We start from the raw sequence: 57,671 nt of genomic DNA, 5'->3' as shown, positions 1-57,671 counted from the left end.
TTCCTCCCACGGATAAGGATTCTCCATCACGTTCTGAAACTCATCAACAGCTTCCTGCTGTTCGGCAGTCAGCAATGCAGCATTCCAAGAGGCAATGATGGAGTGAGCTTCATCTGCCAAAGGCTCATCGAAAACCTCTCCATAACAAGCAGTGAGCAGACGGAGCTTCAGCAAAGATGCGGGAAGAGTATCCAGAATATCCCAACAACGGTTCAGAACCTCCTGCACATGCTGCTGTTTCTCACCGTGGTCGACAAACGAGGCACTATAACCCATTAAAAGAGCGAGACATACATTGGCCTGTTCCTCCACTGTAGTGCCCCAAGTGCCGGAATTATATAAAGTTGTAGTCAAACGATAAACTTCACCATTACGACGCGACAAGTCATCACTATAAATAGGACTCCCGTCCATACCCAAATACATCAGATCGTGCGCAGCACGCTGAAGGAGGAGTGCTTCTTCTAAAAGAGACATATTATTTCAGATTTATGATTTTAGATTCTAAAGAGGAAAAAAGATACTTCGCCACATCCTACATAGTGATCGTTATTTGATCACTTCTATAAGGTCCGGATGGATGGTGGCCATGGCAACAGCAATGACACCTTGTATCTCTATAACCACACGGCGGTCACGTGCACCCTTTACTTTCAGAAAAATACCCTCCTGACCTGCAAAGTCACCACCCGTAATACGGACTCTAGTTCCTTTCGACAGATTCAACTCTTCGGGCTGGAAATAAAGCAAATGGTCGTTATAGGTTCCGGCAACGGCGATGAAGCGCTGCATCTCATGGTCGGGAATAATTATCTTCTGACCACTGCGGGTATCGGTTATATATTGCAAATAAGTAATTTGAGACTTAACACGCTGTACGTCGGAAGGACGTGCATGGACAAAAACCAGATTACGGATGACGGGAACCAAAGTACGGACTTTCTTACCCTTACGGATACTTACCTTATATTGCATGGGGACAAAACAGCCGAGGTTCTCCTTCTCGAGAAGATGCACCGCATCAAGCTCTCTGCGGTATGTGGCACGCATGGCATGCCAGACTTCAACCTCGTTATCCGTTTCCATTTTCGTTGTTTTGTTCACAGAAGAGTATTCCTCTGGGGCTTTGAACCCTCGATATATACCTGGTATCCAATCATTTGCGAGCTACTTATGTAAAATACAGCAAGCATTGTGCCCTTCTTGCCAACAGTTTTTTTGCAGTTCGTCATTACCTTCTGGTAAGAGACTATAAACGAACGGATTACAAACAAAAAGCGTTTTTTAAACGTTCGTTTAATGGACGTCAAATTTCAGGAAATGAAATAGGGAATGAGTTAATAAAAGGGAATGGAAATTTTAAATATTAAATAAGATACTTAATGTACTGAATTACTGTAGATTAAACTGAGATACGATGGGTTTTCCAAAATATTTTTATTAAACATTTTGAGGATATAAAAAACAGTCTTATCTTTGCGTCCATTAAACGAACGTTTAAAAAACACTTCCAAGTCAAAGTCATTTCCATTTATATATCAACGCATTAACCCATCATAAAGATAAAACCCAGCTTTTTATCTCCATCCTTACTCCACAAAAACAAAAAACTTGATATACCTTTGCATTTATTTTACAAACTACAGTAATTTTAATTATTAACCCAAAAACATTAGAAAATGAAGGCAAAAGAGACACTCCAAAGTAAGGAAAAAAAACAAAAAGAGACCCCCTAGAAACGAATGTAAAGCACGGCATATCAGCTCCGAAAGCGGGAGTAGGACGTCCCTCAAGTGGGGAGGTTATAGGAATACTGCCACAATATAGGAAAGAAGTCATTAAAGACATCATCCTATGGAAAAAATCAAGATACTTTATAGAAGAAAAGCCGACAAGCAACAAGGCATTGGCACAATGGGCATACTCACATTTCGACTTCAGAACGCCAGACTATAAAAGACTGTCAGAAAACACTATAATACAAGAGTTCGGTGAAGTGTGGCGGGAAATGAAGGTAGCAGGAGAGATATAGGGAATAAAACAAAAAAGGGCAGAAACTACGAAACTTATTGACAATAATTAAATATAAACAACTTAAGGAATAAACCACTTATCTTTGCCGCCACTTTGGTAAGGATGAAGCCACACCGCCTGCAGATGCCGCTTTCTCAATGAATGCGGCATCTTTTTTATATATAAGCGTACCTCCTGCCAAACTAATACAATTATTAATTTTAAAGACAACAAGATGAGAAAGTTGACAAAGCACGCCCCACTTCACGAGGCACTGAGAAACCTATGGAAAATACGTATCATGCTGGAAAAGAGCTACACGGAAACATGCGCCACATGGATGGCCCAACGGATAGAAAGCCTGATAGACCACATGCAATACGGACACGCACTCATAGCCTACCACAAGCAGGACGGGACATTTAGGCTGGCGAAAGCCACCCTACTGCCCTACAAGGCAGACTTCAGAAGAGATTATGACATCACAAGAGTGACAAGCACCATAGCCTTCTGGGACGTGGAACTGCAGGTATGGAGAACTTTCCAGCTGGAAAACTTCCTCGAATGGAGCCCCGTATGCTAACCATTAATCATTAATCACTAATCATTAAACACTAAAAACAATGGCCATGATGTATGGGGGAATGCTATATTTCCCCCTCAAAGTAAATCTATTCGAAGAGATAGCAGTGGAACTGGTGGAAGCCAAGTTCGGACTGAAAGGAACCGCAGCGGTAATGAAACTGCTGTGCAAGATACATAAGGAAAACGGATATTACCTGAAATGGAACGCGGAGCAATGCACACTGTTCACCAACAAGGCAGGAAGGGACATCAATGAACAGGAGATGCAGGGAGTCGTGGACATCCTGGTGGAGAAAGTCTTTTTCGACCCCAAAACCTATAGGGAACAAGGGGTGCTGACCTCTACCGAAATACAGAAGGTATGGCTGGAAGCCACCAAACGGAGGAAAAGAGACCTCACCACCTTGCCCTATCTGCTGGTAGAGACGGAAGAGGACAAGCCGGACAAGGACAAGACTTGTACGCAAAAACGGGAAAATTGCACGCAGGATGCAGACATTTTCCCTGAAAATGCATGCAATTCCAAACAAAGCAAAGAAAGCAAAGTAGAAGAAAGCAAAGCAAAAGAAAGTAAAGCACTTCCCCCTCTTACTCCCCCGGGGGAAAGCGGAGGAGCGCAGGGAAATCCTGATTTAGACATTCCCGGATATGCCTACAACAGGAATACGCACAACCTGGAATGCCTCATGCTGAATCTGGAAAAGCTCTACATCACCGACCGGGAGGAAATCAGGAAGATTCTGAAGTTATCGGACTACGGCAGGCTGGGAAACTACGTCTGGAAAATATTCAATGGAACAAACTGGAACAAGGTGAACAGCAAGGGAGGGTACATCATCTCGGTACTGGCAAGGGAGAAGCGGAGTACGGGAAGCTGATTCCACAGGGCACAAGCTATCAATAACATGTCATGCAGGAAATCAACAACGTGTGATACAAAAAACAAATATCGTGTCGGCAGGATATTAATTCCTTGCCGACACGATATTCATTCCTTCTTCGTCCTTAAAATTGTGACTTATAATTATGCTGATATTCAGCGCAAAACCTCTGCAATTCAATAAAAAATGGCTGGAACACAGCAAACAGTTCCTCATCGTGCTCTTCAAGGTATCGAATTGCCTTATCTACGGATATATCAATATGATGATATTCCACCATGATGTTCAAAGACTCTCTTATTCCGTTCAGAGTGGCGTATTTCCGCAAACGGTCGGTCAAGATAAAATGCCAGATGAAACGTTTGAACCGTACCGGAAGATAGCGGTAATTGATAAGGAGGGAAAGATAAAAATTCCGGGTATACTTCCTCAAGGAGCCCCCGGAGAACGACTCGAAACGGGAAGCCAGCAAATAATCGAAACAAATATCCAACAATACCCCCGAATAGCGTCCGAATTCTGGTTGAAGCCTATGCACCACCTCGCAGACAGCCGGATGATGGTCGGTATAGTCGTCAATAGCGCGGTGAAGCTGAATACCCTTGGCTATATCCGACGGATAATTCTTATAGGAGCTTCCCTTTACGGCATCGCCTACAAAATTACCCAACTGTACTTTTCTGTTCGGACCGGAAAGGAATATATGTGCCAGATAGTTCATGACAAAAGACTTACCAGCTCCTTACAAAGACGCTCCTTCACCTCTTCCATCGGCACTTCATGTCCCAGTTCTTTCTGCAAAGAAGTGACCCCCTTGTCGATGAATCCGCAGGGATTGATATAGCTGAAATAACGTAAATCGGTATTCACATTCAGTGCCAGCCCATGCATGGTAACAAAATGGCTGCTGCGCACGCCGATGGCACAAATCTTACGGGCACGGGGAGTATCGCCCTCCAGCCATACGCCCGTTGCCTTCTCCAGGCGTCCGGCAGCGATGCCAAACGAAGCACAAACGCGAATTACCGCCTCTTCCAGCAGATGCACATACTCCTTCAACCCCAAAGAAAAGTCCTCGAGGTTCAGAATAGGATAGCAGACCAACTGTCCCGGACCATGATACGTAATGTCTCCGCCACGGTCAATATGATAGAGCGTAGCCCCTATCCTGCGCAGCTGTTCTTCTCCCAGCAGCATATTCCTTTCTTTCCCACTACGCCCCAATGTATAGACATGGGGATGCTCGCAGAGCACAATATGATTGACATAACCCTCTCCTGCCTGCTTGGCATGTACAAGTGCGTCAAACCATTCCGTCTGCCGGCTCCATGCCCCGGCATAAGGAATCATGTTCCAATCTGATATTTCCAGTTTCATGCAAGCAAATATAGCACTTTTTTGAATTCACTCCCCGAATTTATCTTAAATATGTAGCATCTATTCATAAAAATACACCTTGATAATCTGATAATATCTCACGTACTTTGCAAACATTCTGATATAACTATTCACAAAAAGACAGACTTATGAAAAAAAGAATTCTAATAACGCTATTCGCAGCGTTACTGTTCAGCTTTTCCATATCTGCACAGATATTGAAGGGGCACGTATATGATGCAACGACCAATGAACCGCTTGCAGGGGCATCGGTCACCTACAAGCTGAAAGACACGCAAGGCGTAGTGACCGACATAAACGGTGCATACGAAGTACACCTGCCGGCGGGAGGTGTAGATTTGGTATTCAGCTATGTGGGATATGAGGATGTGCCAATGCCCATCGTCATCAGCAAAGGAGACATTATGCAGAAAGACGTGTACATGAAGGAAAGCACCAACCTGCTGGAAGATGTCGTGGTCTCGGCCGGACGGTTTGAACAGAAGCTGAGCGATGTGACGGTCTCCATGGATTTGATAAAGGCCAGTGACATTGCCCGCCAGGCTCCCACAGACATCACCTCGACACTGCAGACCATTCCGGGGGTGGATATCATCGACAAGCAACCCAGCATTCGAGGCGGTGGCGGCTGGACTTACAGCGTAGGTGCCCGCAGCCTGGTACTGGTAGACGGGATGAGCGTGCTCAGCCCCCAAAACGGAGTCATCAACTGGAACAGCGTACCTCTGGAAAATGTGCAGCAGGTAGAGGTCATCAAAGGAGCCTCCAGCGTGCTCTATGGTTCGTCGGCCCTGAACGGCATCATCAACATACGCACCGCACGGCCGGGACTGACCCCTCAGACCCGTTTCAGTGCCTATGTAGGAATCTATGACGACCCCGACAACAGCGATTACCAATGGAGTGACAAATCTTTCTGGAAAGAGGACAAATATCCGGTAAAGCCCTTGTTGCGCAACAGCCTTTTCAGCGGTGTACGCAATCCGCTCTACGAAGGTTTCGACCTCACCCACTCCCGCCGCATCGGTAACTTTGACGTCAGCGGCGGACTGAATCTCTTTACCGACGAGGGCTACCGCCAACAAGGTTACAACAAACGTTTCCACATCAACGGAAACCTCACCTACTATCAGCCGGATATGGGTATGAAACTGATGAACTACGGTTTCAACGTGGATTTCCTTTCCAACAAGTACGGGGATTTCTTCATCTGGCGCTCGCCCGGCGAGGCCTACCGCCCCTCTCCCTTTACTAATATGGGACGTGAGTCCAACAACTTCCGCATTGACCCTTTCTTCAACTTCACCAATCCTGAAAGAGGTACTTCACACAAAGTAAAGGGCCGTTTCTACTACAGTGCGGACAATGTGGTACGCCCTACACAATCCGCCTCCATTACGGATATTCTGGGCAACATGGGCACCGACGCACAAGTCATCCAGAACATTGCCAATGGAGACTACACAGCCCTCCAGCCACTGATGACCGGAGTTATCAAATGGCTGGGAAGCGACAAGCTGAGTGATTTGATGGACGGTGTCTTCGGCTCTCTGGACAACATATTCCCCAATGCCACCACTGCCGACTATTGCGACCTCATCTCCTGGGTAATGAGCAACGGCCTGCCGTCTGACATGGGAGGACTGCTTGAAGGGAAACTACCCAGCGACCTGGTTCCCTGGCTATCCGGTGTACTCAATCCGAAGCGCAATCAATCACCAACACGGACGGACAAGAATTACGACTATTATCTGGACTATCAGTTCAACAAGAAATGGGACGGCGGCGCACAAATCACCACGGGCCTGACTTACGAACATATCCGCACCTTCTCCGGCGAAACGGAAGAAGTACATCAAAGTGACAATGTTGCCGCCTATATGCAATACGACCAGCGCTTCTGGGACCGCCTCAGCGTATCGGCCGGTGTACGTGCCGAATACTACCGGATAGACAAGCACTACCGGGAAGCCGACACAAAGGTTTTCGGGAGCAAGATCCCTTTCCGCCCCGTGTTCCGTGCCGGGCTGAACTACCAGCTGGCCGATTACAGCTTCCTGCGTGCCAGTTTCGGCCAGGGTTACCGTAATCCCTCCATCACCGAGAAATACCTTCGCAAAGACATCGGAGGTGTAGGTGTATATCCCAACTACAACGTACGGTCGGAAAAAGGATTCAATGCCGAGCTGGGATTCAAGCAAGGGTACAAGGCAGGCAATTTACAAGGATTTGCAGATGTCGCCGCTTTCTATACCCAATACAAGGATATGGTGGAATTCCAGTTCGGCCTATTCAACAATGCGGACCTGAGCATGATAAACAGCGTTACAGACGCCATACAAATGCTGAAGGACGGCAAGGGTTTCGGCATCGGGGCACAGTTCCACAACGTGTCCAAAGCACAGATTTATGGAATGGAAATCAGTACCAACGGCATGTACACCTTCAACAAAAACGCCAAGCTGCTCTATAACCTGGGATATGTATATACCGAACCGAGGGATGCCGACTACAAGAAACGCAATGCCCTGGAGAACACCTATACCGACCCGCTTCAGATGAAGGAGAAAAGCAATGACGGCAAGTACTTGAAATACCGTCCGAAACACAGTTTCAAGGCCACGCTGGACTTTCAGTGGAAACGCATCAACATTGGTGCCAACGTAAACTGGAAAAGCAAGATGCTTGCCGTGGACTATATTATGCTGGACGAACGCAGCAAAAGTGAACCTGACCTGCTGGACTACGTGCGCGGCATCCTCTTCGGCTCGTCCAACGGGGAAACCCTGGCATCCTATTGGAAAAAGCATAATACGGACTATGCCACAGTGGACATGCGCTTCGGGGTGAAAGCCACCAAGGAAGTAGCTTTCCAGTTCATGATAAACAACCTGCTGAACAAGGAGTACAGCTATCGTCCCATGGCAGTAGGCGCGCCACGTACTTTCGTCGTAAAGATGGACGTTACATTTTAAAAAAAGAACATTTCATTTTAAAAACAGAATGTCTTCCGTTACTTTTTCCCGGAAAAGAATTACCTTTGTGCGAACTCTAAACGACAAAGCGTATGGAATTTCCTCAAGTCGACCTGCCAGTAGACATGATTGCATGGACTGAAGTAACGGAAGACATTCTAAACATATACAAACAGTCGTGCCGCCTGAAAGCATGCATCTTTGCACTTTGCATAGAAGGTTCCATCACGGTATCCATCAATCTGATGGATACGGAAATCAAGCAAGGGGATTTCATTACCCTGCTTCCCGGAACTATCATACAGTTTTACGAACAAAAGGAAAAAGTGTGCCTGGGATTCGTGGGGTTTTCTTCCCATTGCCTCAATGGAGTCAACCTCATCCAGTCTACATTAAGCTCCTTCTCCAACATACTGGAGTATCCGGTACTGGCTGTCAACCCTACCGTCGCCTCCTATTTCAAGGACTATTTTGCCTTATGGGCACGCATCACGACCGGTCCCTATCCTCCCGATACAAAAATGGCTCAAAGCACATTGAACATGCTCCTCAGCGGCATAGACAGAATGTATTGCCACCGTCCGCAGATGCAAAAAGGGAATAAGAGCCGGAAAGAGGAAATATGCCGCGAACTGGTGCAGCTCGTCATCGAAAACTATACCCGCGAACGCCGCGCGCAATTCTATGCCGACAAACTGGGCATCTCCCTGCAACACCTCAGCACCACCGTGAGGCAGGTGACCGGCAGAAATGTATTGGACATCATCGCCCACGTCGTCATCGTAGACGTAAAAGCCAAACTGAAATCAACCAATATGACCATTCAGGAGATTGCCTATTCCCTGAACTTCCCCAGTGCTTCCTTCTTTGGAAAATACTTCAAGAGGCACATGGGCATGAGTCCGCTGGAGTATAGGAACAGCTAAGAATACAGCCGTCAGAACCTGGAACTCAGACGAAGGCTGCTCAAAGCCACGGATACACAGGAAAGAGCCATGGCAGCACCTGCCAGCGCAGGACTCAGCAGGATGTCATAAACGGGATAGAGTACTCCGGCCGCGACAAAGATACCTACTGTATTATAGATGAAAGCCCAGAACAGATTCCGGTACATGAGGCTCACAGTCTGGCGAGACAACCGGAAAACTTTGGGCAACAGCAGCAGGTCTGAAGTCCTGAGAGTAATCATGGCGGTGTCCATCAACGTATCGGTCCCCTTTCCCATGGCAATGCTTACATCAGCACAGCTCAAGGCTCGCGCATCGTTCACGCCGTCACCTACCATGGCCACCGTTTTACCCTGAAGCTGCAGCTTATGGATGAAATCCTCTTTGTCGTCGGGCATGGCATCAGCCACAAAACGCATGATACCCAAACTGCCGGCCACGGAAGAAGCCGTACGCTCACCGTCTCCCGTAAGCATGCATATCTCGATGTCCTGGGTACGCAGTTCCCGGATAGCTTCCATAGAAGTCACCCGCAACTGGTCCTTGATGGCAATAACGGCAAGCAAATCGTTCTCACGCCCAAAGTAGACAATACTGTTTCCGTCCGATTCATATTGTGTCAGCATATCGGCCAGGATATCCGACAAATTGGCTTGATAATCTTTCAGCAGTTTATGGCTTCCTACCCAATATTCCGCACCTTGATAGGCCACTCTGACACCTTTTCCGGTAATGTTTTCAAAACCGTCCAGGTGGGCAGGGATAACCTGCTCCTCCCCTTCCAGGGCCGTAACGATTGCTTCTGCCAGAGGATGGTCCGAAGTAGACTCGGCAGCAAGCAGTACATCTTTATAATGCTCCTCCTGCCCTTGCGCCCACAGCCAGCCTATTACCGTAGGATGTCCTTCTGTCAAGGTCCCGGTCTTGTCGAATACCACCACATCCACATTGCGCATCTGCTCTAAAGCGGAAGTGTCCCTGATTAGGATATGATTGCGGGCAGCTTTATTAAGGCCCGCCGCCAAAGCTACTGGAGTGGCCAGCCCTACCGCACACGGACAAGCCACCACCAATACGGACAAAGCGGCAAACAGACCGTGTGACACTACATCTATGCCTCCGAAGAACACCCATATAAAAAAGGTCAGCAGGGAAATGATGAGAATGACCGGGACAAAAAGCTCGGCAACACGGTCGTCAATGCGTTGCTTCTCCGGCAGTACGCGGGCTGCGTTATACTGCCAGCCTCCCAACCGGCAGATAGCCGCCGACACATTTCGCCGGGCACGTTCCTCCATAAACTCGCCGGTCAGGGAAAAGGCGATGATGACGGCGGCAACCCCATAATAGACATGCGGTTCCAGCCCGATGCCCAGCCAATAATCCGGGAAGAAAGTGTTGAACACACTGAACAGAAAAGCCACAGAGGTGGTAAGCGCCACCAGACGGTCTATATTGTTGCGGCCCGACCGGGTTCCCTTCCAGGCACCGGCATAAAAAGGAGCGCCGAAAAACAGCAGTACCGGAATTGCCAGTACCATCTGTATTTCACGGGTATAGGGTACATGCACAAAGACTGTAGAAAACAGTATCAGTACGATGGCAAAAAGCCATGCACCGACGACGCGCAATCCCGTGCTGTGCATATCCGGCACGGGATGTGCCTTAGTAATTATATTGCTCATTCGATTTATTTTTTAGATGGTTGTTGTTCCGCTTTAATAAAGCAACAACCGGAATGAGCAGTTTGTTCAATTACTTCTTATCGTCCTGCTTGGTTTCCTTGACAAACTCCGCTTCATAATGGAACTTTTGGAAACCTTCTTTCAACTTTTCCACATTGGTCTTGTCGGCATCATACGTGATGGTTACCGTCTTTGTCTTCAGGTCTGTGTGGAAGTCCTTCAGTCCCTTCTCAAAACGGATGTTATTGTTTATCTTCCTTACACAGTTCTCACACTTCATCTGTGCTACCTTGAACACGGCTGTACGGATGTCTTTTGCCATTGCGGCAGATGCACAGAAGAGTACAACTGCCAAAGTCATTAAAAATCTTCTTGTTTTCATTGTTTCGCTATTGATTTAATAAATAATATTATATTCTCGGCAAGTTAAAACGGACACCTACATAGGCTTTTGCTCCATGCATGGGTCCCCAAACCATCGTAGCATCAAAGTTGCTTCCCCAGGGGTTGGAAGCGTCGATGATGGGGTTCTTCTGCTTGAAGTTCGTCAGATTCTCGCCACCGACGTATATAGACCAGCGGCGAAAATAACGTGTCACCTGGGCACTCAACTGCTCGAAGCCGCCATAACGCCTTTCCCACGACCAGCCGCCATTTTCCAGTTCATACGGAGCCGGCATGCGCCCGCCACCGTTCAGTTGCAAAGTTACATCAAATTGCCACAACCCCAAAGGTGTCTGATAGGAAGCCGTCAGCAAACCTTTATATTTGCTGGTAAGGGGTTTCTCCATCAGCTCTCCGTTGTAATTCGTCTTGGCATCCGTCCAACGGTAAGCCGCGGTAAAGGTGAAACCCGGGAAGAACGGATAGCTTGCCTCCACCTGCACTACCTGCGAATAGGAACGGCCGTGAAGGTTGTAAAACAGAACGGCATGCGGGTCCGTATCCATGTCTACCACCACCTGCTTGCTGAAATCCGTGTAATAGTATTCCGCATTCAGGTTCAAGGTTTTGCCGAACAAGGGAATATAGGCGGAAGTGCTTGCGCCATAGTTCCAGGCCTCATCCTGGTCAAGACGTTTGGCGATGTCTATCCGGCGGCTGCTTGCCAGCAGGTAGTTATTCTCGGCCAGCACATGGTTCGTGCGGTATCCTTTTCCTGCCGAAAGACGGAAATGTACATACTCGTTGGGATTGTACTTCACATGGAAACGCGGGGTGACGAAATAGCCGTACTCGCTGCTATGGTCGCCGCGGATGCCACCCATCAGCACCAGTTTATCGTCCCAGTTGTAGGTGTACTGCACGTAGGCGCCGGGGACGGCCTCTTTGGTGAATTTCTTCGTCAAAGGCTGTGCGGCGTCATTGTCCAGGCGGTAGTGCTGGTCGTAGGAGTCATAGTTGAAGCTCAGTCCGGCAGAAAGGCTTTGACGCTTGGTCAGTTCCGTCTCGAACAGCAAGGAGGCATAAGCGTTGTGCTGGTCCACATCGTAGATTTTCCGTCCGTACAAGGCATCCTGCTTGTGCAGGGAGCCGGAGAGAATCAATGCCAGGTTGGTATTCTTCTCCTTGTTGAATATATAGGCGTTCTTGGTGAAAGCTTCGTAGCGGTCGGTACCTATACTTATCTTATAAGGGTCTGCCAGGGACGTTTTGCCATGGCTGACTTGCCCGCTGTTGCGGTCTTCCGTAAGCACTTTGATGCCTGCTTGGAAAACGTAGCGGTCGCCCATGTATGCCCAGCGGTTCCAGAGGTTGTACTGCTCCACGCGGGGGATGTCGGCAAAGCCGTCGTCGTTGTTGTCGTGAGCTTTGGTCTCATTCTCGTAATGCGCCAGCAAAGAGGTGCTCCAGCGTTTGGAGAGTTTCACCGTGACATCGGCATTGGCTTCATAACGGTTGGTACTGCTGGCAAAGAGATTGGCGGAGAACCAGTCGGCTTCGGGCAACTGGGGTTTCTTGAATTCCACATTGATTTGTCCCGTGATGGCCTCATAGCCGTTCTTCACGGACGAACTGCCCTTGCTCACCTGAATACTCTGCATCCATGGCCCGGGTACATAACCCAGTCCGTAGGGGGCGGCAGCGCCGCGGTAGTTGGGGATATTCTCCGTCATCATCTGCACATACGTACCGGACAAGCCGAGAAGCTTGATTTGCTTGGCACCGGTGGCGGCGTCAGAGTAAGTGACGTCCACCGAGGGATTGGTCACAAAACTTTCTCCCAGGTTACAGCAGGCGGCACGGCTCAACTCGGCGCTGCTTATCATATCTTCGTTCATCACACTGTTACGCAGCTTCATGGTGCCCAACTTACGGCTGACCACATTCACCTCGCTCAGTTCCACCCCTTCGCGCAAGACAATGTCGAGCGTCTCATTGCGGTTACTGACGTGTATCGTATCGTTCTCAAAACCGATAAAGCTGACTACAAGCATATGCTTGTCATTGGGTTTGGACAAGGAGAAAGTACCGTCCGCCGAAGTGGTGGTTCCTTGAGCGGTTCCCCGCCAGAAGAGGTTGGCACCCGCAATCGGGTCGCCCAAATTATCCTTTACCGTTCCCTTTACCTGCGCCTGCAAGGCGGTGAAAGAGAACAGAAGGATGGCTATCAAACTATATTTCATTTCTGTTTTATACTTAAAGAAGTGATTAAAAAACAAACAGTTCCCTCCGGACAATTCATGTCATTGCCCCGTATAAAACAACACTAAATGAGAAGCGTGGAATAGAGCGCCAGATAATGACGCGAGCCGACGACATATGGCGGTGCCCCGAAATGCACTTCCGGAGTACAGGCCACTTGCGGCAAGGAGTAATCAAACAACGGCAGTTGCTCACAAAACAATGTAAGGGATGGCACGAACGAAGCAGACTCGTGTGCATGCTTCACGAAATCCACCTTGTAGTAGACGGCTGTACAACCGGTATCCTTGCACGTTTTTTGTGAACCACGATGTGCATGATGGCATTTGGAACAGCCGGAGGTGCAGCAACTTTGTGTCGTCTCGCATCCGGCACAGCAATACTGAACTACAGAAATCCCCACTCCGCTTATAATGATAAGGGAGGAAAAGAGTACAGCCAGTATGTAACGGAGTTCCTTCATAAGCGTTGCAAAGATAGAAAGTTTTAACCGTTTGCCGGAATTAATTTTTCCTTTTTTATGCGTGCAGTTCGTTAATAAGTTCTATATTTGTCGATAAAGTTTTTTGATTGATATGTTGATTTATAAACGAAATTCAATATGAAAAAGCAAACTGTCAGCCTACTTGTCCTTCTGCTTGCGGCAAGCGGCTTTTTCTTTTCTTGCGGTAACACCGTGAACAAAAACGCATACGCGTTGGAGTTCGACAGTATACAAGTAAACGAAACCGCACATCTCTTCGGAGACACAGCCAAGCCGGCCTGCAACCTCATCCTCAACTTTGCCTACGCCAGCCAGTCATCCGACGTAAGGCTGAAAGACAGTCTGAACACCTTCTTCCTCTCTGCCTGCTTCGGCGACAAGTACATGGCGATGACACCCGAAGAAGCTGTCAAGAAATATACGGAGAAATATGTCGGCGACTACCGCAATGACCTGGAGCCGATGTACAAGAAAGACGAGGAGGACAAGCAGGACGAGCAGAGCATAGGAGCCTGGTATTCCTATTATAAAGGAATCGAAAGCCATGTGCAGTTGTGCAATACCTTGATGCTGACCTACCGTATAGATTACAACGAATATACCGGCGGCGCACACGGCATCTATATGTCCACCTTCCTCAACCTCGACCTAAAGACCCTAAGCCCCATCCGCCTGGACGACCTCTTTGAAGGCGACTATAAGGAAGCGCTGACCGACTTGCTTTGGAAACAGCTGATGGCAGACAACAACGTCAGCACCCGCCAAGAGCTGGAGGACATGGGTTACGCCACCACCGGCGATCTGGAGCCCATCGAGAATTTCTATCTGGACCCAACGGGAATCACCTTCTATTATAATGTATATGAAATTGCCCCATACGTAATGGGAGCAACCAAAATCACGTTGTCTTATGAGGACATAGCCCATCTGATGAACGGTGAATTCATCACATTGAGCAGTGCTATAAAGGCAGACGGTGAATAGGAACTGTAATCAATTGTCTATCAACATAAAATTCACAATGGATTTAATACTCAAATATTTCCCGGACCTGACGGAAGAACAGAAACGGCAGTTTGCCGCACTCTACGACCTCTATCTGGACTGGAACTCTAAGATTAATGTCATTTCACGCAAAGATATAGAGAACTTGTACGAACACCATGTGCTGCACTCTCTGGGCATAGCCAAGGTAATCAGGTTCAGACCGGGGACACAAATTATGGACCTCGGCACGGGAGGAGGCTTTCCGGGAATCCCGCTTGCCATCCTTTTCCCCGAAGTACACTTCCATCTGGTGGACAGCATCGGAAAGAAAGTACGCGTAGCCTCCGAAATAGCCAACAGCATCGGGCTGAAAAACGTCACCTTCCGTCATGCCCGCGCAGAAGAGGAAAAAGGGAAGTTCGACTTTGTGGTGAGCCGTGCCGTGATGCCACTGACAGACCTACTGAAGATTATCCGCAAGAACATCTCCTCCAAACAGCAGAATGCATTGCCCAACGGACTGATTTGCCTCAAGGGGGGCGAATTGGGAAACGAAACCATGCCCGTCAAGAACAAGACTACGCTGTGGGACCTGAAGGAGCTCTTTGAAGAGGAGTTCTTCGAGACAAAGAAAGTAGTATATGTAGGGGGATAAATCTAAATACATAATATGAAAATAAAGAGATTTGAGTTTAATATGTTCCCGGAGAACTGTTATGTGCTTTGGGACGAAACCAATGAAGCGGTCGTCATTGACCCGGGCTGTTTTTATGAAGAAGAAAAGCAGGCCTTGAAAAACTTCATCATCAAGAATGGGCTGAATGTGAAACATCTGCTGAATACCCATCTGCATCTGGACCATATCTTCGGCAATCCTTTCATGCTGAAAGAGTTCGGATTGAAGGCCGAAGCCAACCAGGCCGATGAATTCTGGATTGACGAAGCGCCGAAACAAAGCCGCATGTTCGGCTTCCAACTGCAGGAAGCCCCCGTGCCCCTGGGCACTTACCTGCACGATGGAGACATCATCACCTTCGGCAATACGAAACTGGAAGCCATCCATGTGCCGGGACACTCGCCGGGCAGCCTGGTGTATTATTGCGCGGCAGACCACTGCATGTTCTCGGGGGATGTGCTGTTTCAAGGCAGCATCGGCCGTGCCGACCTTGCCGGCGGCAACTTCGACGAACTGATAGAGCATATTTGCAGCCGTCTGTTCATCCTGCCCAACGACACGGTTGTCTATCCCGGACACGGAGCACCGACAACCATTGGAATAGAGAAAGCGGAGAATCCGTTCTTCCGGTAAATATACAGCAAACTTTTAAATCATTACAGCCATGAAAAACGACCTATTGGCCTACCGCCACATCGGCATCAGCGAAAAAGACGAGGAGAAGATGCTCCAAAAAATAGGAGTGAAAAGCCTGGACGAGCTGATTGATAAAACCATTCCTGCCAACATCCGCTTGAAAGAACCGCTGGCTCTGCCCAAGACAATGACAGAGTACGAATTCGGACAACATATTGCAGGGCTGGCTGCCAAAAACAAACTTTACACAACCTATATCGGTATGGGATGGTACAACACCATCACTCCTGCCGTTATCCAACGGAATGTATTCGAGAACCCCGTTTGGTACACTTCCTATACCCCCTATCAGACCGAAGTCTCACAAGGACGCCTGGAAGCCCTGATGAACTTCCAGACTGCCGTATGTGACCTCACCGGCATGCCCCTTGCCAACTGCTCCCTGCTGGACGAAGCGACTGCCGCAGCCGAAGCCGTGACGATGATGTACGCCCTGCGTCCGCGCGACATGCAGAAATCGGGCGCCAACGTGGTGTTTGTAGACGAAGCCGTCTTCCCGCAGACACTGGCAGTAATGACTACCCGCGCCATTCCGCAAGGTATCGAGCTGCGTATAGGAAAATACCATGAAATGGAATTCACGCCGGACATCTTCGCCTGCGTACTGCAATATCCCAACGCCGCCGGCAACGTGGAAGATTATCGCGCCTTCGTGGAAAAAGCCCATGCGGCCAACTGCAAAGTGGCCGTTGCCGCCGACATTCTGAGCCTCGCCCTGCTCACCCCTCCGGGAGAATGGGGAGCTGACATCGTCTTCGGAACTACACAACGGCTCGGTACACCGATGTTCTACGGTGGGCCGTCGGCAGCCTACTTTGCCACCCGCGACGAGTACAAGCGCAATATGCCGGGACGCATCATCGGCTGGTCGAAAGACAAATACGGCAAGCTGTGCTACCGCATGGCGCTGCAAACCCGCGAGCAACATATCAAGCGTGAAAAGGCGACTTCCAACATCTGTACCGCACAGGCACTGCTGGCTACAATGGCAGGATTCTATGCCGTATATCACGGTCCGGAAGGTATCCGCACCATTGCGGAACGCATCCACAGCATTGCCGTATTCCTGGAAAAGAGCATCAACAGACTGGGGTACAAGCAGGTCAATGCACAATATTTCGACACGCTCCGCTTTGCACTGCCCGACACCATTTCGGCACAGCAGATACGTACCATCGCCTTGAGCAAGGAAGTGAACCTGCGTTATTTCAAGAATGGGGACGTAGGTATGAGCATCGATGAGACTACGGACATCACTGCCGTCAACGTACTGCTCTCCATCTTTGCCATTGCCGCCGGAAGGGATTGGGAAAAGACAAGCGACGTACCCATGGCAAGTAGCATCAGCGCGGAGATGAAGCGCCAAAGCGCCTATCTGACACACGAAGTATTCAACAAATACCATACGGAAACGGAGATGATGCGCTACATCAAGCGCCTCGATCGCAAGGACATCTCACTGGCACACTCCATGATTTCCCTCGGCTCGTGCACCATGAAACTGAATGCCGCCGCAGAGATGCTGCCGCTCAGCCGTCCGGAATTCATGAACATGCATCCCCTGGTGCCCGAGGACCAGGCCGAAGGTTACCGCGAACTGATAAGCAACCTCAGTGAAGAGCTGAAGATAATTACCGGCTTTGCCGGTGTCAGCCTGCAACCCAACTCCGGTGCGGCAGGCGAATATGCAGGACTCCGCGTCATCCGCGCCTATCTGGAAAGTATAGGACAAGGGCACCGCAATAAAATACTGATACCTGCATCCGCACACGGCACCAACCCGGCATCTGCCATCCAGGCAGGCTTTACCACCGTGACCTGCGCCTGCGACGCACAAGGCAATGTGGATATGGCCGACCTGCGCGCCAAAGCGGAAGAAAACAAGGCGGACCTCGCCGCCCTAATGATCACCTACCCTTCCACACACGGTATCTTTGAAACGGAAATTGTGGAAATCTGCCACATTATACACGCCTGCGGTGCGCAGGTATATATGGACGGCGCCAATATGAATGCCCAAGTAGGCTTGACGAATCCCGGCTTTATCGGTGCGGATGTCTGCCATTTGAATCTGCACAAAACGTTCGCCTCTCCTCACGGTGGCGGCGGACCGGGTGTAGGCCCCATCTGCGTAGCAGAGCATCTGGTTCCGTTCCTTCCGGGACACAAATTGTTCGGCAATGCCGCCAACCAGGTGTCCGGAGCTCCCTTCGGCAGCGCAGGTATCCTGCCCATCACTTACGGCTACATCCGCATGATGGGAACGGAAGGACTGACACGGGCCACGAAGATAGCTATCCTCAGCGCCAACTATCTGGCAGCCTGCCTCAAGGATACGTACGGCATTGTTTACCGCGGTGCTACCGGCTTCGTGGGACACGAAATGATATTGGAATGCCGCAAGGTGCACGAAGAGACGGGCATCAGTGAAAACGACATCGCCAAACGTCTGATGGACTACGGCTATCATGCCCCCACCCTCTCCTTCCCGGTACACGGCACACTGATGATTGAACCGACGGAGAGCGAAAGCCTTGCCGAACTGGATAACTTCGTGCAGGTGATGCTGACCATCTGGGACGAGATTCAAGAAGTGAAGAACGGCGAAGCCGACAAGACGGACAACGTGCTGGTGAATGCCCCGCATCCCGAATACGAAGTGGTAGCCGACACGTGGAAGCACAGCTATACCCGCCAAAAGGCAGCCTACCCGATAGAAAGCGTGCGCGAAAACAAGTTCTGGGTGAACGTGGCACGTGTAGACAACACGTTGGGAGACCGTAAACTGTTGCCCACATGCTATGGATGCTTCGACTGATGAAAAGAAAGCGTAACGGACTATTTTATAGTAAAAAAGAAGAAACCATCAATTCCATCTCCCATGGCATCGGCATTGCCATGGGAGTAATTGTAAGTACACTATTCCTGATAAAATGCTACCAGGCGCAGAATCTTTGGGCAGCATGCGGCGTATGGCTCTATTTGTTCGGCATGGGCGGTTCATATCTTGCCTCCACACTCTACCACTCCCTGAAACATCATAATCCGTGGAAACGGCGCTTGCGGCATTGGGACCATGCGGCCATCTATTGGCACATTGCAGGCAGTTACTCCCCCATCACGCTCATTGCATTGAGAGAAGACGGCGGCTGGGGATGGGAACTTTTCGGCTTCGTCTGGCTATGCGCCATTATCGGCACTGTTGTCAGCTTCCGCAAGATGGAGGAGCACAGTTACGTGGAAACAGTGTGTTACATCCTGATGGGGCTGTCCGTACTGGTAGTATTCAAGCAGCTTTTCGCCCTCTCCCCCACAGCCTGCTACTGGATTATTGCCGAAGGAGTATGCTACATCACGGGAGCCGCCTTCTACTCCTTGCGCAAGGCACGGTACATGCACTCGGTTTTCCATTTCTTTGTATTGGGCGGTTCAGCCTGCCACATGGTGGCTGTATGGGACATACTGGTGAAGATGCTGTAAGCAAACGACAAGCGCACAACTGCTAAAAGAAGTTAATAAGCATCTCTCCCCCTTGCTTTTCTCCATAACTTACCCTACGTTTGCAGTGTTGTACATCAGTACAACACCAATAAAGTTATGATAACGATAGAGAACACAAGCTACGGTTACAAGTCCAATCCACTTATTTTCAACAATATATCTTTGGAAATAGGAAACGGTATATATGGACTTCTGGGGGAAAACGGTGTAGGCAAAACGACGCTGATGCATCTCATCTGCGGACTACTCTTTCCCAAAAACGGAAAGTGCAGTATAGACGGAAGAAACACGGCGAAGAGACTGCCCGAAGGGTTGAACCGTTACTTCTTCCTGCCCGAAGAGTTGCAGATGTCAACCGAGAGTATCGCCAGCTTCGCTGCACGCCATTCCGTATTCTATCCACATTTCAATCAAGAAGAATTCGAGCTGAACCTGGAAGAACTGAAAATCGACCGGAAACAAAAACTCTCTTCCATCTCCTACGGACAACAGAAGAAGGCAATGCTGGCATACGCCTTTGCCCTGCATACTCCATACATCCTACTCGACGAACCGACAAACGGGCTGGACATCACCTCTCGCCAAGCCTTGAAGCGTATCATCAGCCGCAGCATGGACGATGAAAGCACGCTGCTCATCTCCACCCATCAGGCACACGATTTCGAGAACCTGCTGGACCACCTCATCATCCTTGGCAAAGGCGAAATATTACTGAACCGTTCGCTGGACGAAATCAGTAACCGGCTTCTCTTTGCCCGGACAAGCATTCTGCCGGAAGAAAGCATCTACAGCGAAGAGAATCTATCGGGTTATTTCTCCATCATTCCCAACGAGGACGGAGAAGAGAACACACCGGACATCGAGCTGCTGTATAAAGCGGTGCTGCAACAACCGGAAAAGATACAGAGCATGTTTCAATGAAAATCCATCATACAAACAGAACTATGAACGCAACTTTTAATCTGAAACGCTTCCTGCTACTGGAACAATATAAAAGGAATGAGACCGGCAGGCACCTGCTTTGGTCAGCAGCCGTCGTATCGTTCATCTGCATCCTGTGCATTCTCTACGACATAAACCGCGGTGGAAGTTACTACGGCAAACATACCTCTGCCACCGAATTCTCCCGCTACGTACTATGGTTTATCCTCATGGCCCCCTGCCTGCTGGAAACAAAATTCAGCAAACGCAGCTCCACTCTCGATATACTGCTGCCGGCATCGGCATTCGAGAAGTTCCTGCATGTCTGGATAAAATACCTGCTGCTGCTTCCCCTATTCTGCAGCCTGCTGATAGCCTGCCTCAAAGGTCTGCTGTCCTTAAGCGGCAACGAGTTCCTGCAGTATTTCGCAACGCACATCACGATGTTCCGGATACACAACACCCAGATACTGACCTATGTAATCCTGCATGCTTCCGCCTTCATCGGATACTTCGCCTTCAGCCGGCAAGTCCTGCTGAAAAGTTTCACCATCTTTGTAGGCTCCATTGCCGTCTGCATAGGAATTGTAACTTTTGTGGCCTCCCTCATGCCCGAAGCCAGAGCGGACGGATATTGGATGGATAACATTGCCACATGGCCCCACACCAACTATCCGTTGTCGGCCGGTACACAAGCCATCGTGACTTTCTGCAATTATGCGGCTCCCATCAGTGTGCTGCTCGGTTCATGGGTATCGAGCTACTTCCTGCTCAAAGAAAAACAACTGTAGCCTATGGACTTCAAGACCAACAAGCCGATATACCAGCAAATTGTAGACTTCTGTTTCAGCAAGATTCTCACCCGCGAATGGCGGGCAGAAGAGCGGGTGGTATCCGTGAGGGAGCTCTCCACACAACTGGCAGTGAACTCGCGCACCGTGCTGAAGGCCTATGAATACCTCCAGACGGAGGACATCATCTACCCGGAACGGGGAATGGGGTTCTACCTCTCCAAAGATGCGGTGAAGAAAGTGATGCGAATACAGAAGAAAGAGTTTTTTGACAACCAGCTTGCCGACATGTTCCGCAGCATGGAGCTACTCGGCATCAGTATAGAAGAAATAACAGAACGATATAACAAACTTAAAAAAGACGGTTCATGAAGAGATACGCAAAGACTGCATTATGGATTACCTTCGGACTCCTCTTCGGACTTACGATTGTCAAAGTTTCGACACTGATGTACGAGATTTATTCCTTCATGCATTCCTAACTTTCATCGGACAGACGAGGAAAGTATAAACAACTGATATACAAGCTTCAGCATCTTCCCTTAGCGGGAAGAGTGACTTTTACATCCCTATCCAACAGTAACAGGCTAATACAAACGATTATGAAAACCAAACTTTTTTTACTATTGCTTGCCCTCTCCGTACTCCGTACACAGGCACAGAGCCTCTCCATCAAAGGACGCGTCACGGACGCCTCGCAAGAAGCAGTTATAGCCGCCAATGTGTCATTATGGACCATAGACTCTACTTTGGTGACCGGAGTAACCTCGGATGCACAAGGCAAGTTCGCCCTCCCTAAAATCAAGGCAGGCGACTACCGCCTTTCCATCTCCTTCATCGGCCTCCAAAGTGAAAACATACTGCTGAAACTGAATAAAAGCCTCGACCTGGGCGATGTACAGTTGCAGGAAGATGCCGTGAGCCTCGGTGAAGTGACGGTATCTGCCAGCAATGTGCTGCAACGGGTAGACCGGCAAATCATCCTGCCTTCCGAAAGCCAGCTGAAACGCTCGTTCGGTGCCTACGACCTGCTGAACAATCTCGGCATTGCCCGTCTGCAAGTGGACAATCTGAGCAACAGCATGAGCGTCAGCGGTGGCGGGTCCGTACAAACCCGTATCAACGGCATTAAAGTGACAGACAAGGAGATAGCGGCCGTCAGAGCCAAAGACGTACTGCGTGTGGAGTTCATCGAAGACCCCGGCAAGCAGTACGGAGACGATGAGCTGGGCGCCGTAGTCAACATTATCCTGCGCCGCCGCGAAACGGGCGGTGTCGTGAACTTCCAACTCTCCGATTCGCCCCACACCCTATGGGGAGAGAATTTCCTGAGCGCGAAGTTCAATTACAAGAACTCCGAATGGGGCATCGACTACTTCAACAAGAACGGCAAGTATCACAGCCGCCTCGAATCCCACGAAACCTTCTATCTGGGCGACCGCACCATCGACCGCATCAAGGAAGGCATCGAAGACGAGTCGCCCTCTCTGAGCTTCATCAACAACCTGAATCTGACGTACAATCTGACGAAAGCGGACAAATATGTATTCAATGCCATCTTCCGTAACAACCTCAGCAATGCCCCCTACCAGAATGAACTGAACAAGATGTGGGCAGTGGGCAGCACGGAGTCCATCTATTCATACGTCAACAACCACACATCCAGCTACTCTCCGGCGCTCGACCTTTACTTCCAGCATACCCTGCCCCATCAGCAGAGCATCCAGGTGAATGTAACGGGAACGCTCATCCATACCAAGAACAACCGAAAATACAAGGAGTACAAGGACGAGAACGCACCGCTGGCAGACATCCAGACATTGGTGGACGGTGACAAGCGCTCCGTCATTGGCGAAGCCATTTATGAAAAGAACTTCAAGGAGGTGAAGCTGAGCGGCGGTGCCCGCCACTATCAGATGCGAACGGAGAATGAGTATAAAGGTTCCCATCCCACCACTTCGAAGATGGACCAGTCGCAGACATCCGCTTTCTTCGAGGTGCAGGGCAAGATAAAGGACTTCAGCTATGCGGGCAGTGTAGGAATGACACGTGCCTGGTTCAAGGAAAGTGAGAAAGACCATGCTTACTATACCTTCACGCCCACCGTGCGGTTGAGCTATAATCTGAAGAAGGCGGGATTCCTGCGCTACCGGTTCAACATCAGTCCTGCCATACCGTCGCTCGGCTCGCTGACTGATGTGGAGCAGGCGATGGACACGATACAGATAGTCCGCGGAAACCCGTTGCTGAAAACGTATCAACAGTTCACGAACTCCTTGTCTTACAGCTATTCGAAGAAGCAGTTCAATGCCAATCTGAGCGTACGCCACCAGTATTATGACAATCCCATCATGGAAAGCATCTTCGTGGAGGACGGCAAACTGATACTGAAGGATGAAAACCAGCGGTCGTTCCAAAGCCTGAATACGGAACTGATGGCCGGCATAAATGGCGCTACACTGTTCGGACTGAAAGATTTCCTGACGCTTTATGCTTCGGGAGGATATACGCGCAGTTGGTCGGAAGGCCTGAACTATAGCCATATGTACGATGAATTCTATTACAGCGTGATGGCGCAAGTGCAATATAAAGACTTCTCGCTGCTCGGGCAGTTCCGGAAAGTGCAGAACAATTTCTTCGGCGAAACTATCAAGAAGAACGAAAACCAGACGGCATTCATGGCAATGTACACCCGGCAGAACCTTCAGGCGGGAATCGGTATTATGTTTCCCTTCACCAATAACTATAAAGTGGGAAAAGAAAGAATCAGCAAAGTGGCTCCTTTCCGTTCCGAGACATTCGTCAGGGAGACGGGACAGATGGTCGTGCTGCGCGTGGGTTATACATTCGAGTTCGGACGCAAGCACAAGGCAGGCAACAAGGGGCTGAACAACAGTGATACGGACAGCGGCATCATCAATATGCAGCGATAACCCATTTCCTCTGTGAAGAGGAAGCCCAACGGAGAGTGGCGGAATTATACGTTATTTTGCTTCATGTATGATTAATTACCTGACCGCCACCTCTCCTGCGGGTATCTCTGTTTAGCGGATGATGGTCACCGTACCTTCCTTCACCTTTTTCTCCTTCACCGGAGCATCGGCGGGAGCATATCCCAGGGCTGCGCAGCCATATACCTTATGGCTCTCGGGTACACCCAGCTTTGTCAAGAAAGCGCGGACATCGGGGTCGTCGCAGGTCTGCCCCAACTGGTTAATCCAGCAGGAACCGATGCCGAGGGACTTGGCTGCAAGGAAAATGTTCTCCAAGGCGCAAGCGCAATCCATAGCAGCCCACCATTGGGTAGGCTCGTTGGAGACAATGACCAGCGTGGGGGCATGATAGTAGCAGCAATAAGTCTGGCTATGTCCACGTTCCCGTGTATGAGGGTCGTCACTCTTGGCAAAGGCGCCTTTGATTTTATCATTCAACTCTTTCAGTACTTCCTTATTCTGAATGGCAGTGAAGTGCCACGTCTCCAAATGCATACCGTTGGGGGCATAAGTAGCCGCCTCAAGGATAAGATTCAAATCTTCTGCGGAAACCTGCTGTTCCATATAGGCACGGACGCTACGGCGTGCCTTGATAGTTTGTAATGTCTCGTTCATTTGTTTAATTGAGAATTGATAGTTGATTATTGATAATGCAAATCGGTGCGTATTCAGTAGGGCTGTTTCATCGTTTCACCAGTCCAATCTTCACATTCAGCTTGAAGTACCAGACGCCGTTCTCGCGCTCCAAGAAGCCGTATTTATCTTTCTCTACGGCACCTTTCTCCAAACGCGTATTCTGATAGAGGAAATCTGCAAAGACCTGCGGACGGGATTTGTGGTAGCAAAGTACCTGCCCGCTACCGTCCGTCAGGAAGATGCCTTCGACGGCAGAGTCCGTACCGTTATAAATTTTGGCAGGGCGCATGCCGAGGGCAAGCGCCAGCAAGAACTGCTTCGTCTTGAACTCGTAGAAGCGGTGCTTGTTTATCAACTCGTCCTTTATCTTCAGCGGATTCATCTCCTTGATGCGCTCCGTCAATTCGCTGATGCGGGTGATGCCGTCCAAGTGCATCAAGCGCACCATCTCGGCAAGCATGCGGGGGAAGTGGAGGTCTATCATCAGCAGGTTGCAGCGGAACACGCGGTCGGCAACGTCGGCATACTTCAGCACGCCGCCCAGTCGCTCAATCATCATCATGCGTTCTGCTACTTCCGTAGGAGATTCCGGCAAGGCATTCACCTTGTTCACCGTGGGCACGGCAAACTTGACACCGCTTTGCTCCAGCTTCAGATTTGCCGTACGTCCTCCGTCCAGCAACGGATTCATCGGGGCGAGACGACAACGGACATTGAAGCCCGTCAGAGGTGCTTCGGGATGCCAGAAGGCAACGGAAAAGTCGGTACGGTCTTCCGTCTTGGACTCCAGGTCATATATGTTGGCAGCATCCAAGAAAGCTTCCAGCCCTTCGGACACTTCCACTTCCTCGCCCGAAACATTCTTCAACAGATGCAGAATCAACTCTGCCGCATCACCAAAGTCTTCGCGGGGGAAACGCAGCTCCTCTTTCTCGCCCGGAACAAACGAACCGTCCTTCCCGGTAGTTCCGCTGACAATGCGCACTTCCTGCTCTTCGATATAGTAACGGCGCGTACCGTCATGCTCTTCCCTCTGTATCAAGGCAACGGGCCAGCGCAGGGTTTCGTCTTTTTCAGCTTTCGGTGTGCCCGGTGACACGGCTCCATCCGCCAGCAGGCGAAAGAAGGTGTAGAGCTCGCCCAGTTCTCTTTTTGTTGCACTAAATGCCATAAATTTTCTTTTGTTTAAAGGAGGGAGTCAGCCTTTCATAAGGAGTGATGCCGTTTCCGCAAAGAAAACAGTCTGTTCCTCATAGGAAAACAACTTGTTCCGTTAAAGGAAACAGAGTGTTTCACCATAGCGAACAGTTTGTTTCATTATGAAAGAACAAAGTGTTCCATATAGGCGAAACAGAGTGTTCAAACGCGGTTGAACACTTTGTTCCAAAGTAGGAAACGAACAACTTCCCTATTGAAAGGGGCTCTTATCCCATTTGTTTTATTATTCAAACCTCAATGTTTCTACTTTCTCCAACCGTGCCCGCAACTTCGGCATCATGGACTGGCGGATACGGAGCGTCATGCGGCAGTCCATATCGTACGACTGTTCCTGAATTTCCGGCTCCTCCTCCTTCACCACCCGCATCACATCGTTCATGAAGGGGTATTCGAAGAGGAAAGTCACCGCCTCATCTACCGTCTTTTCAATGATGGTGGCAGCGGCAATGGCTTCGGCAGCGGCAGCCTTATAGGCTACAATCAGTCCGCTCGTACCCAACTTGATACCGCCGAAGTAGCGCACTACGATGACGAGAATATCCGTCAGTTCGTTGGAATTGATTTGTCCCAGAATCGGCTTGCCTGCCGTACCCGATGGTTCGCCGTTGTCGTTGGCACGGAAGTCCTTCCGCTCATGGCCCAGCATGTAGGCATAGCACACGTGGCGGGCGTCGTAGTATTTCTTCTGGTAAGTTTCCAGATGCGCCTTCACCTCCTCTACTGTACGCACCGGCAGGGCAATAGCAATGAACTTGCTGCGCTTTTCAGTGTAAATGCCCTCGGAAGGGGCAACGATGGTTTTATACGTATCTTCGCTCATGCTGCAAAGATAATGCAAAATCAAAAGTGGTAGAAATAAGAAAAGAGATTTTTACGCTGTTATGTCCTTACACCAGTGAATTAGTCATGCACAAAAAAGCCTATGTCTTCGGTAAAAAAGCAAAAGAACAGACAAGTGATAAAAATATTCAAATTGCGAAGTTCACTTGGACTACTAAAATCATTACATGTACGTAGTTCGTCATGTAGCTCTGACAACTTCTCCGCAACTTTTAATCTGCCGGACTTCATCCATTGGAACAAAAAACTCTACTCCATCAAGAAGATAAAAAAGAGTGAAATATCAATAAATATGTGCCAACAGATTCTCATATTTTTCTTGCTCACGCATATCATATGTCAATTCCGATTCACCAGTACTTACAGCAATAATTTTGAGAGTAGCTTTAGTAACTTGCAAGCCACACTTAATTTCCTCCAATATAGTTGTCATAGAAGTGGACATTACTTCCTTATAACCAAACAATCCTTTGATGAAAGCCTTTTGTAAGAGACTAGAACACTTTCGCCATCACAATAACACATATGTCAACATCACTTTTTCCAAATGCTTTTAGAATGTACAAACACTTTGGATGTTGACTGACGTTCTTTGAAAATTCTCTGTAAAACCTCTATCTCTTGGTTATTCAAATTTTATTTTAGCCAAATGTCATTTACAAACTTAGGTAAAATTCTATCATTATCTAATCCTTACAACACTCTTTTTTACATCAATATCATGATCATCTTGAAAAATTTTATAGAGCAAAGCATCAACTATAGCTCTTTCACCTTCTCCTGCTTTAGGTCCTAAAACAACTTGCATTTTTTTCATAGCTTCCCATTTTAACGGTATATAAAAAGATTCTTTTTCAAGAGGTCTATCTATAATAGCTCCTTTTTCATTAACAGACATTCCCCTTATTATGAAACGTGTCTCTTTTTGAAAATCCCAATACTTCTTTTTATGAATCCCTATTTCATTAGTATGAAGCAAAATGTCACCGTTCTTACAAGAAACAGCATATTCTTTATAACATTTAACAGCATCATTATCATCTTTTAAATCATACTCTACATTACAAGGTTCTGTATTATTCATATCACTATTTACTGCTAAATGTCCATCACGATAGAATCTTTCTTTAAGAAAAGAAGTTTTATCATTAATTTTATATACAACAAACATATCCTTGTCAAGCCCGATTCTCACTCCTTTCAAGTCTGTATACATTTTCCATAGAGCAATATTCTCTACTTTATCCTCTGTCCAACACGAAACAAACGAAGATGAATTCAATTTCATGTCGCTATCCCCATAGCCAAACAAACTCTCATCCGGATCATCTACTAAATCCAAGCGATTAAACTTAATAGACTTTGTTGTCAAAATCAACGCAAATGTTGCTAATGATGTATAATGATATAGCATAAATTATTATTTTTATAAACCTATCGACCATTAAACTAATATTACTCACTTTTGAGACAATTCATATGAAAATATACCTATCGAAAACCTTCATAAAAGTATATCTACCGCAAAAATAGATATTTTTCAGTGAAACTATATTATTTTCTACTATTACTCGCTCTTCTTTTTAAGAATTTTACGCACCAAAGAATATAAGTATCGATAGTTTATTTTATCTAACTTTTTTTCCTACGAAAATAGACATGACAAAAACGTCAAATTATCCTCTCTAACATTTAACAAAGGACTTCCAAATCATCTGAAGAAAGTTTCAAACTATTTGAACTAAACATTGTAAGTATTGAAAATAAGCTTTATTTTCGCACTTAAAACAGATATCCGCAACCTAAGAACATGTATCTGCAGGCTGGATCGATCCTCCAGAAAATAGACTACCAGTTATTTAAAATGAAGCCTCAAAAGATAGTGATTGCCATCGATTCCTTCAAAGGATGCCTCACCTCGGCAGAAGCCGGAGAAGCTGCCGCCCAAGGGGTACATGCCGCATGTCCCGAATGCCGGACCATCGTGCTCCCTGTGGCCGACGGTGGAGAAGGCATGCTCGACGTCCTGCTTGCAGCCAGTAACGGAAAACGTATCACCGTCCGTGCCCACGACCCGTTGATGCAACCGTGCGATGCCAGTTACGGCATCTCCGGAGACGGCAATACCGCATTCATAGAGATGGCCGCCATCAGCGGACTGCCTCTGGTTCCTGCCGACAAAAGGAATCCGATGAAAACCACCACCTTCGGAACGGGCGAACTGATACGCGATGCCCTGGAACGGGGATGCCTCCGTTTCGTCATCGGACTTGGAGGGAGCGCCACGAACGATGCCGGTCTGGGAATGCTGCAAGCATTGGGATTCCGTTTCTTCGATAAAGAAGGACACGAAGTGGGAAGCATGAAAAAAGGCATCGCCCTATGCGGTGCCCTTCTATCGGCAATCAGCTCCATTGACAGCTCTTCCGCCCATCCCGCACTGAAAAAGGCATGTTTCACGGCGGCGTGTGATGTACGCAATCCTTTCTTCGGTCCCAATGGAGCAGCCCACATATTCGCTCCCCAAAAAGGAGCAGACGCAGATATGGTAAAGGAACTGGATATTGCCATGCAGCATCTTTCGGACGTCATATTCCACACTACCGGCAAAGACGTATCCTTGCATCCCGGTGCCGGTGCGGCAGGCGGCATGGGCGGCAGTCTCCACGCATTTTTGGATGCACAGTTGAAACCCGGCATAGAGCTTTTTTTGGAAACTCTGGACTTTGCAGAAAAGATTAAGGATGCCGACCTCATCATCACTGGAGAAGGGAAATCGGACCGGCAGACTCTTATGGGGAAAGTACCTTCAGGCATCTTGCAGGAAGCAAGAAGGCAACATATTCCCGTCATCCTGCTGGCAGGAGCGATAGAGGATGCCGGGATACTGAATGCAGCCGGATTCCGGGGCGTATTCTCCATTACCCCCTCTCCCGTCTCTTTGGAGCAGGCCATGCAGCCTGAATTTGCTCAAGAAAATATCCGAAGGACAGTGGAGCAAATTTGCCGGATTTTCTTTTAACTCCCTCTAACTCCTTTAACATACCGATAGCACCAGATACCAACTACATCGGCAATCAGCCAGCCGATGGGGATAGACCACCAGATGCCTGTCACCCCAATCTCAGGTATCGAAGCAAACCAGTAAGAAAGAACTACACGGGTGCCCAGCGACAGCACGGTCAGCACAACAGACATGCCCGGCATACGGATGGCCCGGTAGTATCCGTACAGCAAAAACAAGATGCCGATGCCACAGTAGAAAGCACCTTCGATGCGTAGGTACGCCACTCCCACCGCAATAATCTCCGTCTCGTCCGGACGGACAAAGATAAGCATCAGTGGCTCGGCAAACACGAAAACCAGCACGGACACGAGGAGTGAGAAAACAACCGCTGTGACAAACGCACTGCGAACACCCCGGTGGATACGGTCGTAACGTCCGGCCCCGAAGTTCTGTGCAATAAAGGTGGAAAAGGCGTTCCCAAATTCCTGCACGGGCATATAGGCGAAAGAGTCTATCTTCACTGCTGCCGCAAAAGCTGCCATTACCGCTGTTCCAAAGCTGTTGACAAGTCCCTGTATCATCAGGATTCCCAGATTCATCACCGACTGTTGGACGCAAGTCAGTGTAGAGAAGGAAGCTATTTCCTTCAAGCAAGTACGGTCAAAACACATATCTTCATGATGCCATCGCAGTTCCGGACGCCTTCTGTAAGTATAAATGATGATGCCCAGAGCAGCTACTCCTTGAGCGAGGACAGTGGCCGCAGCCGCACCCTGAATCCCCCAATCCAGTTGTAGGATAAAAAACAAGTCGAGCGCTATATTCAGAACGACAGAAACTGCCAGAAACCAAAGCGGAGTGACAGAATCCCCTACTGCACGCAGCAGAGATGCGTAGAAGTTATAGATAAAGGTGAAAACTATACCGCAGAAGATTATCCACAAGTAGCTGCGCATCATGCCGTATATGTCTTGCGGGACCTGCAACAGCCGGAGAATAGGGTCGAGCCAGATAAAAACGGCTACATTCAGTATCAATGTCACGATACCTATCAGTACAAACGAACTGAATATGCTACGACGCAGTGCTACATGGTTTCCGGCACCATAATGTAAAGAGAACACAGTGCCACTGCCCATCGCCAGTCCCAGCAAAACGGATATAAGGAAAACCATCAATGTGTATGCCGAACCGACCGCCGCCAACGCCCCTGCACCAATGCATTGGCCTACAATGAGCGTATCTGCAATGTTGTAGCATTGCTGCAAAAAAGACCCTACCATCATGGGTAGGGTAAAATGTAATAAAGTACCGGTTATGCCTCCTTGAGTGAGGTCTCCTTTCCGTAGCATCCTGCTTTTGTTTTTAAGAGTTTCATTTCCGGGTACAAAGATACAAAACCCTCCAACAAATCATCTGGACTCGACGAAGAAAGAGGCATGTAATAAAAAAAGCAGAGGGTTAACCTCTGCTCTCCATACTGTTTTTGTCAGGATTCAGAATCTTTACGACCTGACGAACATCTCTCTTGTCTGCATTACCGTAAAGGCCAATCTGTTGTCCGGGTACTGTTCCCTTTTCATGTTCTGCCTGGGACAATGCTACTTTCGGGTCAATATGCCCTGCTTTCTTATCTATATTCATACCTATTGAGTTTTTCTAAATTCTTATATGAGAACAAGATAAAAAAGCAAATTGTTCAGCAGTGTCACGAGATATTTAGTAATTCCACTTCAAATATCAGTGTGGAATACGCCGGAATGGGTCCACTGGTACGTGTACCGTATCCCATGGTGTAAGGGATATATACAATCCAACGACTTCCGGGATGCATTCGTAGCAAGGCAATCTGCCAGCCCTCAATCACTTCATTCAGACGAAAAGCCTCCGGACAATTCCGTTTCCACGAATTATCGAACTCACGCCCATTGATAAGAGTGCCTTTATAATGCACAGATACTACACTGTTGAGACGTGGTGTCAGACCGTCTCTGCCTTCCTCCAATACCCGATAAAGTATGCCGCAAGGTAATTCCTTGATTCCTTCTGCCGTACGCAATTGCTCCAGAAACTGTTCGTTCTGCAATTTATATTCTTCTTTTCTACTCATATTGACTTTTTCAATACTTTACAATAATTTGTGCACTGCTTTCTTGCAGTTCCGCATATCCTTTTCCGTCAGCTCAGGATGCTTCTTAGTACCTCCCCTCTCAATGGTTTTCACAATCTTGAAACCACTCCATTTCAGAATCTCCCTGAAAGCTTTCACCACACCGTGCGTCTGATTATAGAGAATATTGAAAGGATAAGGGGTAGTACAAGTGCTTACCACAATCGCTTTCTTGCCCTTATGAAGCGGAAGGGGCATTCCCCAGGAGTTCTCCCCCATCATACCGTAAACCATACGGTCGAAAAGCACTTTCACTTCTCCCGGCATGTTTCCCCAATAGCAAGGGGCACCGATTATCACTGCATCGGCTTCTTTCATAGACTGCAACACTCTCTGTGCCCCATCCTCGGGCAGACAACACTTCAATGAACTGCGACACTTCATGCAACCGATGCAGGGATGTACCTGCAACTGTGGAACGTCTATATAAACTGTTCCAACTCCGCAGCCTTCAAGTTCCTGCTTCATCAGCTCCAACATTTTCGACATGTTGCCATGACGACGAGGACTACCGTTAAGAATCAATACCTTCATTGCATACTCTTAATTTTTCAGCAAAGGTCGGCATTTTCTACATAATAACCTTACTTCTTGTTCAGTTTTAGTTCTGTAATAAAAGCCACTATCAGTCCGATTCCACCAACACCCAGCACACAAGCCCCATAAATAAGGGAAACAGTCTCCCTATACATCCAGTCTCTGTCCGCAGTAAAGTAATTGGGAATCGTCGCATAGCAGATAAGATAACCCAGCAATAACCCAAGTCCCATACCAGCCAACAGACATCCTATTTTCAGGGCAGAGAACGAAAAGCTACTTCCACGTAATTTAGGCGTATCCATCTGAGGGAGTAGTCCCCGCTCGTCCATCTTCTCAATCAGCATGATTCTTTCCTTCTTACAAACAAACAGCTCAAACAATTTGTAAACTCCTAAAGTAATGATTGTCATCACCGCAGGCACCATAATAAAATCCATCATATTCGTTTCAATTTAAATTAGTAATTTCGTTTCTTTGTACCCTTTAGACGCGGCAGTTTACATGAGGTTACACTTTTCCGGAAAAATATTTTTTCTTCCGAAAATCTGTAACCAACCAAACAAACTTGCGTCTAACAGACAAAATGAAAGACGACGAGAGACATATCATCCAGCGCATCTTGAGGGGAGAGACTGCTCTTTACGAGCATTTTCTCAACACATACGGCCAGCAGGTATTCATCCTGGTGGCCCGTATCGTCTCCAACCAGGAAGATGCCGAAGAACTGACCCAAGATGTCTTCCTGAAAGCCTTCCAGCATCTCTCGTCTTTCAAGGGCACCAGTTCTTTTTCGACGTGGATTTATTCGATTGCATATAATACGGCCATCTCGAATGCACGGAAAAAGAAATTTGATACCTTTGTCATGGATGATACACTGCTTGCCAACATATCCGATACACAAGTAGATGAAGCCTTAAATGATGAAGGGGAAGAGCAAATTGCCAAATTGAACAGAGCCATGGAGCAACTCGATTCCGAGGAACAGGCACTGATAAGCCTGTTCTATTATGAAGAAAAAACATTGAATGAGGTCGCTCTCATCCTGGGACTGACGGAAAGCAACGCAAAAGTGAAGCTACACCGTATACGTAAAAAGATTTATGTGTTGATGAAACAAGAAAAAGTATGAACGAAGAACTAAAAGATAGAGGATTGAAAAAGGCGGTAAGAGAACAGACTACTTTCCGCCTGCCGTCCAATTTTACCTACCGCACCATGCAGAAGGTAGAAGAAGCCATACGTCTGCGCGAGAAGAAATCAGAAAGAAGAATTCTGCTTGCAACTATTGCCGCTGCTATCTTCTTGATAGGTGTCAGTGGGACAGGATTGGTTCTGTACTTCGGAGACAGCATCCGGGAAGCCTTTACGCCCACCACCCTCCCACAGTCAGAAAGTATCCAGATTCCTTGCTTTTATCTCCTACTGATTCTGACCATTCCGCTTTTCATCCTGTTTGACCGGTGGATGAGAAAACTGTATTTCAAACATCACACTCCTAAGCTTCCAGAGTTCTGAACGAAAAACGGGGATGTCTTTTATTGGAAGACATCCCCGTTTCAGTTTATATCAATTCATTTAGTCTAGTTTATGAATCACCAGTCCCGAACGCAACTTCGGCTCAAACCAAGTTGTCTTGGGAGGCATGATGTTGCCCGTATCGGCGATGTCCATCAGCTGCTTCATGGAAACGGGATAGAGGGCCAATGCCACTTTCATCTCACCACTGTCCACCCGCTTCTTCAACTCTCCCAGACCACGGATGCCGCCTACAAAGTCAATACGCTTGTCGGAACGGAGGTCTTTGATGCCGAGCACTTCATCCAGTATCAGATTGGAGGAGATGGTTACATCCAGTACTCCAATGGGGTCGTTATCATTATAAGTACCCGGTTTGGCAGTAAGGCTGTACCACTTTCCGTTCAAATAGAGGGAGAAGTTATGCAGTTCGGACGGCTTATAGATGTCCTCACCTTTCTCCTCCACGATAAAATTCTTGCCCACAGCAGCCAGAAACTCTTCGGGAGTCATGCCGTTCAAGTCCTTCACCACCCGGTTATAGTCAATAATAGTCAACTGGTTGGCAGGGAAGCACACAGCCATGAAGTAGTTGTACTCTTCGTCACCACGGTGATTGGGGTTTTGCTTGGCTTTCTCCGCACCCACCAAAGCGGCAGCGGCGCTGCGATGATGCCCATCGGCAATGTAGAGGGCGGGCATTTGGGCAAACTCTTGGGTAATGGCATCAATGTCCTCCTGCTTGTCTATAATCCAGAAGGTATGGCCGAAACCGTCACCCGGAGCGATAAAGTCGTATACCGGTTTCCCCGCTGTATAACGGGAAATGACGGCATCCAGTGCAGCGTTATCGGGATAGGCAAAGAATACGGGCTCAATGTTGGCATTGTTCACGCGGACATGCTTCATACGGTCCTCCTCTTTATCACGACGAGTCAACTCGTGCTTCTTGATAACGCCGTTCATATAATCGGGAACATAGGCACCGACAACAAGACCGTACTGTGTCTTGCCGTTCATGGTCTGGGCATAGACGTAATAGTTTTCTTTATCGTCCTGCACCAGCCAGCCTTTCTCCTGGAACATACGGAAGTTCTCTGCAGCTTTCTGATAAACACGTTCGTCATGCTCATCCGTACCGACGGGAAAATCTATTTCCGGCTTGATAATATGATATAGGGATTTTTCATTACCTTCCGCTTCTGCACGTGCTTCTGCAGAATTCAATACGTCGTAAGGACGGGACGCTACTTGTTCCACCAAATCCTGAGGGGGACGAATCCCTTTAAAGGGTTTAATTATAGCCATAAGAGAGTGTTTTATATGGATTATTGAGGTTTCTTTTTCACGAAATATCTTACCAGATAAATTGCACTACCTAATATCAGTACAATAGATACGCCCTCGCAAAAACCGAGGGCGAAATCTGACAATTCATTTCTGAATATACTACTTAATGAAAATATACCAGCACCTATTGCTAAATAAAGAACTGAACATTTATAGGTAGTCTTACTATTCATCTCATTTCCTGTTTACGCGGAACTTCTCGCAACCGTCTTTCAGGAAGCCTACAATCTGCTTGGCAGCGGCAATACCTGCGTTGATATTGGCTTCGGCAGTCTGGGCACCCATCTTTTTCGGTGTAGAGAAATAACGTCCGGCAAACTTGGCTGCAAATGTTTCATTGGCAGCAGGCATAATGTCGGTCATGTATTTCAAGTCGGTACGCTCTTCCATCAGCTGGATAAGCTCGGCTTCATTGATGACTTCCTTACGGGCTGTGTTCACCAGCAGTCCACCTTTCGGCATCTTGTTCACCAATGCATAATTGATGGAATTCTTCGTTTCGGCAGTTGCAGGAATATGCAGGGAAACGACATCGCAAGTAGAGTAAAGCTCTTCAGCAGAACCCACAGCCTTCACTCCATCCTTCTCGATTACTTCTTTCGGGCAGAAAGCGTCGAACGCATAAATCTCCATACCGAAGCCTTTGGCAATACGGGCTACGTTGCGACCCACGTTACCATAAGCGTGGATACCCAGTTTCTTGCCCATCAGTTCCGTACCGGAAGTACCGTTATACATATTACGGACAGCCATCACCATCAAGCCGAAAGCCAACTCGGCCACAGCATTGGAGTTCTGTCCCGGAGTATTCATTACACATACATTGTGGGCAGTAGCTGCTTCCAGGTCCACATTGTCATAACCGGCACCGGCACGCACCACAATCTTCAGTTCCTTGGCGGCATCCAGCACTTCAGCATCAATGATGTCACTGCGGATAATGATAGCGTTGGCATCTTTCACAGCCTCCAGCAGCTTGGCTTTTTCGCCATATTTCTCCAGCAACACGAGTTCGTAACCTGCTGCTTCTATTTCTCTACGGATACCGTCTACTGCCACTTTGGCAAACGGTTTGTCTGTTGCAACTAATACTTTCATAATTTCATGATATTAAAAAGACTCACCACAGATGACACAGATTATCACAGAGTTTAATCATAAAAACAATCTGTGCAAATCTGTGTAATCTGTGGTGAAAAACAATATTATTAATGAAGTTTCTCAAATTCCTGCATGCAGTCAATCAAAGCCTGCACACTTTCCTTCGGCATGGCATTGTAGCAGGATGCACGGAATCCACCTACAGAACGGTGTCCCTTGATACCTACCATACCTCTTTCGGTAGCGAACTTCAAGAAGTCAGCTTCCAATTCCTTGTATTCGGGAGCCATCACAAAGCAGATGTTCATGCGTGAACGGTCTTCTTTGGCAGCCGTACCTACAAACATTTTGTTACGGTCAATTTCGGCATACAGCATATCGGCCTTTTCGATGGCACGGCGTTCCATTTCCTTCACGCCACCCTCTGCCTTAATCCAGCGCAATGTCTGCAGGGCTGCATAGATGGGGACAACGGGAGGAGTATTGAACATAGAGCCGCTGTCCACATGCGTCTGATAATTCAGCATGGTCGGGATATAGCGGGATACCTTACCCAGCGCGTCATTCTTCACGATGACGAATGTAACACCGGAAGGAGCCAGATTCTTCTGCGCACCACCATAGATACAGATATATTTGGATACGTCGATGGGACGGGAGAAAATATCAGAAGACATATCGGCCACCATCGGAACGTTTACATCCAAATCCTCTTTCAGTTCCGTACCGTAGATTGTATTGTTGGTAGTGATGTGGAAATAGTCTGCATCAGCAGGCACTGTATAGTCCTTCGGAATATAAGTATAAGTAGATTCAGCGGAAGAAGCGACTTCAACTACTTCACCGAATGCCTTAGCTTCTTTCATGGCTTTCTTGGCCCATACACCCGTATTCAGGTAAGCAGCTTTCTTTTCAAGGAAGTTGAAGGGTACCATGCAGAATTCCAAACTGGCACCACCGCCCAAGAACAGTACCGAATATCCTTCGGGGATATTGAGCAATTCTTTGAATAATGCCACAGCTTCGTCCACAACGGGTTGGAAGTCTTTGGCACGGTGGCTGATTTCCATCAGTGAGAGGCCTGAGCCATTGAAATCAAGAATAGCTTGTGCCGTATTCTCAATCACCTCACGAGGAAGGATAGAAGGTCCTGCATTGAAATTATGCTTTTTCATTTGAAGTTTGTTTTGGTTATACAATTTCGTTCATTAATGTCTTTCGACTTTGCGAAATTACGGAAATATTTCTTCAAAACAAACCTTTCCTGATGAAATTCTATTTTTAGGCCGCATTTAGCTTACTTTTTAATGGTTTATACAAGATATATACACCATTTTGTTATCCTTACTTATCAAGGATAATACTTTTAGAGAAACTAAAAGCAAGGCGGTTTCATTACTTCATATTCAAAAGAATAAGCGCAAATAAAATGAATATTTATAAGATAAATCACTTTGCTTCCTCGATAACAGTTTTCATTCCCTTGATTTTTTCACCGCGTACCAGCGTCAGCAATTGTTTCATTTTACTGCGGCGCACGGCTACAAAGGCATAGTGTTCCTTTACGTCCACCTGCCCGACATCTTCACGCGCCATTCCTCCTTTTTTATACAAGAAGCCGACAATATCTATCTTGTTCAACTTATCCTTTTTCCCTTTACCTATATATAAGGTAGCCCATCGGGGCTTGGCCGGTTTGGGAAGCGTCTCCGGAAACTCGTACGTTTCGATGTCTTCAGAAATGTACTCGGGTACCCGCTCCTCGGCATGCAGGACAAGATATGCATTTCCCGATGCCTCCCAACGGGCAGTACGTCCATTACGGTGCGTATAGGCTTCCTCGTTTACGGGAGGATGGTAATGCACCACATTCTCAATACCCGGAATATCCAGTCCGCGGGCGGCAAGGTCTGTGGATATCAGTACAGCGCAACTGCCGTTGCGGAACTTGTAAAGCGCACGTTCGCGGTCGGGCTGCTCCATACCTCCATGAAACATGTCGCAAGGGAACTTCCTGGCTTTCAGGTACCCGGCAACACGCTCCACGCTTTCACGATAATTGCAGAATACCAAGGTGGAATGACAACCGAGGGTACAAAGCAGGTTATAGAGGGTTTCCAGTTTGTCCTTCTCCGGAGAAACAACCTTGTGCAGCCGCAGACGCGGAGCAAGAGCTTCCGGAGTAAGAAAATCAAGCTTCATGAGCCGGGAGCCGGAAGACGGGGAATCACCTCCTACTCCGGCAAATTGCGGTATTTCCTCTGCATCGGTGGCCGAAAGAAGCACACGCTTTTTCAGTGAAGGAAGCTGCCCGATAACCTCCGCCATCTCGTCATGGAAGCCGAACTCAAGACACTTGTCGAATTCATCTATCACCAGAGTGACGACAGTGGCGGCATTGAAATTCCCTTTCCTCAAATGGTCGTTCATACGTCCCGGAGTACCGATAATGACGGCGGGATGAATGCCTTTCATTGTCCGGTGTTCTTCCATGGCAGGGCGTCCACCATAACAGCTCATAGCCTTGAAGGGAGTTCCCATGGACCTGAACACAGTTTCTATCTGCAAGGCCAGTTCGCGTGAAGGTACCAGTACAAGAGCCTGCACACCTTGTATCTCCGCTTTCAAGGTCTGTACCAGCGGAAGGAGAAAAGCCAGTGTCTTACCCGAACCGGTGGGCGAAAGAAGCACTAAATCTTTGGCTGATTGATAAGCTTCCGTAGCAGCCTCCTGCATCGGAGTGAGTTCCTGTATCTTCAAATTATGAAGTATATCCGAAAGTTCCATGAATATTTTTTTTTAATCAATATGCAAAGATACGGATAAGAAGTCAGTTTCCATCAAAACAAAAACAGCTTTTAAGAAAGCTACCTAAAATCATGACATGCCCGTCAATCGAATAGGAGAAAATTAAAGTCGTTTTCTCCCACTTTAATTTTGGGGAAGTAAAGATATTGAGGTTGTCAAGGACGTGCTCAATCAACCTGTTTCCTCAGGTAGATTGAGCACGTCCTTGACAAAATCACCGTTTTCTTTTGACAAATACATTTTTATACCAAAGATATAATAAAAATTGTAATTGATATGTAACGGTAATCTGAAAGTTATTGTTTAAATTTGCAACGTTTTTTAATAGTTTAATCATATTAATTAAAATCTCATGGCAAAAAGAATGCGATTCATTCTTTCCACAATTATGGTGATAGTCGCAATGACAGCTAAGGCTCAGGTGACTACCTCCTCATTAAGTGGAAAGGTAACAGACCCAGACAAAGAAGCCATTATCGGTGCAACAGTTCAGGCTATACACGAGCCTTCCGGGACACGATATGGCGCAATTACAAACATTGATGGTCGTTATACCATTCAAGGTATGCGGGCAGGCGGGCCTTACAGTGTGGAAGTCTCTTACATCGGCTACCAAACAATGATGTACAAGGATGTGACTCTTCAATTAGGTGAAGTCTACAATTTGAATGTACAGATGAAAGAATCATCAGAGCTTCTTGAGGAAGTGGTTGTTACAGCTCAAAAGACTAAATTTGCTTCCGAAAAGACCGGAGCAACAACCAACATTTCCAATACACAGATTGCCAGCATGCCTTCTGTAAGCCGTAGCATTACCGACTATTCTCGTTTGTCTGCTTACGGTGGTAATGGGATGTCGTTTGCCGGATCTGACGGTCGTACAGCCAACTTCACAATCGACGGTGCCAACTTCAACAACAACTTCGGTTTGAGTTCCAACCTGCCTGGTGGCGGTAATCCGGTCTCTATAGAGGCGATTGACGAAATTCAGATTGTCATATCTCCGTTTGATGTACGCCAGACCAACTTCATCGGTGGCGGTATCAATGCCATTACCAAATCAGGTACCAATACTTACAAAGGTACAGCTTATATTTATCACCAGAATGAAAACATGCGCGGTGATGCCATTGATCGTGAAACAATCTTAGGTGCTCGCGAGAAAGACCAGTCAACTACATATGGTTTTACTATTGGCGGTCCGATAATCAAGAATAAGCTCTTCTTCTTTGCAAACGGCGAGCTGCAGAATACTCCTGCAATTGCCAATCGCTGGCGTGCTTCCGAAGACGGTGTGGCCAATGCAGACGCATACATCTCACGTGCAACCGTTGCCGATCTTCAGAATGTGTCCGATATAGCGAAAGAAAGATATGGCTATGACACCGGTTCATTCAGCAGCTTCCCGTCTGACAATAAGAACACTAAATTATTGGCACGTATAGACTGGAACATCAACAACAACCATCGCTTGGCCTTGCGTTATAACTATACCAAGAATACCGTATGGAATGCCCCTAACGCTTCCTCTATGGACGGTGGTACTCGTATGTCGGGTAGTCGTACTTCACAGTATGCCATGTCGTATGCCAACTCCATGTATTCCTTGGATAACTTGGTACATTCATTGTCTTTCGACCTTAACAGCCGCTTCTCTGCTACCTTGTCCAACCAGTTTTTGGCAACATTCTCCAAGTTGGATGACGTACGTGGTACTAATTCCAGTATTTTCCCATTTGTCGATATTTTGAAAGACAATCAAAACTACATCTCTTTTGGTGAAGAACTTTTCACTTACAATAACGCAGTCCACAACACAGTGTGGAATATAAAAGATGACGTAACTTACTATACCGGCAATCATAAAATCATGGTTGGCTTGAACTATGAGCATCAAATGGCCGACAACCAGTATCTCCGTAACGGTACAGGATATTATCGCTATACCAGCCTGGATGACTTTGTTCAAGGAGCTGCTCCGGAAATTGTATGTTTGACTTATGGCTATAACGGTGAAAACGAACCTGCATCACGTGTTCAGTACAATAAATTGGGCTTCTACTTGCAAGACGAATGGAACGTACGTTCCGATTTCAAGGTTACAGCCGGTCTGCGCTTCGACGGACTCTTCTTTGATAATGGTGACTTGATGACCAACAATGCTATTCTTGACCTTGACTACAACGGTCGTCATATCGATACCGGCAAATGGCCCGGAAACTCATTGACAGTATCTCCTCGTATAGGTTTCAGTTGGGATATACTTGGCAACAATACTTTGAAGCTGCGTGGTGGTAGCGGTTTGTTCTCCGGACGTCTGCCTTTGGTATTCTTTACCAATATGCCTACCAATGGCGGTATGATTCAATATCAGGCGCAAGTCAATGCCAAGAATGCAAAAGACAAAGGTTTCACTATGGATGAATTCAAAGGTGGAATCCTTTCTACAGAAGCTCTGAAACAAAAGCTTTATGATTTGGGTTATCCTCAGACAATCAAACCGGAAGACGGTACAGTTCCTTCAAGTATTTGCGGCGTCGATCCCGACTTTAAAATGCCACAGGTCTGGAAGTCTTCAATTGCCGTGGATTATACAGTACCCGTATCATTCCCATTGAACGTGACGGTAGAAGGAATCTATAACAAGACACTTAATGCCGCCATGTTGAAAGACTGGAGCCAGAAAGATATAAACGGCTTTACACGCTTCAATGGTGCTGATAACCGTCCTGTATTCCCGTCTGACGCTACTTATACGGACGAGGCCGGCAAGAGTCTGCCCAGTGCTTACATGCTTGAGAATACAAGCCGCGGTTACGGATGGTCGACCAGCGTTACCGTGAACGCAGCGCCTGCCAAATGGATCAATTTGATGGCTGCTTATACGCATACAGTATCTAAGGAGGTGACTTCACTTCCGGGTTCCAATGCTTCTTCAGTACTCAACTACCTTTCTACATACGAAGGTGTCAACAACTTCCGTTTGCACAATGGCCTTAACGTTACTCCCGACCGTTTCATTGCAAGTGCCACTATCAACGACAAGAGCGGCAACCACTTTAGTTTGATTTACGAGACTTGGCGTGGCGGTTACAATTACTCTTACATGCTTGCCAACGACATAAACGGTGACGGTTACAACTACGATGCCATTTATATCCCTACAGACAAGCAAGTTGCCGACGGTTCATTCCGTTTCGTTAGCGAGGATGACAAGACACGCTTCATGGATTATGTACACAACGACTCATACCTTAAGAATAATCAGGGTAAATATGCTGAGCCCAACAGTCTTTATTCTCCTTGGGTACACCGTGTAGATTTCTCTTATAAGCACGATTTCAACTTGAATGTATGTGGTGCCAAGCACAAATTGCAGCTGAGCTTTGACATGAAGAACGTGCTTAATTTCTTCAATTCAAGCTGGGGAGTAAGTAAGCATTTGAATCCTGCTATCGGTAACGAAGCCCGTATCTTGAAGTATGAAGGTGTAGACGCTGAAGGTTTTGCTACATTCTCAACTCCGGAGTCTATAAATGGCAACACCAAGACTTGGACTCTCAACCATGCTATTGGTCAGTGCTGGTATGCTTCTATCGGTATTAAGTATTGCTTTAACTGATTATCAATTTAAATATAATCGAAGAATATGAAAAAATATCTATTTATAGTACTTGCTGCTGTGATTTCCCTTTTCTCAAGCTGTGCTGAAGATGATGCAGCAATAGGCTTGTCAGGATTGAAGGTTTCACAGTCGTACGTTGCGCTGCCAGTTGAAGGAGGTAGCACTGACATTACAATTGAATCGAAGTCCGAATGGATTATCACAGGTAACGACAAGGCCGATTGGCTTACCATCTCTACAACTCAAGGTCCTCAAGGCGAAAGCAAAATCACATTTTCTGCTGATGAAGCTGTGGATGGCCGTTCAGTGGAACTGAAGCTGAGCAGTGCCAATGAAACTCAGAACTTGACTATCATGCAAGGCTTGCCAGTCATTTCGGAAGCTACTTGTGCCGAGGTAATAGCCGGTCCCGACAAGAAGACTTATAAAGTGACCGGTGTTGTTTCAAATATTTCCAACACCGTTTACGGCAACTGGGACATTGTGGATGCCACCGGTAAGGTTTACGTCTATGGAACTTTGGACGCCAAAGGCAATACGAAGAATTTTGCCAGCCTGGGTCTGGAAGAAGGTGATGAGGTAACAATACAAGGTCCCAAAACCACCTACGGTACTACAGTTGAGCTTGTTGATGTTACTGTGCTTAAGATCAACAAATCGCTCATCAAGGTCGACTCTGTTTACAATGATGTACTTCCGGTTGAGGGTGGTATCTTTGAGGCATACATCATAACCAAAGGCAACGGTGTTTCTGTAGAAATTCCTGAGGATGCCAAAGAATGGTTGTCTATTGTCTCTATCGACCAGAAAGGAACAGACGCTTGCGTGAAGTTCCAGGCTGCCCGAAACGAAGGTGGTGACCGTTCAACCAGCATTACATTCCGCACTACTGACGGTAAAAAAGATTACACAAGCAAGACTGAACTCTCACAGCAGGGCGCCATCGTTGAAGCTACTGTTGCTGAATTCATTGCCGCCGAGGTTGGTGCTACACAATACCGCATTAGTGGTGTAGTGACCAAGATTGCTAATACCCAATATGGCAATATCTACATCAAGGATTTCTCGGGTGATGTATATATCTATGGCATCAAAGATTTTGCTGATTCTAATATCAAGGAAGGTGATATTGTAACTCTCGTTGGTCCACGTGCCGAATACAAAGGTACTCCGCAGATGACCAATGCCGTTGCAGAGGACGTGAAGAGTGTAAAAACAGTTACTGTTGCTGATTTCCTTGCAGCAGAAGAAAGCCCTTCACAATATTACCAGTTGACCGGTACTGTATCAAATATCGCAAGTACCCTTTATGGTAATTTTGATATTACAGATGAAAGCGGCAAGGTATATGTTTATGGTCTTCTTACAGGCTGGAAAGGCGCAAGCAAACAGTTCGAATCACTGGGTATTGTTGAAGGTGATAAGATTACTATATGCGGTGTTCGTACCAGCTACAAAGATTCCGATCAAGTGGGAAGCGCATTCTTCATTTCTAAAGTGACTGAATAAAGAATTTTTTATAATAAAGTAAAATCCGCACTGCCATCACAGTATATGTAGATGACATTGCGGATTTCTTTTTCAATTTTATATATGATATGAATAAAAGATATTACAATTTGATTTTAGCGATTTGCCTGTTGCTGCCATTGTTCTGTGGATGTAGCTCAGATGATTCTTCAGAAATGAATGAACATCCCACTATCAATGACATTCAATTCACTGAACAAGGTTCCAAGCGTGAAGTACTATATGCTATTGATGGTAGCAAAGGCTTGACATTGGATGAATCAATCCGTTCGCAAATCAGTATTGCAGCCAATAAGACTATTTCCGGTGACGGATTCACCTTTTCAGAAGAATTTGATACTGATAATCTATCGTCACTTCCCGATTACTCCACCGTAAAGCAATGGAGTGACAAGGCTGTGGCCAAAGCAAAAACTTCTTATTGGGTACGCTATCAGCTTCCTTCACAAGTTGCCATGTTCAAACTTCGCATCGCATACGTTGATGGGATAAATGTAGGAGTGGAGCATAATGCCGCCCAAAGAGTTGTGATAGAAAACAAAAATGCGAATGTATCCGCCCAAGGACAAAATTACGTAACAGAATACGAAATGCCACATCTGATGGAGGGTAATACCTACGTGGAGCATGAAGTTACGGCCAGTGGCAACAAAGTGCTTAACTATGCAATGGAATGGAACGACCACATGAAACATTCTCGCTGGGTGGCCTATAGCTACGATGCCATTACAGGGGTGAAAAATGTAACCAGAAGTGATGACGCCTGGGCAGTAGACCCATTGCTGCCGGAGAGTATGAGGGTTGACAATAGCTGGCATACCAATGATGGATTCGACCGAGGACACCTCTGTGCTTCCGATGATCGTTCTTTTTCTACAGAAGCCAATAAGCAGACTTTCTACTTCAGCAACATGAGCCCACAATTCAACTCATTCAATGGCGGTTACTGGGTTACCTTCGAGCAGTTACTCAACTCATGGGTGCGCAAGGGCAATGCCTTTGGAAGTGTGTACGATAAAATCTATGTGGCAAAAGGTGGAACGCTCGACAAGCTATTGATAGATTATAAGGGAACCAAGGCAGGAGGAGATGGAGTGATGCCCGCTACTGACTCAAAGGGTTTCACATCAAAAGGATTGCCTGTTCCACAATATTACTTCATTGCCGTATTGGCTCATCGTGCCAATCAGCTTGTTGACATAGCTACATCCTATCAGGCCATAGGTTTTTGGGTGGAACATCGTGATGACTACGGCTATACTTTTGAACATCCGCTGAATAGGGATGACACCAAAGCAAATGCCATCAGCATTGATGAACTTGAAAGCAAGACAGGCATAGACTTCTTCTGCAATCTTCCCGATTATATTGAGGATGAAGTGGAGAGTAGCTATAATGTCACCGATTGGGCCTGGTAGTATCATGTGCTACGAATGAATATTCGTGAATCCGGACATGAATAATGGTATATTACACACTCCCTAAGTGACGAGTAGATAATAAGAAGAGAGAGGGAGGTTTGCCTTATGGCTGACCTCCCTCTCTCCTATTTGTTCTTTGAAATACTCAAATCAGTCATTCATGAGCTTTCTATAACGTACACGGGTGGGTTCTTCTTTCCCAAGACGTTTCTGTTTATTTTCCTCATATTCTGAATAAGAACCTTCAAAGAAGAACACATTGGAGTCTCCTTCGAAAGCGAGGATATGCGTACAGATACGGTCAAGGAACCAACGGTCGTGACTGATGACCACAGCACATCCGGCAAAGTCCTCCAAACCTTCTTCGAGGGCACGGAGCGTATTCACGTCGATGTCATTGGTGGGCTCGTCCAGCAACAGCACATTACCTTCCTCCTTCAAGCAGAGCGCCAGATGCAAGCGGTTGCGTTCACCACCGGAAAGCACCCCACAGAGCTTTTCCTGGTCGGCACCGGAGAAGTTAAAACGGGACAGATAGGCGCGTGCATTAATGTCGCGCCCTCCCATGCGAATCAGATCGTTTCCGCCGGAAATGACCTGATATACGCTCTTGTTGGGGTCGATATCCTTGTGCTGCTGGTCCACGTAGGCAACCTTTACGGTCTCCCCCACCTCGAATTCGCCTTTGTCTGCCTTTTCCAGTCCCATGATAAGACGGAAAAGCGTAGTCTTACCGGCACCGTTAGGGCCGATGATACCCACGATACCGTTGGGTGGAAGCATGAAGTTGAGGTCATCGAACAACAGTTTGTCACCGAACGCCTTTGCCACATGCTTGGCTTCAATCACCTTATTACCCAGACGGGGACCGTTCGGGATAAAGATTTCCAGCTTCTCTTCCTTCTCCTTCACATCCTCGTTCAGCAATTTGTCGTAGGAGTTCAGACGCGCCTTTCCCTTTGCCTGACGGGCCTTGGGAGCCATGCGCACCCACTCCAGCTCGCGTTCCAGCGTCTTGCGGCGCTTGCTGGCGGTCTTTTCCTCTTGCTCCATGCGCTTGGTCTTCTGTTCCAGCCAACTGGAGTAGTTACCTTTCCAGGGAATACCTTCGCCACGGTCCAGCTCAAGAATCCAGCCGGCAACGTGGTCGAGGAAGTAACGGTCGTGCGTTACGGCAATCACCGTACCCTCGTACTGCTGCAAGTGTTGTTCCAGCCAGTCGATGGATTCGGCATCAAGGTGGTTGGTGGGCTCGTCAAGAAGAAGCACGTCGGGCTTCTGCAACAATAGGCGGCAAAGGGCCACACGGCGGCGCTCACCACCGGAAAGATGTTCTACGGACTGGTCTTCGGGCGGACAACGGAGGGCGTCCATGGCGCGTTCCAGCTTGCTGTCAAGGTTCCAGGCATCGGTCGCGTCAATGATGTCCTGCAACTCGGCCTGGCGGGAGAAGAGCTTGTCCATCTTGTCCTGGTCCTCATAATATTCGGGCAAGCCAAACTTCTGATTGATTTCCTCGTATTCTGCCAGCGCGTCCACAATGGGCTGCACGCCTTCCATTACAATTTCCTTTACGGTCTTGGTGGGGTCGAGGTACGGTTCCTGGGCCAGATACCCCACAGAATATCCCGGCGAGAACACCACTTCGCCCTGATAGGACTTATCCAATCCGGCGATAATCTTCAGCAGGGTCGATTTACCCGAACCGTTCAGACCGATGATACCGATTTTTGCCCCGTAGAAGAACGAAAGGTAAATGTTCTTCAGTACCTGCTTGTTGTTCTGCTGAATGGTTTTATTCAGCCCAACCATAGAAAAGATAATCTTTTTATCGTCTACTGTTGCCATGTATTTAATGATTAATGTTCAGTGATAATGATTAATATCAAGGATTAATGGGGACAAAGATAAGAAAAAAGATGATATTATTTTGCAATTTTCAAAAAAGTATCTATCTTTGCACCCGCTTAACAGCAATAAGGTCTGAATCGCTAGCTCAGCAGGTAGAGCACAACACTTTTAATGTTGGGGTCTTGGGTTCGAGCCCCAAGCGGTTCACTTGAGAATCAAGCAGTTATCTAAATCAGATAGCTGCTTTGTTCATTATAAACACTACGTTCTACGGTATCTGTGTAAACCAAGAAACCGAATGAGCGAAACTATTAAAGTACTGTATTACAGGTCTAAAACTCTTAGTAATGGAGAACACCCTCTTATGTTATGTGTCTGTAAAGACCGTAAAAGGAAGTTTCAAAGTCTTGGCATATCCATAAAAGCTGAATTATGGGACTTCAAGACAAACCAGCCAAAGACTAAATGCCCGAATCGTGAGAGAATAACCATTCTCATAAACGACAGAATTAATGAGATACAGAAAGCCGCTTTGGATAAGAGGATAGCAGGCAAGGACTTTACGGCTACAACTCTCATTGAATCCACCACAAACCACACAACCTATAAAACGGTGGGTGAATACTATCTGACTTATATTCAGAACTTGCGGAAGGAGAGCAGAATCAGATATGCAGGAATGTTCGTCAATTTGTCCACCAATATTTTGAAACGTCAGCGGATTCCATGATTGCATTGCTCTTTTTGCCTTTGTTGAATAATTTGATAAATTGGTTGCTGTTCATTGTTATTATTCTTCCGCGAAGAAATCGCTGTCTATTTTCTTAATTTCATAAACCTGTTTAGTTGTACCTTGCCGGCCATTCTACGGTTTGAGGTTCGTTAATAAGTTCCCTTGGACTGATGTTGATAGCATGGGCAATTCACGTTCAGCCAGAACGACTTTCAGTCTATTAAACTTTATATCTGCCATTATTCTAAATTATCACAGTACAAAATTAGCCAAAATGGTTTATATATATAACATTTCAAGATATTTTTCGCCAAACATTTACACTTATTATATAAATGGCTTTCCGTGATGATAGAGGCAACTTGGAATTTTAATATTGTGTATTTCAAGTAAATCAAACATGGGTACAGTGGGCACAGCGGTCCTACTGTACCAACTGTACCCATCAACCTCACCTTTACGCCGCTCAAGTTCACCTTTACGCGGCTAAACCTCACCTTTATTCACGTCATTTCACCTCTTCTAGATAAAGCACACGGCTTGAATAGTCGTTCTGTTTGTGGTAGTCCACCTTATGTGTGTAAGGAATCTCCAACCCGTTTGCCATCAGATAGGCACCGCTGAAAGTCTTTCCTTCATAGTTCAAGGGAACATTATCTATACGGTTCAGTTCATGCACCCGGTATTGCTTGTCGGCACAGAGCCCTGCCATCTTCACACGCGGCAGGTGCTGGTTACAGAAATGTTCCGTCTTCCACCAATAGAAGACTGCCTTGTCCTTCTCCGGAGCCACGTACATCAGAGAAGCCACACCTTGCTTGTCATAAGGAGAGAGCAGGCGGTAAATGTCTCCCAACTGTACTACGGGACGAATGGTCTTGTACTCGGCAATGGCATTCTTGCAAAGAGCCTTTTCTTCTTCCGTCATATTTTTGGGCTGGATTTCCATACCCAAACGACCACTCATGGCAACGTCTATCCGATATTTCAGAGGGATGGTGCGGAACGTCTGATGATTGGGGGCAGCACTGATATGCGATGCCATAGCGATGGCGGGGAAGAAATAGGAAGTTCCCCACTGCATATAGACACGTTGCAGGGCATCGGTATTGTCGCTTACCCAGAACTCGTCGAAGTAAGGCAGCACTCCGTAGTTGGCACGACCGCCGCCACTGGCACATGCCTGGATGGTAAGGTCGGGATATTTGGCACGGATGCGCTGGCAGATTTTCTCGAAGCCGCGGTGGAATTCGATGTACATGTGGCTCTGATTATCCTTCGTCAGATATTGCGAACCGTGGTTCTGGACAGACATATTGGCGTCCCACTTGATGTAATCTATTTCAGGATAAGAGGTCATCAGGTTGTCTACCACACCGAAAACGAAGTCCTGCACGGCAGGATTGGCAAGGTCAAGCACTACCTGCGTGCCGCCGCGTCCCAACACAACGTCACGTTCGGAAGCTTTAAGTACCCAGTCGGGATGCTTCTCGTAGAGTTCGCTGGTAGTGTTCGCCATCTCCGGCTCAATCCAGATGCCAAACTTGACGCCATGTTTCTTGGCATCACTCAGCAAGCCTTCAATACCGTTCGGAAGCTTGTTCTTGTCCACCACCCAGTCGCCGAGTGATGAGCTGTCGTTCTTACGGGGATACTTGTCGCCAAACCAGCCATCGTCCATCACGAACAACTCGCCACCCATGGAGGCAATGTCCGCCATCATTTGGTCCATACCTTGCTGGTTGATGTCAAAGTACACGCCTTCCCAACTATTCAAAAGAATCTTGCGGGGGGTAGTGCCGTGCGCCAGTTTGTGCAGGCGTGCCCAGCGATGGAAGTTACGGCTGCCGCCACTCAAGCCTTCATTACTATAAGTCAGGGCAAGTTCGGGAGTGCGGAAAAGCTCGTCCTTCTTCAAGGAATAAGTAGAGTTCTCTTCGTTGATTCCGGCAAAGAAATGGTGGTATTCATCATCGTGTGTCTCAATGCGGAGTTTGTAGTTGCCGCTGTAACAGAGGGCTGCACCAATCACGTTGCCCGTGTTCTCCTGCGGACGGCCGTCAAGGGAGAACATCACTTCGGCATGGTCAGTATGGGAATTGCGCACACCGTCCTTATTCTTGATAACCTTCATGCCCGGAGTGAGAGGTTCCTGCGTCAAAACCCCTTCATTGGCCCAGGAACCGGAGAGATGGGACAGCCATACATCGCCACGGCGGATGGGCAGATAGCCGGAAGCAAACTGATTGAGTACCACCGGCTTCTTCTCCTGATGGGAGATTTCAGTCCAGGATTCTATCACGTCGGCATCCTGCCAGGCACGGTAACAGACATTGACGAAGAAGGGATACACCTTATCCTTCAGTGCCACGACAGTCGTCACGGCATTCCCTTCCTTTTCGGTAGTCACGTTCAATACTTCGAGCTGGAGGGTCATGTTACCGTCGGCATGCTTCACAGCGAGGGCCGTCTCCACGGGAGCATTCAATCCATATTCGGGATAGGCTGCATGGTTCGCTTCTGCCGCAGAGATATTCTGCAAGTCGGCTTCAGAAAGTCTGTTACCATAATACAAGTGTCTCAGTGTACCGCCTTCAGGAGCCGAAAGCACCAAAGAGGTTTTCGGAGTGGATACACATACGTTTTGAGCCAACAAACTGCCGGTCAGCAGCAGTACTCCAAAGAGGAAATTTGTTCGTTTCTTGAAATTCATGCTTTTCTTGTTTAGATTCTATATTCATTTAGCTGTGCGCAAATGTAGGCGTTTCCCCGAAGATAAAATAGTATCATTTTATCATATCCTTATACAAATTCTATTTCCGGCTGACAATTGTCCCCGTGGCTTGGTTGGCAGGCATCACCAGCACTTCCGCAATCTGGATATGCTCGGGGACGGCAGCGGCGAAATAGACCACTTCGGCTATATCGTCGCCGGTCAGCGGGCGTATACCTTTATATACATTATCGGCCGCCTCCCGGTTACCACGGAAACGGACGACGGAGAAATTGGTTTCCACCAACCCCGGCTTGATATTCGTTACGCGTATCGGGGTATCCACCAGGTCGATGCGGAGTCCGTCGGAAAGGGCCTTGACGGCAGCCTTGCAAGCACAGTACACACTGCCTCCCGGATAAGCGTAATCTCCGGCAATGGACCCCATATTGATAACATGACCACGGCCACGCTCCACCATACCGGGAACCACGAGGCGGGTCATGGCAAGCAAGGCTTTCACGTTAGTGTCGATGACAATGTCCCATTCATCCAGATTGCCTTCATGTTCCTTGTCCACCCCAATGACGAGTCCGGCATTGTTCACCAGTATGTCTACCGCCTTCCATTCCTCCGGAAGGGATTCGAGGGCGGCACGGGCAGCCTGCCGGTCGCGGACATCGAAAGGAAGCAGATACACATCGGCTCCATATTTCTCCAACAATTCTTTCTTTACAGCATTCAGTTTCTCCACATTACGGCCATTGAGTATAAGCCGGTAACCGTTCATGGCAAATTTACGCGCGCAGCCTTCCCCTATTCCCGAGGAGGCTCCGGTGATGAGTACAATCTTCTTTTCCATCATGTTATTAAGTTTTAATATCAATACTGCCAACAAAGGTATTACTTATTATTTTAACTTCATAGGAATAATGAATTTTAGAGTAAGGCGAAAAATCCCGATAAATTATGTAACTTTGCACCCGCTTTTTGAAAGCCCGAGAAACTGTTTTGATTTTATTTCAGCTTTCTTCTGAGATTTGTTTAATTCGTTTGGATAAAGTAAAAGACGCTTATGCAAAAGTCCGATTGCATCATCGGTGTGGAGCACGTATCGAAATTCTTCGGAGACAAGGCCGTGCTGAATGATGTGAATTTGTCTGTCCGTAAGGGCGAGTTTGTAACAATACTGGGACCGTCCGGCTGCGGAAAGACAACACTGTTACGCCTCATTGCAGGCTTTCAGACAGCCTCGGAAGGAGTGATAACCATTGCCGGAAAGGACATCACGCAGACACCGCCGCACAAGCGTCCGGTGAACACCGTGTTCCAGAAGTACGCCCTCTTCCCCCACCTCAACGTGTTCAACAACATTGCTTTCGGGTTGAAGCTGAAGAAGCTGCCCGGTGCCACCATCGAGAAGAAGGTAAAGCAAGCCCTGCGCATGGTGGGCATGACGGACTATGAGGACCGCGACGTAGACTCCCTCTCCGGCGGGCAGCAACAGCGCGTAGCCATTGCCCGAGCCATCGTCAACGAACCCGAAGTGCTGCTACTGGACGAACCCCTTGCCGCCCTGGACCTAAAAATGCGCAAGGACATGCAGATGGAGCTAAAGGAGATGCACCAGAAGCTGGGCATCACCTTCGTATATGTGACCCACGACCAGGAAGAGGCACTGACCTTGAGCGATACCATCGTCGTGATGAGCGAAGGACGCATCCAGCAAATAGGCGTGCCGACGGACATCTACAACGAACCCATCAACTCCTTCGTAGCAGACTTCATTGGTGAAAGCAACATCTTGAACGGAGTTATGATAAAGGATAAAGCCGTCACCTTCTGCGGACACGAATTTGAATGCGTGGACACGGGATTTGGCGAGCAGATGCAGGTAGACGTAGTGATTCGCCCCGAAGACATCTACATCTTCGATGTATCCGACGCCGCACAGCTGACGGGGACCGTAACCAGCTGCATCTTTAAAGGCGTACACTACGAAATGCTGGTGCAGACGCGCGAAGGCTACGAGCTGATGGTGCAGGACTACCATGCCTTCGAGGCAGGACGCGAAGTCGGCCTGCTGGTGAAACCCTTCGACATCCACGTGATGAAGAAGGAACGCACCTGCAACACCTTCGAGGGAAAGCTGGTGGACGAGACGCACGTAGACTTCCTGGGCTGTAACTTCGAGTGCCTCCCCGTGCAGGGCATCGAGCCGGGCAGCGCCGTGCAAGTGGAAGTAGACTTCCAGCACGTCATCCTCGAAGACAACGAAGAGGACGGCCGTCTGACGGGTGAAGTGAAATTCATCCTCTACAAAGGGAACCATTACCACCTGACCGTGTTTACGGACTGGGACGAAGACATCTTTGTCGACACCAACGACGTGTGGGACGACGGCGACCGCGTAGGTATCACCATCGCCCCTCAAAATATACGGATTGTTCAATCTCTTAATAAGGAAGGAAGTGCTCAATAAGTTATCCCATTTCTTCATGCGCCGGCGCAACTGGACGGTACCCTACGCGCTGTTTCTGCTTGTATTTGTCATAGTACCGCTGCTGCTCATCGTGCTCTATGCCTTTACGGACGACGGAGGGGCGTTTACGTTGGCCAACTTCCGCAAGTTCATGATGCACCCCGAAGCGATGAACACGTTTGTCTACTCCATCGGAATAGCCGTTATCACCACGCTGGTCTGCCTGCTGCTGGGCTATCCGGCAGCGTATATCCTGAGCCAGAAGCAATTCAACACCTCACGCACCATGGTGGTGCTGTTCATCCTCCCCATGTGGGTGAATATCTTGATACGTACGCTTGCCACAGTGGCGCTGTTCGACTTCCTGAACCTGCCGCTGGGCGAAGGTGCCCTTGTGTTCGGTATGGTCTACAACTTCCTGCCGTTCATGATATACCCCATTTACAACACTCTTCAGAAGATGGACCACAATCTGATTGAGGCTGCGCAGGACTTGGGAGCCTCTCCTACCCGCGTATTCGGCAAGGTGATTCTGCCGCTCTCCATGCCGGGAGTGATGAGCGGCATAGTGATGGTGTTTATGCCTACGGTTTCTACCTTTGCCATTGCCGAGTTGCTGACAATGAACAACATCAAACTGTTCGGCACCACGGTGCAAGAGAATATTTACAACGGAATGTGGAACTACGGTGCCGCCCTCTCGCTCATCATGCTGCTGCTGATAGGCATCACCATCCTCTTTACCAACGAGGAGGACGGGGCATCGAATGAAAGCGGAGGTGTGATATGATGACACGAATCTTAACCCGCGGCTACTTGTGGCTGCTGCTGGCGTTGCTCTACTCGCCCATCTTAATTATTATGATATTCTCCTTCACGGAGGCAAAGGTGCTGGGCAACTGGACGGGATTCTCCACCAAGCTGTACAGCTCCTTGTTTACGGGCGGGATGCACCACTCGCTGATGAATGCCATCTGGAACACATTCGCCATTGCCCTGCTTGCCGCCACCGCCAGTACGGCGCTGGGCAGCATTGCAGCCATCGGCATCTTCAATCTGCGCTCGCGCACACGGCAGGTAATGAACTTCGCCAATGCCATCCCGATGATGAATGCAGACATTATCACCGGTGTGTCGCTGTTCCTGCTGTTCGTCAGCTTCGGCATATCGCAAGGATTCACCACAGTGGTACTGGCACACATCACTTTCTGCACGCCCTACGTGGTGCTCAGCGTAATGCCCCGGCTCAAAAAGATGAACCAGAATGTCTACGAGGCGGCACTCGACCTGGGCGCCACACCGTTCCAAGCACTGCGCAAGGTTATTCTTCCGGAGATATTTCCGGGTATGATAAGCGGATTCATCCTTGCTTTCACGCTCTCCATCGACGACTTTGCCGTGACCATCTTCACCATCGGCAACCAAGGGCTGGAAACGCTCTCCACCTACATCTACGCCGATGCGCGCAAAGGTGGACTGACGCCGGAACTGCGGCCACTCTCCACCATCATCTTCGTGACGGTGCTGGTGCTGCTGATTGTAATCAACAAGCGGGCCGAACGGACGAAAAACGATTGATGTGAGTGATGAGTTATAAGTTATCAATTGTCAAGAACAAGATGATGAAAAGGATAATAAACATACTGATTCTACTGTGCTGTATCGCATCCCTCTCTTCTTGTGGAAACTCCACAGAAGAGCGCAGCCGTGTACTGAAGATATACAACTGGGCGGACTACATCGATGAAGATGTGCTTGCCGAATTTCCCGACTGGTACAAGCAGCAGACGGGCGAAGACCTCCGTATCATCTACCAGGTGTTCGATATCAACGAAATCATGCTCACCAAAATTGAGCGCGGGCACGAGGACTTCGACGTCGTATGCCCCTCGGAGTACATCATCGAACGCATGCTTCGCAAAGACCTCCTGCTACCCATCGACCGCAACTTCGGCCACACGCCGGACTACATCCCCAACGTGTCGCCCTACATTCGCCACGAGCTGAACAAGACCTCGCAACCGGAACGCCAGACCGAGGACTATGCCGTGCCCTACATGTGGGGCACCGCTGGTATCCTCTTCAACAAAAAGTTTATTACCGCCGAAGAGGCCGGCACATGGGACATCCTCTGGGACTCCAAAAACCGCGGCAAAATACTGATGAAGGACAGCTACCGCGATGCCTACGGTACCGCCATCATCTACGCCCACGCCCGGGAGCTGGCCGACAGCACCGTCACCGTAGAGCAACTGATGAACGACAACTCCCCGCAGGCCATCGCCCTGGCCGAGCAACGCCTCAAGGAGATGAAACCCAACATCGCCGGCTGGGAAGCCGACTTCGGCAAGGAAATGATGACCAAGAACAAGGCGTGGATTAACTTCACCTGGAGCGGCGATGCCGTCTGGGCCATCGAGGAGGCCGATGCCGTGGGTGTGGAACTGGACTACACCGTCCCCCGCGAAGGCAGCAACATCTGGTACGACGGCTGGGTAATCCCCCGCTACGCCCGCAACGTGAAGGCGGCAAGCTATTTCATCAACTACCTCTGCCAGCCTTCCGTGGCACTGCGCAACATGGATGCTATCGGCTACGTCAGCGCCGTAGCCACACCGGAAATCATGGAGGCCAAGACCGATACCACGCTCGACGTGCACTCCGACCTCAGCTACTTCTTCGGCCCCCTGCCCGGAGCCGACAGCCTGCAGATAGACCCGGTCCAGTACCCTGACCGCTGTGTAGTGGAACGTTGCGCCATGATACGCGACTTCGGCGACCGCACGGAACAGGTGCTCGAGATGTGGAGCCGCGTGAAAGGTGACAATCTCAACACAGGCATCGTGCTGCTCATCTTCGCCGTTTTCGGTCTGCTCTTCATCTGGTTGGTATATGCCAAGATACGAAAGTACAAGCAGAAACGCCGCCACCGTCTCCGCAGAAAGCGGAAAAGGGGATGAACAACACATTGTTTACCTAAAAACCCGTCAACGTGCAAGGAACAAAGAATCTGACACAAGGCCCCATCAACCGCCAGCTTTTCACGCTGGCAATGCCCATCATGGCCACCTCGTTCATCCAGATGGCCTACAGCCTGACGGACATGGCATGGGTAGGGCGTCTGGGCAGTGAGTCCGTGGCTGCAGTAGGTGCGGTAGGCATACTGACGTGGATGTCCGGCTCCATCGCCTTGCTCAATAAAGTGGGCGCCGAAGTCAGCGTAGGCCAGTCCATCGGTGCACGCAGCGAAGAGGATGCACGCAGCTTTGCTTCGCACAACATTACGATTGCCCTGCTCATCTCCGTCTGCTGGGGAGGTCTGCTCTTCCTTTTCGCCCGCCCCATTCTGAACATCTTCGAGCTGAAACAGCATATCACGGACGCCGCCGTGACTTATCTGCGCATCGTGTCGACGGGACTGCCGTTTGTCTTTCTCTCCGCTGCCTTCACGGGCATCTACAACGCGGCAGGACAAAGCAAGATTCCGTTCTACATCAGCGGAACGGGACTGATTATGAATATCCTCCTCGACCCTCTGTTCATCTTCGGCTTCGGTTGGGGAACAGTGGGCGCAGCACTTGCCACATGGCTTTCCGAAGCTACAGTATTCGGCATCTTCGTCTACAAGCTCCGGGGGAAAAGCGCCGTGCTCGGAGGTTTCTCCTTTATCGTTCCGTTGAAAAAGAAGTACACCCGGCGCATCTTCAAGCTCGGGCTGCCCGTGGCTACGCTGAACACGCTATTTGCCTTCGTCAACATGTTCCTCTCGCGCACCGCCTCGGAGCAGGGAGGACACATCGGACTGATGGCATTCACCACCGGTGGACAAATCGAGGCCATTACCTGGAATACTTCGCAAGGATTCTCCACGGGGCTGAGTACGTTCATCGCCCAGAACTATGCCGCGGGGCAGAAGTCGCGCGTGAAGCAAGCATGGCGCACCACCATG

49 protein-coding genes and 1 tRNA gene (2 of these 50 cut by a window edge) are annotated in these 57,671 nt (G+C 48.1%); 26 read left to right on the top strand and 24 right to left on the bottom strand.

The genetic code is table 11. The features are described from left to right. Both DWZ03_RS13330 and DWZ03_RS13325 read right to left on the bottom strand, forming a co-directional pair. On the bottom strand, positions 1–477 hold the 5' portion of the coding sequence (locus DWZ03_RS13330) for a UpxZ family transcription anti-terminator antagonist (protein WP_005828187.1). 12 nt of this gene lie to the left of the window's left edge; 477 of the gene's 489 nt are visible here — the first part of the coding sequence; it begins with the start codon at positions 475–477; its stop codon lies beyond the left edge, outside the window. Between the two features lie 72 nt (positions 478–549). Then, positions 550–1,086, bottom strand: coding sequence for a UpxY family transcription antiterminator (locus DWZ03_RS13325; RefSeq protein ID WP_005836355.1), 537 nt, complete (start codon positions 1,084–1,086; stop codon positions 550–552). Between the two features lie 1,162 nt (positions 1,087–2,248). Here DWZ03_RS13325 and DWZ03_RS13315 point away from each other — a divergent pair. Both DWZ03_RS13315 and DWZ03_RS13310 read left to right on the top strand, forming a co-directional pair. Then, positions 2,249–2,596 carry an SH3 beta-barrel fold-containing protein gene (locus DWZ03_RS13315; RefSeq protein ID WP_005836353.1) on the top strand — a complete coding sequence of 116 codons (348 nt, stop codon included), beginning with the start codon at positions 2,249–2,251 and terminating at the stop codon, positions 2,594–2,596. 40 nt (positions 2,597–2,636) lie between these two features. Beyond that, a complete protein-coding gene (locus DWZ03_RS13310) occupies positions 2,637–3,476 on the top strand; it encodes a DUF4373 domain-containing protein (protein WP_034523148.1) in 840 nt (279 codons plus the stop codon). Positions 3,477–3,603: 127 nt separating this feature from the next. Here the strand turns inward: DWZ03_RS13310 and DWZ03_RS13305 are convergent, their stop codons facing one another. Then, positions 3,604–4,200 carry an ACP phosphodiesterase gene (locus DWZ03_RS13305; protein WP_005836350.1) on the bottom strand — a complete coding sequence of 199 codons (597 nt, stop codon included), beginning with the start codon at positions 4,198–4,200 and terminating at the stop codon, positions 3,604–3,606. Continuing rightward, the gene (lipB, locus tag DWZ03_RS13300; protein WP_227980187.1) at positions 4,197–4,868 is read right to left on the bottom strand and encodes a lipoyl(octanoyl) transferase LipB; all 672 of its coding nucleotides are present in this window, start codon (positions 4,866–4,868) and stop codon (positions 4,197–4,199) included. Before lipB ends, DWZ03_RS13305 begins: the two co-directional genes overlap by 4 nt. 137 nt (positions 4,869–5,005) lie before the next feature. Between lipB and DWZ03_RS13295 the strand changes: the two genes are divergently transcribed. Further along, positions 5,006–7,852 carry a TonB-dependent receptor gene (locus DWZ03_RS13295; protein WP_005836346.1) on the top strand — a complete coding sequence of 949 codons (2,847 nt, stop codon included), beginning with the start codon at positions 5,006–5,008 and terminating at the stop codon, positions 7,850–7,852. A 92-nt stretch (positions 7,853–7,944) separates the two neighbouring features. Next, positions 7,945–8,778, top strand: a complete 834-nt coding sequence (locus DWZ03_RS13290) for an AraC family transcriptional regulator (protein ID WP_005828170.1) — start codon at positions 7,945–7,947, stop codon at positions 8,776–8,778. A gap of 11 nt (positions 8,779–8,789) precedes the next feature. On the opposite strand, the gene DWZ03_RS13285 is transcribed toward DWZ03_RS13290, so the two are convergent. The 4 genes from DWZ03_RS13285 to DWZ03_RS13270 all read right to left on the bottom strand — a co-directional run bounded on the left by DWZ03_RS13285 (position 8,790) and on the right by DWZ03_RS13270 (position 13,593). Beyond that, on the bottom strand, positions 8,790–10,484 hold the full coding sequence (locus DWZ03_RS13285; protein ID WP_120130262.1) for a heavy metal translocating P-type ATPase: 1,695 nt from the start codon (positions 10,482–10,484) through the stop codon (positions 8,790–8,792). 70 nt (positions 10,485–10,554) lie between these two features. After that, the gene (locus DWZ03_RS13280) at positions 10,555–10,866 is read right to left on the bottom strand and encodes a heavy-metal-associated domain-containing protein (RefSeq protein WP_035457917.1); all 312 of its coding nucleotides are present in this window, start codon (positions 10,864–10,866) and stop codon (positions 10,555–10,557) included. Positions 10,867–10,894: 28 nt separating this feature from the next. Continuing rightward, positions 10,895–13,111, bottom strand: coding sequence for a TonB-dependent receptor (locus DWZ03_RS13275; RefSeq protein ID WP_120130261.1), 2,217 nt, complete (start codon positions 13,109–13,111; stop codon positions 10,895–10,897). A gap of 83 nt (positions 13,112–13,194) precedes the next feature. After that, a complete protein-coding gene (locus tag DWZ03_RS13270) occupies positions 13,195–13,593 on the bottom strand; it encodes a hypothetical protein (RefSeq protein ID WP_057253292.1) in 399 nt (132 codons plus the stop codon). A 138-nt stretch (positions 13,594–13,731) separates the two neighbouring features. Here DWZ03_RS13270 and DWZ03_RS13265 point away from each other — a divergent pair, with 138 nt between their 5' ends. From DWZ03_RS13265 to DWZ03_RS13225, 9 genes are all read left to right on the top strand, one after another. Next, positions 13,732–14,598 carry a DUF3298 and DUF4163 domain-containing protein gene (locus DWZ03_RS13265; RefSeq protein WP_117713429.1) on the top strand — a complete coding sequence of 289 codons (867 nt, stop codon included), beginning with the start codon at positions 13,732–13,734 and terminating at the stop codon, positions 14,596–14,598. A gap of 37 nt (positions 14,599–14,635) precedes the next feature. After that, positions 14,636–15,256 carry a 16S rRNA (guanine(527)-N(7))-methyltransferase RsmG gene (rsmG, locus tag DWZ03_RS13260; protein WP_120130260.1) on the top strand — a complete coding sequence of 207 codons (621 nt, stop codon included), beginning with the start codon at positions 14,636–14,638 and terminating at the stop codon, positions 15,254–15,256. A gap of 15 nt (positions 15,257–15,271) precedes the next feature. Beyond that, a complete protein-coding gene (locus DWZ03_RS13255; protein ID WP_120130259.1) occupies positions 15,272–15,910 on the top strand; it encodes an MBL fold metallo-hydrolase in 639 nt (212 codons plus the stop codon). Between the two features lie 31 nt (positions 15,911–15,941). Further along, a complete protein-coding gene (gene gcvP / locus DWZ03_RS13250; protein ID WP_120130258.1) occupies positions 15,942–18,791 on the top strand; it encodes an aminomethyl-transferring glycine dehydrogenase in 2,850 nt (949 codons plus the stop codon). After that, positions 18,770–19,453: a PAQR family membrane homeostasis protein TrhA gene (trhA, locus tag DWZ03_RS13245; protein ID WP_005836334.1), complete on the top strand. Its 684-nt coding sequence runs from the start codon at positions 18,770–18,772 to the stop codon at positions 19,451–19,453. Before gcvP ends, trhA begins: the two co-directional genes overlap by 22 nt. A gap of 117 nt (positions 19,454–19,570) precedes the next feature. Beyond that, positions 19,571–20,395 carry an ABC transporter ATP-binding protein gene (locus tag DWZ03_RS13240; RefSeq protein WP_120130257.1) on the top strand — a complete coding sequence of 275 codons (825 nt, stop codon included), beginning with the start codon at positions 19,571–19,573 and terminating at the stop codon, positions 20,393–20,395. After that, entirely contained in the window at positions 20,392–21,186 is a 795-nt protein-coding gene (locus tag DWZ03_RS13235; protein WP_120130256.1) for a hypothetical protein, read from the top strand. Before DWZ03_RS13240 ends, DWZ03_RS13235 begins: the two co-directional genes overlap by 4 nt. Positions 21,187–21,189: 3 nt before the next feature. Continuing rightward, positions 21,190–21,558, top strand: a complete 369-nt coding sequence (locus DWZ03_RS13230) for a GntR family transcriptional regulator (RefSeq protein ID WP_009036896.1) — start codon at positions 21,190–21,192, stop codon at positions 21,556–21,558. A gap of 230 nt (positions 21,559–21,788) precedes the next feature. Next, a complete protein-coding gene (locus DWZ03_RS13225) occupies positions 21,789–24,119 on the top strand; it encodes a TonB-dependent receptor (protein ID WP_120130255.1) in 2,331 nt (776 codons plus the stop codon). Positions 24,120–24,230: 111 nt separating this feature from the next. Here the strand turns inward: DWZ03_RS13225 and DWZ03_RS13220 are convergent, their stop codons facing one another. The 4 genes from DWZ03_RS13220 to DWZ03_RS13200 all read right to left on the bottom strand — a co-directional run bounded on the left by DWZ03_RS13220 (position 24,231) and on the right by DWZ03_RS13200 (position 28,287). After that, entirely contained in the window at positions 24,231–24,794 is a 564-nt protein-coding gene (locus DWZ03_RS13220) for a nitroreductase family protein (protein WP_009036894.1), read from the bottom strand. A 67-nt stretch (positions 24,795–24,861) separates the two neighbouring features. Next, positions 24,862–25,986 (bottom strand): HpaII family restriction endonuclease, encoded by a 1,125-nt coding sequence (locus DWZ03_RS13215; RefSeq protein WP_120130254.1) that lies wholly within the window; start codon positions 25,984–25,986, stop codon positions 24,862–24,864. Positions 25,987–26,256: 270 nt separating this feature from the next. Beyond that, complete coding sequence (locus DWZ03_RS13210; protein ID WP_035457915.1) at positions 26,257–26,853, bottom strand: IMPACT family protein; 597 nt, start codon at positions 26,851–26,853, stop codon at positions 26,257–26,259. Between the two features lie 702 nt (positions 26,854–27,555). Continuing rightward, positions 27,556–28,287 carry a hypothetical protein gene (locus tag DWZ03_RS13200; protein WP_120130253.1) on the bottom strand — a complete coding sequence of 244 codons (732 nt, stop codon included), beginning with the start codon at positions 28,285–28,287 and terminating at the stop codon, positions 27,556–27,558. 450 nt (positions 28,288–28,737) lie between these two features. On the opposite strand from DWZ03_RS13200, the gene DWZ03_RS13195 reads away from it, so the two are divergent. Beyond that, positions 28,738–29,895, top strand: a complete 1,158-nt coding sequence (locus DWZ03_RS13195; protein ID WP_120130289.1) for a glycerate kinase — start codon at positions 28,738–28,740, stop codon at positions 29,893–29,895. Here DWZ03_RS13195 and DWZ03_RS13190 read toward each other — a convergent pair. The 5 genes from DWZ03_RS13190 to DWZ03_RS13170 all read right to left on the bottom strand — a co-directional run bounded on the left by DWZ03_RS13190 (position 29,892) and on the right by DWZ03_RS13170 (position 33,030). After that, entirely contained in the window at positions 29,892–31,232 is a 1,341-nt protein-coding gene (locus DWZ03_RS13190) for an MATE family efflux transporter (protein WP_120130252.1), read from the bottom strand. The two genes, DWZ03_RS13195 and DWZ03_RS13190, sit on opposite strands and share 4 nt — an antisense overlap. A gap of 109 nt (positions 31,233–31,341) precedes the next feature. After that, on the bottom strand, positions 31,342–31,524 hold the full coding sequence (locus DWZ03_RS13185; protein WP_005828120.1) for a hypothetical protein: 183 nt from the start codon (positions 31,522–31,524) through the stop codon (positions 31,342–31,344). A 64-nt stretch (positions 31,525–31,588) separates the two neighbouring features. Continuing rightward, the gene (locus DWZ03_RS13180) at positions 31,589–31,990 is read right to left on the bottom strand and encodes an FKBP-type peptidyl-prolyl cis-trans isomerase (RefSeq protein ID WP_022401504.1); all 402 of its coding nucleotides are present in this window, start codon (positions 31,988–31,990) and stop codon (positions 31,589–31,591) included. 18 nt (positions 31,991–32,008) lie between these two features. Further along, the gene (locus DWZ03_RS13175) at positions 32,009–32,584 is read right to left on the bottom strand and encodes a flavodoxin family protein (protein WP_005828115.1); all 576 of its coding nucleotides are present in this window, start codon (positions 32,582–32,584) and stop codon (positions 32,009–32,011) included. Between the two features lie 50 nt (positions 32,585–32,634). Continuing rightward, entirely contained in the window at positions 32,635–33,030 is a 396-nt protein-coding gene (locus DWZ03_RS13170; protein WP_016273511.1) for a DUF6249 domain-containing protein, read from the bottom strand. Between the two features lie 143 nt (positions 33,031–33,173). On the opposite strand from DWZ03_RS13170, the gene DWZ03_RS13165 reads away from it, so the two are divergent. Both DWZ03_RS13165 and DWZ03_RS13160 read left to right on the top strand, forming a co-directional pair. Then, positions 33,174–33,722: an RNA polymerase sigma factor gene (locus DWZ03_RS13165; protein WP_057097949.1), complete on the top strand. Its 549-nt coding sequence runs from the start codon at positions 33,174–33,176 to the stop codon at positions 33,720–33,722. Further along, positions 33,719–34,108 (top strand): hypothetical protein, encoded by a 390-nt coding sequence (locus tag DWZ03_RS13160; protein ID WP_016273509.1) that lies wholly within the window; start codon positions 33,719–33,721, stop codon positions 34,106–34,108. Before DWZ03_RS13165 ends, DWZ03_RS13160 begins: the two co-directional genes overlap by 4 nt. A 60-nt stretch (positions 34,109–34,168) precedes the next feature. Here DWZ03_RS13160 and DWZ03_RS13155 read toward each other — a convergent pair whose 3' ends face one another. The 4 genes from DWZ03_RS13155 to DWZ03_RS13135 all read right to left on the bottom strand — a co-directional run bounded on the left by DWZ03_RS13155 (position 34,169) and on the right by DWZ03_RS13135 (position 39,346). After that, on the bottom strand, positions 34,169–35,416 hold the full coding sequence (locus tag DWZ03_RS13155; RefSeq protein ID WP_035448199.1) for a DUF1015 domain-containing protein: 1,248 nt from the start codon (positions 35,414–35,416) through the stop codon (positions 34,169–34,171). Between the two features lie 216 nt (positions 35,417–35,632). Continuing rightward, positions 35,633–36,556: an NAD(P)-dependent oxidoreductase gene (locus tag DWZ03_RS13145; RefSeq protein ID WP_057097950.1), complete on the bottom strand. Its 924-nt coding sequence runs from the start codon at positions 36,554–36,556 to the stop codon at positions 35,633–35,635. A gap of 110 nt (positions 36,557–36,666) precedes the next feature. Beyond that, a complete protein-coding gene (serC, locus tag DWZ03_RS13140; RefSeq protein ID WP_005828105.1) occupies positions 36,667–37,734 on the bottom strand; it encodes a 3-phosphoserine/phosphohydroxythreonine transaminase in 1,068 nt (355 codons plus the stop codon). A gap of 274 nt (positions 37,735–38,008) precedes the next feature. Further along, positions 38,009–39,346: a DEAD/DEAH box helicase gene (locus DWZ03_RS13135; protein ID WP_120130251.1), complete on the bottom strand. Its 1,338-nt coding sequence runs from the start codon at positions 39,344–39,346 to the stop codon at positions 38,009–38,011. A 373-nt stretch (positions 39,347–39,719) separates the two neighbouring features. Here DWZ03_RS13135 and DWZ03_RS13130 point away from each other — a divergent pair, with 373 nt between their 5' ends. From DWZ03_RS13130 to DWZ03_RS13120, 3 genes are all read left to right on the top strand, one after another. Further along, positions 39,720–42,989, top strand: coding sequence for a TonB-dependent receptor domain-containing protein (locus tag DWZ03_RS13130; protein WP_022401511.1), 3,270 nt, complete (start codon positions 39,720–39,722; stop codon positions 42,987–42,989). A 27-nt stretch (positions 42,990–43,016) separates the two neighbouring features. Continuing rightward, a complete protein-coding gene (locus tag DWZ03_RS13125) occupies positions 43,017–44,501 on the top strand; it encodes a BACON domain-containing protein (protein ID WP_016273504.1) in 1,485 nt (494 codons plus the stop codon). A gap of 89 nt (positions 44,502–44,590) precedes the next feature. After that, positions 44,591–45,940, top strand: a complete 1,350-nt coding sequence (locus tag DWZ03_RS13120; protein WP_165859863.1) for a DNA/RNA non-specific endonuclease — start codon at positions 44,591–44,593, stop codon at positions 45,938–45,940. A 153-nt stretch (positions 45,941–46,093) separates the two neighbouring features. Here DWZ03_RS13120 and ettA read toward each other — a convergent pair whose 3' ends face one another. Further along, on the bottom strand, positions 46,094–47,791 hold the full coding sequence (ettA, locus tag DWZ03_RS13115) for an energy-dependent translational throttle protein EttA (protein ID WP_005828098.1): 1,698 nt from the start codon (positions 47,789–47,791) through the stop codon (positions 46,094–46,096). A 137-nt stretch (positions 47,792–47,928) separates the two neighbouring features. Here ettA and DWZ03_RS13110 point away from each other — a divergent pair. Both DWZ03_RS13110 and DWZ03_RS20235 read left to right on the top strand, forming a co-directional pair. After that, positions 47,929–48,001, top strand: a tRNA-Lys gene (locus tag DWZ03_RS13110). Positions 48,002–48,092: 91 nt separating this feature from the next. Next, a complete protein-coding gene (locus tag DWZ03_RS20235) occupies positions 48,093–48,524 on the top strand; it encodes an Arm DNA-binding domain-containing protein (protein WP_120130249.1) in 432 nt (143 codons plus the stop codon). 511 nt (positions 48,525–49,035) lie between these two features. Here the strand turns inward: DWZ03_RS20235 and DWZ03_RS13100 are convergent. Together DWZ03_RS13100 and DWZ03_RS13095 are read right to left on the bottom strand one after the other, a co-directional pair. Next, entirely contained in the window at positions 49,036–51,240 is a 2,205-nt protein-coding gene (locus DWZ03_RS13100) for an alpha-galactosidase (RefSeq protein WP_119979721.1), read from the bottom strand. Between the two features lie 100 nt (positions 51,241–51,340). Next, positions 51,341–52,102 (bottom strand): SDR family oxidoreductase, encoded by a 762-nt coding sequence (locus tag DWZ03_RS13095; protein WP_005836294.1) that lies wholly within the window; start codon positions 52,100–52,102, stop codon positions 51,341–51,343. 213 nt (positions 52,103–52,315) lie between these two features. Between DWZ03_RS13095 and potA the strand changes: the two genes are divergently transcribed. The 5 genes in view from potA to DWZ03_RS13070 are tightly spaced (at most 44 nt apart) and all read left to right on the top strand, a layout consistent with a single transcriptional unit that may run on beyond the window. After that, positions 52,316–53,722, top strand: a complete 1,407-nt coding sequence (potA, locus tag DWZ03_RS13090; protein ID WP_005828085.1) for a polyamine ABC transporter ATP-binding protein — start codon at positions 52,316–52,318, stop codon at positions 53,720–53,722. 16 nt (positions 53,723–53,738) lie between these two features. Further along, positions 53,739–54,512 carry an ABC transporter permease gene (locus tag DWZ03_RS13085; protein ID WP_005828083.1) on the top strand — a complete coding sequence of 258 codons (774 nt, stop codon included), beginning with the start codon at positions 53,739–53,741 and terminating at the stop codon, positions 54,510–54,512. Continuing rightward, complete coding sequence (locus DWZ03_RS13080; RefSeq protein WP_005828082.1) at positions 54,509–55,300, top strand: ABC transporter permease; 792 nt, start codon at positions 54,509–54,511, stop codon at positions 55,298–55,300. Before DWZ03_RS13085 ends, DWZ03_RS13080 begins: the two co-directional genes overlap by 4 nt. 44 nt (positions 55,301–55,344) lie before the next feature. Then, positions 55,345–56,682 (top strand): ABC transporter substrate-binding protein, encoded by a 1,338-nt coding sequence (locus DWZ03_RS13075; protein ID WP_195326382.1) that lies wholly within the window; start codon positions 55,345–55,347, stop codon positions 56,680–56,682. A gap of 32 nt (positions 56,683–56,714) precedes the next feature. Beyond that, positions 56,715–57,671 carry the 5' portion of an MATE family efflux transporter gene (locus tag DWZ03_RS13070; RefSeq protein ID WP_057088297.1) on the top strand. 372 nt of this gene lie beyond the right edge of the window, so 957 of the gene's 1,329 nt are visible here — the first part of the coding sequence; its start codon is at positions 56,715–56,717; the stop codon falls past the right edge of the window.

The organism is Bacteroides sp. AF29-11, assembly GCF_003602895.1.
GTDB classification, from domain to species: domain Bacteria; phylum Bacteroidota; class Bacteroidia; order Bacteroidales; family Bacteroidaceae; genus Bacteroides; species Bacteroides uniformis.
Note: the sequence above shows the minus strand (reverse complement) of the source record. Positions and strands in the feature narration are given on the sequence as shown.

Bases quoted from the DNA above. Each gene is read 5' to 3' on its own strand.
- DWZ03_RS13325 (WP_005836355.1), bottom strand. From the start codon at position 1,086: ATGGAAACGGATAACGAGGTTGAAGTCTGGCATGCCATGCGTGCCACA.
- DWZ03_RS13315 (WP_005836353.1), top strand. From the start codon at position 2,249: ATGAGAAAGTTGACAAAGCACGCCCCACTTCACGAGGCACTGAGAAAC.
- DWZ03_RS13310 (WP_034523148.1), top strand. From the start codon at position 2,637: ATGGCCATGATGTATGGGGGAATGCTATATTTCCCCCTCAAAGTAAAT.
- DWZ03_RS13305 (WP_005836350.1), bottom strand. From the start codon at position 4,200: ATGAACTATCTGGCACATATATTCCTTTCCGGTCCGAACAGAAAAGTA.
- DWZ03_RS13295 (WP_005836346.1), top strand. From the start codon at position 5,006: ATGAAAAAAAGAATTCTAATAACGCTATTCGCAGCGTTACTGTTCAGC.
- DWZ03_RS13290 (WP_005828170.1), top strand. From the start codon at position 7,945: ATGGAATTTCCTCAAGTCGACCTGCCAGTAGACATGATTGCATGGACT.
- DWZ03_RS13285 (WP_120130262.1), bottom strand. From the start codon at position 10,484: ATGAGCAATATAATTACTAAGGCACATCCCGTGCCGGATATGCACAGC.
- DWZ03_RS13280 (WP_035457917.1), bottom strand. From the start codon at position 10,866: ATGAAAACAAGAAGATTTTTAATGACTTTGGCAGTTGTACTCTTCTGT.
- DWZ03_RS13275 (WP_120130261.1), bottom strand. From the start codon at position 13,111: ATGAAATATAGTTTGATAGCCATCCTTCTGTTCTCTTTCACCGCCTTG.
- DWZ03_RS13270 (WP_057253292.1), bottom strand. From the start codon at position 13,593: ATGAAGGAACTCCGTTACATACTGGCTGTACTCTTTTCCTCCCTTATC.
- DWZ03_RS13265 (WP_117713429.1), top strand. From the start codon at position 13,732: ATGAAAAAGCAAACTGTCAGCCTACTTGTCCTTCTGCTTGCGGCAAGC.
- rsmG (WP_120130260.1), top strand. From the start codon at position 14,636: ATGGATTTAATACTCAAATATTTCCCGGACCTGACGGAAGAACAGAAA.
- DWZ03_RS13255 (WP_120130259.1), top strand. From the start codon at position 15,272: ATGAAAATAAAGAGATTTGAGTTTAATATGTTCCCGGAGAACTGTTAT.
- gcvP (WP_120130258.1), top strand. From the start codon at position 15,942: ATGAAAAACGACCTATTGGCCTACCGCCACATCGGCATCAGCGAAAAA.
- trhA (WP_005836334.1), top strand. From the start codon at position 18,770: ATGCTATGGATGCTTCGACTGATGAAAAGAAAGCGTAACGGACTATTT.
- DWZ03_RS13240 (WP_120130257.1), top strand. From the start codon at position 19,571: ATGATAACGATAGAGAACACAAGCTACGGTTACAAGTCCAATCCACTT.
- DWZ03_RS13235 (WP_120130256.1), top strand. From the start codon at position 20,392: ATGAAAATCCATCATACAAACAGAACTATGAACGCAACTTTTAATCTG.
- DWZ03_RS13230 (WP_009036896.1), top strand. From the start codon at position 21,190: ATGGACTTCAAGACCAACAAGCCGATATACCAGCAAATTGTAGACTTC.
- DWZ03_RS13225 (WP_120130255.1), top strand. From the start codon at position 21,789: ATGAAAACCAAACTTTTTTTACTATTGCTTGCCCTCTCCGTACTCCGT.
- DWZ03_RS13220 (WP_009036894.1), bottom strand. From the start codon at position 24,794: ATGAACGAGACATTACAAACTATCAAGGCACGCCGTAGCGTCCGTGCC.
- DWZ03_RS13215 (WP_120130254.1), bottom strand. From the start codon at position 25,986: ATGGCATTTAGTGCAACAAAAAGAGAACTGGGCGAGCTCTACACCTTC.
- DWZ03_RS13210 (WP_035457915.1), bottom strand. From the start codon at position 26,853: ATGAGCGAAGATACGTATAAAACCATCGTTGCCCCTTCCGAGGGCATT.
- DWZ03_RS13200 (WP_120130253.1), bottom strand. From the start codon at position 28,287: ATGCTATATCATTATACATCATTAGCAACATTTGCGTTGATTTTGACA.
- DWZ03_RS13195 (WP_120130289.1), top strand. From the start codon at position 28,738: ATGAAGCCTCAAAAGATAGTGATTGCCATCGATTCCTTCAAAGGATGC.
- DWZ03_RS13190 (WP_120130252.1), bottom strand. From the start codon at position 31,232: ATGCTACGGAAAGGAGACCTCACTCAAGGAGGCATAACCGGTACTTTA.
- DWZ03_RS13185 (WP_005828120.1), bottom strand. From the start codon at position 31,524: ATGAATATAGATAAGAAAGCAGGGCATATTGACCCGAAAGTAGCATTG.
- DWZ03_RS13180 (WP_022401504.1), bottom strand. From the start codon at position 31,990: ATGAGTAGAAAAGAAGAATATAAATTGCAGAACGAACAGTTTCTGGAG.
- DWZ03_RS13175 (WP_005828115.1), bottom strand. From the start codon at position 32,584: ATGAAGGTATTGATTCTTAACGGTAGTCCTCGTCGTCATGGCAACATG.
- DWZ03_RS13170 (WP_016273511.1), bottom strand. From the start codon at position 33,030: ATGATGGATTTTATTATGGTGCCTGCGGTGATGACAATCATTACTTTA.
- DWZ03_RS13165 (WP_057097949.1), top strand. From the start codon at position 33,174: ATGAAAGACGACGAGAGACATATCATCCAGCGCATCTTGAGGGGAGAG.
- DWZ03_RS13160 (WP_016273509.1), top strand. From the start codon at position 33,719: ATGAACGAAGAACTAAAAGATAGAGGATTGAAAAAGGCGGTAAGAGAA.
- DWZ03_RS13155 (WP_035448199.1), bottom strand. From the start codon at position 35,416: ATGGCTATAATTAAACCCTTTAAAGGGATTCGTCCCCCTCAGGATTTG.
- DWZ03_RS13145 (WP_057097950.1), bottom strand. From the start codon at position 36,556: ATGAAAGTATTAGTTGCAACAGACAAACCGTTTGCCAAAGTGGCAGTA.
- serC (WP_005828105.1), bottom strand. From the start codon at position 37,734: ATGAAAAAGCATAATTTCAATGCAGGACCTTCTATCCTTCCTCGTGAG.
- DWZ03_RS13135 (WP_120130251.1), bottom strand. From the start codon at position 39,346: ATGGAACTTTCGGATATACTTCATAATTTGAAGATACAGGAACTCACT.
- DWZ03_RS13130 (WP_022401511.1), top strand. From the start codon at position 39,720: ATGGCAAAAAGAATGCGATTCATTCTTTCCACAATTATGGTGATAGTC.
- DWZ03_RS13125 (WP_016273504.1), top strand. From the start codon at position 43,017: ATGAAAAAATATCTATTTATAGTACTTGCTGCTGTGATTTCCCTTTTC.
- DWZ03_RS13120 (WP_165859863.1), top strand. From the start codon at position 44,591: ATGAATAAAAGATATTACAATTTGATTTTAGCGATTTGCCTGTTGCTG.
- ettA (WP_005828098.1), bottom strand. From the start codon at position 47,791: ATGGCAACAGTAGACGATAAAAAGATTATCTTTTCTATGGTTGGGCTG.
- DWZ03_RS20235 (WP_120130249.1), top strand. From the start codon at position 48,093: ATGAGCGAAACTATTAAAGTACTGTATTACAGGTCTAAAACTCTTAGT.
- DWZ03_RS13100 (WP_119979721.1), bottom strand. From the start codon at position 51,240: ATGAATTTCAAGAAACGAACAAATTTCCTCTTTGGAGTACTGCTGCTG.
- DWZ03_RS13095 (WP_005836294.1), bottom strand. From the start codon at position 52,102: ATGGAAAAGAAGATTGTACTCATCACCGGAGCCTCCTCGGGAATAGGG.
- potA (WP_005828085.1), top strand. From the start codon at position 52,316: ATGCAAAAGTCCGATTGCATCATCGGTGTGGAGCACGTATCGAAATTC.
- DWZ03_RS13085 (WP_005828083.1), top strand. From the start codon at position 53,739: ATGCGCCGGCGCAACTGGACGGTACCCTACGCGCTGTTTCTGCTTGTA.
- DWZ03_RS13080 (WP_005828082.1), top strand. From the start codon at position 54,509: ATGATGACACGAATCTTAACCCGCGGCTACTTGTGGCTGCTGCTGGCG.
- DWZ03_RS13075 (WP_195326382.1), top strand. From the start codon at position 55,345: ATGAAAAGGATAATAAACATACTGATTCTACTGTGCTGTATCGCATCC.